A 57,671-nucleotide genomic window follows, 5' to 3' on the forward strand; every position below is an offset into this window, starting at 1 on the left:
TCTTCGTCGGCGGCACGCCGTTTTACCTGAAGGCGCTGTTGCACGGGCTGTTCGACGGGCCGCCCGGCGACCCGGAGTTGCGCGCCGCGCTCGAATCTGAGGCCGCGCAAGTGGGCAACGTCGCTCTCCACGCCCGGCTCGCAGTTGTGGACCCGAAGACCGCCGCACGCCTGCACCCGAACGATGTGCGGCGCGTTGTTCGCGCGCTGGAGGTGCATCAACTCACCGGGAAGCCCATTTCCGACTGGCAGCAGACCTGGGACACGCCCGCGTTCGCGGGGGCGTCGCAACCGGCCCCGCCCCCGGCGCGCGTGCCGGCCGTGTGCATCGATTTGCCGCGCGAGGTGCTGTACGACCGCATCAACAGTCGCGTACTTCAGATGATCGACGCGGGCTTCCTCGACGAGGTGCGGCGGCTCCGTGAACTGCCGCACCCGCTCAGCCGCGAGGCAAAGCAGGCGCTGGGGTACCGCGAACTGCTTCAGTACCTGGATGTCGGCGGCGACTGGAACGAAACCGTTACCCTCATTCAGACCCACACCCGGCAGTTCGCGAAGCGCCAGCTCACGTGGTTCCGCCACCTCCCGGCCTGCGTCCCGGTCTCTGTGGACGCGCCCGACGCGCCGGACCGCGTGCTGCGCGCCTGGGAAGCCGCTAGAATGGCGTCATGATCCGAGTATCCGTTGCGAATCCGTATGAGTACCCGCTCGAGTTCCAGCAGCTCAAGGACGCCGCGCGCGCCGTGCTGGAGGGCGAGGGCGTGAAAGCCGGCAAGGTCACGCTCGCGTTCGTGGACAACCCGCACATCCACCGGCTCAACAAGCAGTTCCTCAACCACGACGAGCCGACGGACGTGCTGACCTTTCCGTACACCGACCCCGGCGCGAAGTCGCTGGAAGGGGAGGTGGTCATCGGGTACGAGGTGGCGAAGGAGTACGCCGCCGACCGCAACCACGAACTCAACCTCGAACTGCTGCTGTACGTCGTCCACGGGTGTTTGCACCTGACCGGGTACGACGACACCGACGACGACAGCGAACGCGAGATGCGGGCCAAAGAGCGCGAGTACCTCACGAAACTCGGACTGCCGGACATTGCGGGAGATTGAAGACCTCTTCACCGCCGAATGCGTGTGAGGGCACGGAGAGATGCCGTAAGAGCATTGACGTTCTCGTGTCTTGAATCCGTTCCCTCATACGCATTCGGCGGTGAGCCCTCTTTTTGAACGGCGCATGATCCCTCAGATTCAACCGACCGACCTGAAACGTGCCCTGGAGGCAAACGTGCCTGTCGTGCTGCTCGACGTGCGCCAGCCGGACGAGCGCGCGTTCTGCGCGCTGCCGAACAGCCTCTTCATTCCGTTGGGGGAACTGGCGGGGCGGGTGGAGGAGGTGCCGGCCGACGGGACGCCGGTGGTGGTGTATTGCCACCACGGCGTTCGGAGCCTGACCGGTGCGGGCATTCTCCGGGCCGCCGGCCTTGAAGCGCTCTCGCTGGCCGGCGGGATCGACCGCTGGTCGCTGTCGGTCGACCCTGCCGTGCCGCGCTACTGATCGCAAGCGCGGGCCGCTCGACTACACCGCTTCGGTGTTGCCCTCAGCAGCCTTTGCGGCGTCTTCGGCTTCTTTCATCCGGAGCATCGCGCGGTTGAACTGAGCCGCGATCGGGATGAACACCACAACGACAACGACCATTGCCCCGCCGAGCATCGCGAAGTACGCGCTCGGCGAGAGGTGTTGGTAGAGGCGCGTGATCGGGGCGTTGATCAGCAGGTTGGCCAAGAATACGACCGCCAGCCAGCACCCGGTGACAAAGCTCTTCATCGTCTTCGGAGCGGCCACGAACGCCAGTTCCAGGCCCGTCACTGAGATCAGGATTTCAGCAACGGTGATGATCAGGTACGCGAACACCTGCCACCATACCGTCACCCGCTCTTCGGGCTTTACCCAGCCGATCGATTCGAGTGTTGCTCGGTCCTTCGAGTCCGGTTTGATAGAATTTAACTCTTCACCCGACTTTAGCAGCGGCTCCGCTACACCGCCTGCGGTTAACCCGGCCGCATCGGGCAGGGCGGTCGTCACCAAGTGCCCGCTCGAAACCGTTAGCACTTGACCGTTCTTCAATGCGATCGTACCGTTTGTGAAGCTCAGTTTTTTCTTCTTCTCGTCGAACGCGAAGTCGGTCGCCGACACCGGCACGTCGGTGCCCACTTTCGCGGTTCCGCTGACCTTGCTCAGGTCGCTGGCGTCGGCTTTTGGCAGCACTAACACGCCTTCGGCCGTGGTGACCTTGAGCATCTCCTGCTTGGCCCCGGCCAGGGACCCGGCGACGCTCATGATCGCCATGCTCAGGCCGGTGAGTATGAACCCGAGGGCCAGCTTTTGAGTTGCCTTTACCCTCATACCTGCGCGGTCAAGGCTTTTGAATAAAAACACGCTGATCGGCACCAGGATAATGATGAACAGCGCGTTGAAGCTCTGGATCGCGTCGGCCGGGGCCGGGATCCCGAACAGCGTGCAGTCCATGTAAGTGTCGGCGAAGAAGATCCAGGTGCTCGCGGACTGGTCGAAGATGGCCCAGAAGAACATGACTGTGAGGAACAGCAGGCCGATGCGGCTGAGTGTTTCCATCTTCAACTTGAAGTCCGACTGCTTCTCTTCGGGCGTAACCGCCTTGTAGACGACCGGCAGGCCGGTGATCGTTCGGCCGTCGGGCGGTTGTGTGCCGGGCGCCGTCACCACCTTGCGCTCGATGCGTTCCTTGCCGTAGAACCGTTTGCCGAGCGCGAAAATGACCAGCGCCAGCGCCATCAAACCGGCCGGAAACAGGAACGCGACCTGGTAGCCATACTTATTCCGCAGCAACGGCATCGCCATTTGCGACAGCCACGCGCCGATGTTGATGGCCATGTAAAACCAACTGAACGCACTGGTTCTCAACTGGTCCTGGCCGGGCCGCTGTTGGTCGTACGTCAGGCCCATCAGGGTGGATATGTTCGGCTTGATCACCCCGCTGCCCATCGCGAGCAGCACGAGCGACATGAACACGATGTACTTGTCCTCCATGCCGACAAGGAACTGGGCCACCACATAGGGCACCGAGAACCCGACGATGGTCCAGTACTTGCCGAGGAAGTTGTCCGCGATGTACCCGCCGAGTAGCGGGAAGAAGTAGCACGCCGCGATGAACAGCGACATGAACGTGCCGGCGTCTCCCTCGGCCACGCCCAGCTTGTCGATCATGTACTTCGCTAGGATCGCCCGCATCCCGTAGTACGAGCACCGTTCGGCGAACTCGCCCCAGAAGAAGAACCAGAACCCCGGCGGGTGGCCCGTGGGTACGTCGGGCGGGGCGGAGGCGGATGGCACGGCTGATGACACGTCGGTTGGCCCTTGAGCGAAAGTTGCGGGGGATTGTGCGGAGAAGTGTAGCGATCTTACCCACCGCGCCCGCGTCCGGCACGCGAATTCTGCTGCCCGCTTGCTTGCGCGCCGCGACCGGGTACGATGTCCGCGTGCGGGCGCCGCAGCCTCCCTCCAACCTCACCCGCCGCGGCCCGCCGAATCCCGAGAGATCACACTTCATGTTCCGCTCACTCGCCGCCGTTGCCGCCGCCGCGCTCGTGGCCGTAGCAGTGGGGCCGCGCCCCCCGCGCGCCGGGGCCGAAGAGCCCAAGCTCCCGATGACGCTCGGCTCCATCGACCGCCGGGACGCCAAACTCGACGCCCTGATCCCGAAGGACGCCAGGATCGAAGTGCTCGCGGGCGGGTTCAAGTGGACCGAGGGGCCGGTGTGGGACAAGAAGGGCAACGCGCTCCTCTTCACCGACATCCCGAACAACCGCGTCGTGAAGTGGTCGGCGAAGGACGGGGTCAGCGACTTCCTCAAGCCGAGTGGCTACACCGGGAAGGCCGAGTTCAAGGGCCAGGAGCCCGGCGCCAACGGGCTGGCGTTCGACAGGGACGGGCACCTGATCCTGTGCCAGCACGGCGACCGCCGCATCGCCCGACTCAAGGACGGGAAGTTCGAGACGCTCGCCGATAAGTACATGGGCAAGCGGTTCAACAGCCCCAACGACCTCGTGCTCGCGAAGAACGGCGACATCTACTTCACCGACCCGCCCTACGGCCTCCCGGAGCAGGTAAAAGACCCGGCGAAGGAACTCGACTTTCAGGGCGTGTACCGGCTCTCGCCCAAGGGCGAGGTCACGCTGCTGACCAAGGAGATGACCCGCCCCAATGGGGTCGCGCTGGCGCCCGACGAGAAGACGCTCTACGTTGCGAACTCCGATCCCGATAAGGCCGTCTGGATGGCGTTCCCGATCGGCGCCGACGGCGCGCTCGGCAAAGGCAAGCTGCTCTACGACGCTACCGCTGACGTAAAGGCCGCGCCCAACAAGGGGCTGCCGGACGGCCTCAAGGTGGACGCGAAGGGGAACATCTTCGCCACCGCGGTCAACGGCGTGTACGTGTTCAGTCCCGAAGGCACGCTGCTGGGGCGGATCGTGACCAACGACAAGACCGCGAATTGTGGCTGGGGGGACGACGGCACCGTGCTGTACCTCGCCACCAACGACAAACTCACCCGCGTGAAGACCACCACCAAAGGGCTGGGCTGGTGAGATCGGGGCTCCCTCGGCGAGTCAGGAGTTGTCGTCCGAGCCGCGGGAGCGATCTTGTGGTGGTCGAGACCCCGCCGCGGGCTGCTGCGGCGGGGGATGGACGGCGTCATCCGACGAAGACGCCGCCCGGCAGCGCGGCGTCGAACGCGAGCCGGTCGAGCACCGCCGAATCGGATCGCAACGACTCGAACGTTTTCACCTGTGGACCGGCACCCGGCCCCGCGCCCGCGACCAGCACGGGGCCGTTTGCGGCCACCCGCACGCCGCCCACGAATTCCGGGTCGAACGCGTAAAAACTGGCCCGCTCTTGACCCCCGGAGAAGAGCTTTACGTGGGTCGCGCCGGCCGCCGAGCCGACGAACAGCCCGGCCGTGCCGGCCCCGATCGAAACGCCACTCCGGTACTCCGCCGCGAACGCCAGGAAACTGGACGTCGTTTCACCGGTCGTGCCGTCGAACACCTTGATGTGCGAACTGCCCGTCGCGGTGCCGACGATGACATCTGCCCGGCCGCGGCCGGTCCAGTCGCCCGCCGCGACCGTGACCCCGCCGGTGAACCCGTCGAACGCGAGGAAGCTGCGCACCTCTGCACCCGTCACCGCGTCGAAGACTTTTACGTGCGAGTTTCCAGTGGCGGTACCGACGATGACGTCGGCGCGGCCGTCGCCGTCGATGTCGCCAGCGGCGACGTAGAGCCCGCCCAGGAAGGCCGGGTCGAACGCGAGGAAGCTGCGGATGACGGCTCCGGTTGCGCCGTCGAACACCTTCACGTGCGGCGCGGCGCCGGGGCCGGTCCCGGTGATGATGTCCTCCGTGCCGTCACCGTTGACATCGCCGGTGGCGACCCGCACCCCGCCGCTGTACCCGTCGTAGGCCGCGATCTTGAACCGAACGGTGCCGTCCGCGTTGAGGACCGACACCTGCGCAGGCGCTCCCGGCCCGGTGCCCACCGCGATCGTTTGTACCGGCTGCGTGGCACCGGTGCCGGTCGGATTGGGGGATTGGGGGGTGGGAAGGGTGGGAAGGGTGGGAAGGGTGGGTGTGACAGAGAAGTAGGGAGGGACGCTCGTGTTCGGGACCGTACTTCCGAAGAATACGGTGATCGTTCCCGCACTGTGGTTCAGAGCGAACAGCCAGCCGCCGGCCGCCACATCAAGATCGACGGTGCCGAAACCGGCGGAGGCGAACAGGCTTTCTGCGCCGGTGGCTCCGTCTCGGACGAAGATGTCACCGGTGGCCGGCTTGGCGAAGAAGTAGTCACCGACGTACTGGGCGGGGAAGTACGGGGTCGCGGGGTTGTAGAACGTTCCGCCGCTGAGCGCGTGGGTCGGCCAGCCGCCGATCGTGACGACGTCGGTGACTGACGCCGCGGAGGCACCCGGGACCACTACGAGGTGCGGAGAGGTGAACACCGGGCGGGTGAAGTTGGGGAAGGCACCCGGGTCAAAGTCGCCTTCGTTACCGGGCCATCCGTAGTTGGCTCCCGGCGCGCCTTCGTTCACCTCGTCGGACAGGTCGCCGCTGTCCGTGATGAAGAGCCGGCCGGTGCCGGGCTGAACCGCGACGGCGAGCGGGTTCTGTAACCCGAGTGCGAAGATCGCGCGGTTGGCCCCGGTCGCGGTGGCATAAAACGGGTTGTCGGTCGGGACGGTGCCGTCGGGGTTGAGCCGGAGCACCTTGCCGTTGAGGCTGGTGAGCGCCTGGGCGCGGCCCCCGTCGCCCGCGTCGCCGGTGCCCACGTACAGCTTGCCGTCGGCTCCGAACGCCAGCGCCCCGCCGTTGTGGTTCGGGGCCGATGCGATGTTGTCGAGCAGGACGGTTTCGTTGGTCCCGACGTTGCCGGTGGCGGTGAACCGGCTGACCCGGTTGACGGGCGCGGGGCCGGCGGTGGTGTAGTAGGCGTACACGTACCCGTTGGTCGCGAAGTTCGGGTCCAGGGCCATGCCGATCAGCCCGCGCTCGCCGGCGGTGTCCACGCTCAGCGACACGAACGGGGTGTCGAGCAGGGCGTAGTCCTGGATCAGCGTGGTGAACGGTAGTGGGTAGTTCTGGACGACGCGGATGGTGCCGGCCTTCTCGGCCACGAAGATGCGGCCGTCCGGGCTGGCCGCCATCGCGGTGGGCTGGACCAGGCCGGACACCACGATCGAGGGGTTCGCAATGCTCGTGGGCGTGTCACGGGTCTCGAGCGCTTCACAGTGAAGGCGGGAACGGAAAGGTCGTCCGGTCACGGGGCTCCTTCCTCCGCAAGTTCGATACTCGCGTGAGCGTTGTGGATAGGGGCGCGAGTAATATACAGGCCGACCGCCTGTGCGTTCAACCACGACTGCGGGTGAAAACTGTGATGATTTATTCTGCCGCCTGAAGCAACGTTGTGCTTGAGGTGTGCGGGGGGGCGGCTGGCGCAGGCCGACGGCGCCGGTTCCTTCGGTCAACCCGTGGTGCGGTTGTGGTGCTCAATCTGGATTGCACGTCACTCCGAAATACTTCCCGAGACGGTCTGCGACCTCGATCCCGACCCTAGCAAAGATGAAGTTGCCCGAGATGTTGGAATAGAACTCGAAGTACGTCTCGCGCGGGAGTTCGTACCCGTTGTCGGGCGGGATGTGCTCGAACGTAAAGTGGACGAATGCCTCGTCACCGTCCGCTATGCCATGCAACGGGAAATTGCGTTCCGCGTCCGAGTGCCCCAGCCGCCGCTCCAGCGCGGCCGGGAAGTAGAAGAACACCCAGACCAAGTCCGGGCCGCGGTCGTCGATCTCGTACCGGGTCAGTCCGAGGTTCGTGCCCACAACGTGCTCGGCCGCGGCGTGGATGCGGTCGCGGTCGAGTACGTCCCAGGGTAGGGTGTAGTGCAGTTCCCAGCTCACTTCTGCTCCGGACGCAGGAGCGGGAACAGGATCACGTCGCGGATGGTCTGGGTGTTGGTGAGCAGCATCACCAGTCGGTCGATACCGATACCCAGGCCGCCGGCCGGCGGCATCCCATGCCGCAGCGCGCGAATGAAGTCGTGGTCCATCTTCGCCATCGAATCGTCTTCACTCAGCCCCGCAAGCTGCTGCGAGAAGGTCTGCTCCTGCGTGATCGGGTCGTTCAGTTCGGTGTAGGCGTTTGCCAGCTCCATTCCGTGAACGTACAGCTCGAACCGCTCGGCGATGGCCGGGTTTTCCCGCTTGCGCTTCGTGAGGGGGCACAGGCTCGCCGGGTAGTCGTACACGAACACCGGGCCGACCAGCGCGTCCTCTACCTTCTTCTCGAACAGCTCTTGCACGAGCACGTCGTGGGCCTTGGCGACCTTGGGCGCGCCCTTCGTGGGTTCCATTTCGAGCGGGATCTTGTTGGCGCCCGCGGCGGCCTTGACCGCGGCCTCGTCGGCCATGTCGCAGCCCACGTGTTCCTGGAACAGATCGCCGTACTTGGCGCGCTGGAACGGCGGGTTGAAGTTCACCACCTTCTCGCCGAACCGCAGGTGCCGCTCGCCGTGCAGGTCGTACACGCGGTGCGGCACCGCGCGGGTCTTCTTCTCGCCCTTGTCCTCGTACTCCTCGTCCACGTTGACGGTGGCGGTCGGGCCGACCGCGTCGACGCACGCGACGATGAGCCCTTCGGTAAGATCCATCATCGTCCGGTAGTCGCCGTACGACTGGTACAGCTCGAGCATCGTGAACTCGGGGTTGTGCTTCCGGCTGATCCCCTCGTTCCGGAACACCCGCCCCAGTTCGTACACCTTCTCGATCCCGCCCACCAGGAGCCGCTTCAGCGGCAGCTCGAGCGCGATGCGCACGAACAGGTCGATGTCGAGCGCGTTGTGGTGCGTCTCGAACGGCCGCGCCGCGGCGCCGCCGGCGATGGCGTGCAGCGTCGGCGTTTCGACCTCCATGTACCCCTGAGCGTCGAGGTGGTTGCGGATGGTGCGGATGATCTTCACCCGCTGGTGCGCGCGGCGCAGCGTGTCGGGCGTGTAGACCATGTCGAGGTACCGGTGCCGGAGCCGGTACTCCTCGTCGCCCATCCCGTACACGTCCTTGGGGTGCGGCTCCAGGCTCTTCGTGAGGAACGTGAGCTTCTCGACCTGGATCGTGAGTTCGCCGGTCTTGGTGGTGCCGAACTCGCCGTCCACGCCGATGATGTCGCCCAGGTCGAGCAGTTGTGCGACCTGCCACTCGGTCTCGGTGAGCTTGTTGACCCGGACCATGAGCTGGATGCGGCCGGTCTGGTCCCAGATCTCGAAGAACATCAGCTTCCCGCCGGGCCGTGCCCGGACCACGCGACCGGCGGCGCGGACCTTTGGTCCGGACTTGGCGTCGTCGAACTTGTCGGCCGGGAGTTTCCGAATCTCGCCGATGGGCTGGGCGTTATCGAACCGGTGGCCCCACGGGTCGAGGCCGAGGGCCTCGATCTGTCGGAGCTTCTGGAGCCGCACTTCGGCGAGGTCGGTTGTTTCGTCCGCCACGGTAAATTCTTCCGTTTCCACGGTGTTGGGTGTTAAGAGCGTTTTAGTTACGGGTCGAATGCAAGGACACCCGAGAGGCGGCGAGCGTTCGCGGGTGGACCCGTTCCCGCGCCTCGTTGTCCGGAAGGGAAGGGCGGGGGAACGCGCGGGGGCGCCGTTTCGCAGCGCCGCAGTTTCGCGCGACGCTGACCGGGTCGTGCGCCTACTCACACCGCGTCAATAACTGGAAAAATGAAGCCGCGGCGCCAGCGAAAGGTGAAGAAGAAGCCCGGGTGAAAATTTGCTCGCGCCGTGACCGCCCCGGGCCGGGCCGCTACACTGTTCCGACGTTCGTTCCACCACGGAGACGGAACCCATGTCGAGCGACGCTTCCGCGTCCAACGCCGGCGACAAGAAGTCCGACGAGCCGAAGACCCTGCTGGAGAAGGCCGGGGCCGCGCTGCCGGTCGCCCTGACCGCGCTCGCCGCGGTGTTCGGGTCCATGTCCAACGGCGCGCTCCAGGAGGCGATGTACTGGAAGTCGCAGGCGGCCCAGGACCAGGCGAAGTCCACCAGCCAGTGGTCGCTGGCCGGGTTCAAACGCGACCGCTCGCTGATGATGCAGACCACCGCGGCGCAGCTCCGGGCGACCGCGGGGTACGCGCCCGCGAAGTTCGACGCGGCGCCCAAGGACGCGTCCGGTGCCGAAGGGCAGAAGGCGCTCGCGTGGCTCACCGAGCGCGGCGAGAAGGGCGGGCCGCCACCGTCCAAGCTGCCCGACATTGAGGACGAGCGGATCAAGGAGCTGCGCGACGCGATCGAGCACCGCGAGCCGGAGCGAGATCAGCTCAAGAAGGCCGGCCGGGTGGACATCGCCAGGATCAACAAGACGATCGACGACGCCGAGCGGTACAAGGAGCAAACGGACAAGGAGTGGGCGCCGGTGGTCGCCGCGGCGGAGGCGTGGGTCCGGGCGCAACAGGTGTCCAAGCCCGACGCCCCGGACGCCGCGAAGCACGCGGCGACCGCGGCCCAGGCCGCCGGATTTGAGCTGGAGCAGCGGCGGTACCGGGCCGAGTCGCGGATCGAGCAGGGGATCGGGTTCCTGTACGAGATCCGCGTCAAGGTGAGCGCTGCGGAGAGCGACAAGCACCGCCGCAAGAGCGACGCGCTATCAATCGCGATGCTGGTGGCCCAGATCGGCGCCGTGGCGTCGTCGCTGGCGCTGGCCCGCAAGCAGAAGAGCGCGCTGTGGCTGTTCGCGGGTCTGATCGGGCTGGTCTCGGTCGGCGTCGGCGGGTACGCTCTGATCCCGCCCGCGCTGCTCCCGTTCTGACCGGGATGGCGGGCGCCACGTGAGCGACCGCCATGACCGGCACGGACCGCCGACTCGCCGAACAGCTCTTCCACGACAAGCAGGCCGCGGAACGGGCCGACACGTTCCGCGGCGGTGCCGGTTCGCTCCGGTTTAACAGCGAAGACTACCTCGATCATGAAACCTGGGTGCGTCCCGCGTTCGGATCGCTCGGCGATTTGCGCGGGCGGCGGGCGCTTGACTACGGGTGCGGGCACGGGATGGCGGCGGTCACGCTCGCCCGCGCCGGCGCACTTGTGACGGCGTTCGACCTTTCGCCGGGGTACGTGGCCGAGGCGCGAGCCCGGGCCGATGCGAACGGGGTTGCCGTCGAGTGCGTCACCGCCGACGGCGAAGAGCTGCCCTTCGAGACGGCTTCCTTCGACGCGGTTTGGGGCAACGCGATCCTTCACCACCTCGACCTGGCGCGGGCCGGTGCCGAGCTGCGGCGGGTGCTGAAACCGGGCGGGTTGGCGGTGTTCTGCGAGCCGTGGGGCGGGAACCCGCTGCTGGGGTTCGCCCGGCGGGCGCTCCCGTACCCGGGCAAGGACCGCACCCCGGACGAGCACCCGCTCACGCGCCGCGACCTGGACCCGCTGCGGCGCATCTTCCCGGCGATGAACGTTCGCGGGTTCCAACTCCTGGGCATGGTGCGGCGGGTGTGGAAGCACCGGGCGGCCCTCCGCCTCCTCGATGCGGCCGATGTGCGGCTCCTGCGAACGGTCCCGCCGCTCGAAAACTGGTGCCGGTATGTGGTGATCGTCCTGCGGGCCGGATAGACTGTCGGGGCCGTGCGGAATGTGCCGCTTGAGCCGCCCCGATGAGTACGCCCGCGCCCACCTCGCCGACCGCCGACGCGCCCGGAACATCGGGCAGCGCGCAGGCGGTTTTGGGCATTTTCTTGGCGGTGCTGCTCGGACTCCTCGCGTACCGCGGGTACGGTTCGCACCTCGGCGCACGGCCCACCGAACCGGCCGCGGCCGCGCCCGTTGATTTGAACGCCGCGGGCGAGGCGGAACTCGTGCAGGTGCCGGGCGTCGGTCCGAAAATGGCCCAGGCGATCGTGCTCCATCGTCAGACGCACGGTCCGTTTCGGTCGGTGGAAGAGTTGCGGAACGTTCGTGGGGTCGGGGCGCAGACGCTCGAAAAAGTGCGGCACCGGTTCCACACAGAGACGATTGCCACAGACCCGCCCGCGCCGCCGGAAACGCCCGCAACGATTACTCGTACCTCCTTCTCCTCACCACTTACATCGGACCCGCCGCCGCTTCCGCCACGACCGGTTGCCTCCACCGGCGCGAAAAAGCTCCAGCCGGGAGATCCGCCGATCGACGTGAACACCGCGTCACCGGACGAACTCCAGCGCCTGCCGGGGGTCGGTCCGGTGATGGCACAGGCAATTGTTTCGGCGCGCGCGACGAGACCGTTTGAAAGCGTGAGCGACCTCGACCGTGTGAAAGGGATCGGCGCGAAGACGCTCGACAAGCTGCGCCCGTTCGTGACCGTGAGGTGAGCTTCCGGAGCGCGGGCCTCTGGCCCGCTTGAGCCATTGTCGCTAATCGGATTTGCGAAAGTTAGATCGCGGCTTCACATAATATCGGAAGCGGGCCAGAGGCCCGCGCTCCAGAAATTCACTTTCCCGCCGCTTCCGTTTGCTTCTTCTTGCGCTCGGCGATTTCGTCCGCGAACAGCTTGCGAACCGTCTTCTTCGAGAAGAAGTCCACGATCCACGGGGCGAAGCGGTTCACCAGCACCAGCAACTTCCCGCGGAAGGTGAGGGTCACGTCCAGGCTCCCGCGCGCGACGGCGTTCAGCGTCGCTGCGGCCACTTCTTCGCTCGTCATGCCGCGCATGTGGTCGAGCTGCATCTTGGCCTTCTGCTCCAACATGTTCTTCGAGAAGTTGGTTTGCGTCAGGCCGGGCGATACGACGATGACATCGACGCCGTCCTTCGCCAGTTCGGCGCGGATGGACTCGCTGAACCCCATCACCGCGAACTTGCTTGCGGAATACAGCGACCGGGCCGGCAGCGCCCGCTTGCCCACCACCGACGAGATGTTCACGATCGCCGGCGTGGTCCCCTGCTTCAGCAGCGGTAGGAGCACGCGGGTCGTTTCGGTCAGCCCGAAGAAGTTGGTTTCAAAGATCTGGCGCAGCACCTCGGGCTCGGAGTCCATGAAGTGACCCGTCGCCCCGATGCCCGCGTTGTTGATGAGCACGTCCAGCCCGCCGAAGCTGTCGGTGGCGGCCTTCACCATCGCGGCGCGGTCGTCGGGCTTGGTGATGTCGGCGGCAACGGTCGCGATGGTGCCGCCCGCGGCCCGCACCTCGGTCGCGAGTTCGTCCAGAAGGGGCTGCGACCGCGCCGCCGCCAGCACCCGGCACCCGCGCTTCGCGGCCTCGGTCACCAGCGCCCGCCCGATGCCCTGTGACGCCCCGGTGACCAGCACGCGCAGCCCGCTCAGATTCCGACGCGCCATGACATCTCCTCGGCGAACTCTTCCCGTTAGTTCTACGACAACGCACGGGAAGTCACGCCGGCCGGTCCTAACATGATCTCGGTAAATACGGGGAGCTGAAATGGCTGTAACGGTTTTCTCGAACGCAACGCTCGTGCTGCCCGATCGCGTGTGGCCCGGTGCCACGCTGGCGGTGACCGACGGCCGCATTTCGGAGATCGACCAGGACTTGCACGTGGTCGATGCGATCGATCTTGGGGGTATGTACCTCGCGCCCGGGTTCGTGGAACTTCACGTTCACGGCGGCGCCGGCGCCGACTTCATGGACGGCACCGCCGAAGCGTTCCGGACCGTATGCCGGTGCCACGCGCGCCACGGGACGACGAGCCTCACCCCAACGAGCACCGTCGCCACCGGTCCGCAGTATGACACGTTCCTGAATCTGTGCGACCAACTGTACGGCGACGTTCCCGGCGGCGCCCGCATTGTGGGCAGCCACTTCTACGGCCCTTATTTCGCACGTCCGGCCCGCGGGTGTCACCCCGATCAGGAGTTCCTCGTTCCGAACGCCGATAACGCGGACCGGTTCACGAAGCTCGCGGCGAAAATGCCCCTGGTCGTCACCGTGGCGCCCGAGATCGAAAACGCAGAGTGGCTCGTTCGGACCTACGCCCCCCGCGGCGTGAAGTTCAACGCCGGGCACAGCCACGGCACGTTCTCCCAGGTGGAAGCGGCGGTGTCGTGGGGGGTGACGCACGTCGATCACCTCTTCTGCGCAATGTCCGATCGCGCGCGGCTGCGGCAAACGCAAGCGTTCCCGATGCGGGCCGGGGTGCTCGAAGCCACCCTGTACTTCGACCAGCTCACGACGGAAGTGATTGCCGATGGGAAGCACCTCGCACCCGAACTGCTGCGCCTCGCGTACAAGGCGAAGGGCGCGGACCGGCTCGCCTTGGTGACGGATTCGATGCGCGCGGTCGATATGCCCGACGGCGAATACTGGTTCGGCGCCGAAGGGAGCGGGGAGCGCGTCCGCAAGAAGGACGGCGTCGGGGTGACGCTCGATGGCACCGCGCTGGCGTCGTGCGTGATGGGTGTGGATCACTGCCTGCGGACCATGCACTTTGCCGCCGGCGTTCCGCTCGTTGAAGCGGTCCGCATGGCGAGTCTGACCCCTGCCCGCATCCTGGGGTTAGAGGCCGAGATCGGCAGTCTGGAAGTCGGGAAGCGCGCGGATTTGGTGGTGCTCGATCACGAACTGAACGTGCGGCAGGTCTACGTGGGCGGGGCGCCGATCGGTGGGATTTAACGGCACACCTCGCCGGCGCGCGACCAACGCTGGTACGATGGCGCCGGGCACAGGTGGAGCAGGTGGAGGTTGTGAAACGCGGACTGCTGGAGTATTGAAGTGCCACGACGTTCCGCCCGCGCTCGACGGAGCCAACACGTGCGACGCGACTTCCTGAAGCTGTGCGGCCTGGCCGGGTTGGGGTTCGCGGTGCCGGTTCGGTCGCGCGAATCGCCCGCCGCGGAAACGCCCAGGGACGAACCCTATGCGGGGCCGTTCTACGTCGTGTTCAACGCCTCTGGCGGGTGGGACACGACGTACCTGATGGACCCGAAAGGGGTTAACGGGATCAACCGGCTCTACAAGGACGGCGACATCCTCACGAAGGGCGCGCACACGTACGCCCCCAACAAGGCGCACGCGAAAGGCGGCTTGTGTAACGAGGACTTCTACTCCGAGTTCGGGGCCGAGTTGCTCACGGTTAACGGGCTCGACTACTCGACCAACAACCACTCGCCTGGCGCCCGCTACATGGCGACGGGCAAACTCGACAGCACCGAGTATCCGACCTTTGCGGCGCTCGTCGCGGCGTGCCGCGGTCCGAACTGCCCGCTCGCGTTCCTGACGTTCGGCAACTACTCCGCGACCGGGAATCTGGTGGCGATGTCGCGGGTGCCGTACCTGCCGTCGCTCAAGAAGATCGCGCTGGCCGACGCGATGGACGGCAACGAGCGCGCGCCGTACCACGATAAATTCGCGCTCGACCGGATCGAAGAGGCGCTCCGCGAAACGAACGAGGCGGCGGGGGCCGCGCCACGGCTGCCCCGCGCCGAGCGCGCCGAAAACATGCTGTACGCGGCGCAGGTGAACTCCAAGGCGCTCCAGCGGGTGGCCCAGTACATTCCGGCGACCTCGCCCCGGGAGCGGCTGTCGCAGCAGGTCGAAATCGCGCTCGCATCGTTCAAGGCCGGGGTGTGCGTGTCCGCGAACCTGACCATCGGCCAGTTCGATAGTCACGCCAACAACGACGCCGACCAGATGAAGCTGATCCCGGAGTTCCTGGCGGGCGTCGCGTACCTGATGCGCCGCGCCGGCGAACTAAAGATCCGCGAGCAGATCGTGGTGGTGATTCAGAGTGAGATGGGCCGCACCCCCGACTACAACGCCGGCAACGGGAAGGATCACTGGTCGATCGGGTCCGCACTCTTTTTGGGGCGCGGGATCAAAGGCAACCGCGTGGTCGGTGCGACCGACGCGAAGCAGTTCGCGGTGCCGCTCGCCCCTGCAACCTTGGCGCTCGACAAAGACAAGGGCATTAAGGTGCGGCCCGAGCACGTTCACCTCGCGCTGCGCGAGCTGGCGGGGATCGCGGATCACCCGCTGAGCAAGAAGTTCCCGCTCGGGGTGCCCGAGAAGGAGAAGCTTCGCGGGCTCTGGACCGGCGCTTGAGTCGCCCGGACCGTCGGGGTACGCTTGGGCGTCGCCCCGACCTTTCCCGGATGCGATTTGATGACCCGCGCTGCGCTCGCTCTGCTCTTTCTGGCAGCATTCGGCCCGCCGGTGCGCGGGGCGGAGGCTGCAACCCAGAAGCCCAACGTTTTACTGATCCTCGCCGACGACCTGGGGTTCTCCGATCTGGGGAGCTACGGCGGCGAGATCGACACGCCGAACCTCGACGCGCTCGCGAAGAACGGGCTGCGGTTCACGCAGTTCTACAACACCGCGCGGTGCTGGCCGACCCGCGGGTCGATCCTCACCGGCTACTACGCCCAGCAGATCCGCCGCGACACCGTGCCGGGAGTGCCCAGCGGCAACCAGGGCACGCGCCCCGCGTGGGCGAAGCTCCTGCCGGAGCTGATCGCGCCGCACGGCTACGTCTCGTACCACTCCGGCAAATGGCACGTCGACGGTTTGCCCCTCAAGAACGGGTTCACACACTCGTACAGCCTCAACGACCACGACCGCCACTTCGCACCCAAGAAGCACACGGAAGACGACAAGCAGCTCCCCGCCGTCGATCCGAAAGAGGGCTACTACTCCAGCACCGCGATCGCCGATTACGCCATCAAGCAAATGACCGGTCACTTCGAGAAGCACCCGACCAAACCCTTTTTCGAGTTCGTTGCGTTCACGGCCCCGCACTTCCCGGTTCAGGCGCCCGCGGCAGACGTGGCGAAGTACCGGAAGAAGTACCTCGCCGGCTGGGACGAACTCCGTGAAGCACGCTGGACGCGCATGAAGGATCTTGGGTTGGGCGACACGCTCCCCCCGATCGAGCGCGATCTCGGTCCCCCTTACGCGTTCCCGGAAGCCATCAAGAAACTCGGCCCGAACGAACTGAACCGCCCGCTGGCGTGGAACGACCTGACCGCCGAACAGAAGGCGTTTCAGGCCGACAAGATGGCCGTTCACGCCGCGATGGTGGACCGAATGGACCGCGAGATCGGTCGCATTCTGGACGTGCTCAAGAAGGCGAAGCAGTTCGACAACACGCTTGTGGTGTTCCTCTCGGACAACGGCGCGAGCGCGGAAATCATGGTCCGCGGCGACGGCCACGACCCGCACGCCGAGTGCGGCACCGGTGCCACGTTCCTGAGCATCGGGCCGGGCTGGTCGAGCCTGTGCAACACGCCGTTCCGTCGGCACAAGACGTGGGTTCACGAGGGCGGCATCCACACGCCGTTCATCGCCCACTGGCCCGACGGGATCAACGCGAAGGGTGAACTGCGAGCCACCCCCGGGCACGTCGCGGACGTCGTTCCGACTGTGTTGGAGCTGGCGGCCGGGAAACCCGTCACTTCCCCCACCAATAGCGCGCCGGATTTCGCGGGGCGCAGCCTGGCTCCCGTGTTCGCTAAAGACGGAACCGTGACGCGCGGCTCGCTCTGGTGGCAGCACGAGGGCAACCGGGCGCTGCGCGTCGGCGACTTCAAAATCGTCGCCGCGGGCAAAGATGCCGAGTGGGAGCTGTACGACCTCAAGGCCGATCCGACCGAGACGAAGAACATCGCGAACGAGAAGGCCGAGAAGGTGCGCGAACTGGCGGCGGCGTGGCAGAAGGAAGCCGAAACCTACTACGCCCTGGCAAAGAAGGACGCTGCACCGACGAAGACCAACACCCCACCGGCGAAGAAGTCCAAGCAACCCAACGTGCTGTTCATTGCGGTGGACGACTTGAACCACTGGGTCGGGCATTTGGGGCGCAACAAGCAGACGAAGACGCCCAACATCGACCGCCTGGCGAAGATGGGGGTGACGTTCACGCACGCCTACTGCGCGGCCCCGGTGTGCAACCCGTCCCGGGCGGCGCTGATGTCGGGGCTGCGCCCGGGCAGCACCGGCGTGTACGACAACGGGCAGAACTGGCGGCCCGTGATCGGCAAGGAACTCACACTCACCACGCAGTTCCTGAACGCGGGTTACAACGTGTACGGCACGGGTAAGATCTACCACGCCAACGTTCACCGCGACGGCGAGTGGACCGACTACTTCGTCGGCGCGAAGGAGAAGACCACCCCGCACCCCGACTCGAAGGACGACGGCGTTGGCGGGATCAAGTTCCGCCCACTCACGGACGACTCCAAGCTGCCGGACGAGAGTATCGTGGATTACGGCATTAAACAGCTTCAGGCGAAGCACGAGAAGCCGTTCTTCCTCGCGGTCGGGCTGCACAAGCCGCACATGCCCTGGAACGTGCCGAAGCAGTATTACGACCTGTTCCCGCTCGACCAGATCGAGCTTCCGCCCACCCAGAAGGACGACCTGAAGGACGTGCCCGCGGGCGGTCTGAAGATGGCGAAGCCCGACGGCGACCACGCGACGATGGTGAAGTCCGGGCGCTGGAAGGAGGCGGTGCAGGGGTACCTCGCGACCATCGCGTACTGCGATGCGCAGATCGGCCGGTTGCTCGACGCTTACGACAAGTCACCCGCCAAGGAGGACACAATCATCGTCTTCTGGGGCGATCACGGCTGGCACTTGGGCGAGAAGGAGCACTGGCGCAAGTTCGCGCTGTGGGAAGAGGCCACGCGGATGCCGTACATCTGGGTTGCGCCCGGGGTGACGACACCCGGCGGCGTGTGCGACCGCACCGTTGACCTGATGAGCGTGTACCCGACGCTCTGCGGGCTGTGTGCCGTCGCGAAGCCCAAGCACGTCGAGGGCGAAGACCTTTTGCCGCTACTGCGCGACCCGCGGGCGAAGTGGGAGCGCCCCGCGGTCACTACATTCCACCTCAACAACCACGCGGTGCGCACGGACCGGTGGCGGTACATCCGGTACGCGGACGGCGGCGAGGAACTGTACGACCACACGAAGGACCCCTACGAGTGGACAAACGTTGCCAGGGACGCGAAGTTCGCCGACGTGAAGCAGGAATTGATGAAGCTTCTCCCGACGACGAACAGGCCCGAACTGCCCCGCAACAAGGAGTGAGACTCACGGCCCGCGCGTATTAATTGCCTCGCCAAGTTAGGACTCGCGGTAAAAGTCGCAAATTCACGATCAATTGTTGCAATTGATCGTGAATTTGCGATTCGAAAAATTACCGACGTATGGCCGATGGTTCCGGGGCGCTGAAAGCGGCCTTGTATACTTCAAAGGAGAAGTCGCGGCGCGGCTTGCACAGATCGACACCGGGGGGGCTTGTACGAGGCGGTGCCAACCGGGCAGAGTTCGGGCTTGCGGTATAATTAAATTAATGATGCCAATTAAATAAAATGGTTTGGTGATTTTTTGTGGCTATGTGCTTGCTCACAGCGTGCGCAGGCGACACCCAGAAACCATGCGAAAGTGACGCAGCCGAGCGACAAGTGACGCCGGCCCGCTCACACCAGTAGCCAGCGGCCGAGGTTGAAGTACAGCAACAGGGTAACCATGTCGGCGGCGGCCAGGGCAATCGGCCCCGATGCCACTTGCGGGTCCCGGCGGGCCAAACGGAGCAAAAAGGGAAGCGCCAGTCCCACCGCGGCCGAAGCGGCTACCCCACCGCCGATGCCGATACACAGGCTCAGCCCGGCACGCGCGCTGCCCTTCCAGATCACTGCCACGACCCCGACGATCAGCCCGCAGAACGCACCGAGCAGAAGCCCCACCAGCACCTCCCGCCCCACCCGCCGGCCGAGCGCCCCCCACGTCGGGCGCCGCCCGTGCATCGTCTGAAGGGCGAGGCTGACCGACTGGATCGCAACCCCTTCGGCCATCCCGGTGACCAGCGCGATGAACGGTGCCACCAGGATCAGCGTCGCCACGTCGGCGTAGGCGTCGGCGATCAGCGCCGCAATCATCCCGCCGACCACGTTACACATCAGCCACGGGAACCGCTTCCGCGCCGCGTACAGTGCCCGCCGCTGCTCGGCCTCGGTCAAGTGGACGCCGACCAGTTCGAACAGGTCTTGCCCCTCCTGGCGCCGCTCCAGGTCGGCCAGTTCGTCGGTGTACAGGTCCACGTCCACCAACCCGACCAGCTTGCCGCCGGCGTCGATCACCGGGAACGCCAGCAGCTTGTGGAGGGTGAAGAACTCGCAGGCGTCCAGCACGCTCGCGGTGTGCGGCACCGACACCACGGGGCTGATCATCACCTGACGAATGGGCGCCTCGGGCTTGGCCCGCAGCAACCGCCGCGTGGGCACGACGCCGACCAACCGGCCTTCGCCGTCGACGACGTAGAAGTAGACGACCCGGCCGCCGATCTCGTGATCCCGAATGTAGTCGAGCGCCTGCGCGACGGACGCACCCGACTCGATCCGGGTCGGGTCGGTTCGCATGTGCTTGGTGACGGGATCGGCGAGGATCTGGCGGGCATTGGACATTAAAGTCTCCTCCCGGACGCGCCTGAAGAGCTACCCGCAAGACTCAAATTCGGTCGCCGCAACTTTAATCAGGCAGGTGGATTATAGGTAGGCGCGAGCCGTTCCGTCCGGCAGTCCTGTACGGGCGGCCGTAACTGATTGCGCGATTTCGACGAGCCGCGATCGCCAAGCAGCGGTAACGTTATCCGCTCTCCGGCCGGCACGTAGGTGCTTGGTGTGCCTCCCCGCGCGACCGGCCTCGTGGGTACCGCGACCGGATGCGGCGTGTGAGCCGGCCGGGCATCCCGACCGGCGGTAGTTCGGCCGCCTTGGCGCCCGGCCTGAGTTCCTGCCGGAATTGAGGGCTCGTCAGAGCATTGTCAAATGCTCGCGATCGAACTGGAACCGCTTTGGCGGCGGGCGGTGCTGACAACGTCGCGAGCCGCCGGGGCGGCGTTACCTGTCTCGCAATCGTCGGCACGGTCAGGATCGTCGAATAGTTAACGGCCCTCGTCCCCGGACCTTCAGGAACCCGACCGATGCGCACGGCCCTTTTCGCCGCATTCGCCCTGTTCGGTTCCACCGCTTGCGTTGGCGCCGCGGACGATGCAAAGCCGCTCGCACAACGGGCCGCCGCCGTTCTCAAAACGCACTGCTACCGCTGCCACGGACAAGATGGGAGCGTCGAGGGCGCGGTCAATTACGTCACCGACCTCTCGAAGCTCGTCGCCCGCAAGAAGGTTGTTCCCAACGACCCCAAGGGCAGCCGGCTGTTCCGCCGCGTGGACGACGGCACCATGCCCCCGCCCGACGAGCGGCCGCGCCCGAGTGCGGCAGAAGTCGCGGCGCTCAAGAAGTGGATCGAAGCCGGGGCACCGGCCGCTGAGAGCCCCCACGCCCCCACGCCGATCGGCCCCGCCGACGTGTACGCCGCGGTGCTCGCCGATCTTGACACGCTCGACCGGCGCGCGCGCCGGTTCCAGAGGTACTTCACCCTCGCGCACCTTCACAACGCCGGCCTCTCCGACGAAGAACTGCAAACGTACCGCAACGCACTCGCGAAGCTGGTGAACAGCCTGTCGTGGGGGTCCAAGATCGTGAACCCGGTCGCGGTGGACGCGGCCCGTACGGTGCTGCGCATCGACCTCCGCTGGTACGTCTGGGACGCAACGACCTGGAACCGCGTGCTGCAAGAGTACCCCTACGGGGTGCTGGACCAGTCCGTCACCGCCCGGGCGGTCGCGGTGGGCACCGCGGCGAAGCTGCCGGTCGTCCGGGCCGACTGGTTCGTGGCGACCGCGGCGCGCGCGCCGCTCTACTACGACGTGCTCCAACTGCCCGGCAACCTCGCGGACCTCGAGAAGCTCCTGCGCGTCGACAGCGCCGAAAACATCAAGCAGGAACGGGTCGCCCGGGTCGGGTTCAACGGCAGCGGCGTCTCGCGGTTCAACCGCGTCCTCGAGCGCCACGACTCCGCGCAAGGTATGTACTGGCGCACTTACGATTTCGATGAGCCGCAGGCGAACCTCGTGGACCGCGCGAACGGCGGGCTGCTGCCGGACCGCCGCAACGCCTTCGCGTTCCCGCTCGGCCCGGCCGGGCTGGCCGACAACCCGTTCCAGCACGCCGGGGGCGAGGCGATCTTCGCGCTGCCCAACGGGTTGCACGCGTTCTACCTCGCGAACGCCGCCAACGCCCGCCTCGACAAAGGGCCGCTCGCCGTCGTCAGCGACCCGAAGCGCCCGGACCGCGCCGTCGAGGCCGGCGTGTCGTGCATGTCGTGCCACACCTCCGGAATTTTGCCCAAGGCGGACCAGGTACGCGACCACCTCGACAAGAACCCGAAAGCGTTCAAGCGCGACGAGGCCGACGTGGTCCGCGCGCTGTACCCCGGCAACGACATCACACTCAAGTTGATGGAGGCCGACGCGAACCGGTACGCCGAAGTGGTCGCGAAGACCGGCGCCCGTGTGAGCCGCTTCGAGGCGGTCAGCACCGTCACGCAAAAGTACGAAGCCGAGGTCGACCTTCTCACCGGGGCGAGCGAGGTCGGCCTTCCGCCCGCCGAGTTCCGGGACCGCATCAGCCGGTCCGATGCGCTGGCGAAGCACATCGGTTCGCTCCGCACCGGCGGCGCCGTCACGCGGCAGATCTGGGTGCAGACGTTCGCCGACCTCGCGCGCGAGTTGCAGCTCGGCGGGCTGTACCAAGCCAATCTGAACGGCCCCACCCTCAAAGACAACACCGGCGAGCTCGACCCGCTCGAAGCCCGCGGCGACTCGGCCAACCAGTGGGCGTTCGCGCCCGACGGGCGCCGGGCCCTGGTCGCGAGCGGCGACCGTAGCGTTCGCTACTACGACATCGAAGCCCGCCGCGACATCAAGCGGCTGGTGGGGCACACGGCGAGTGTGTGGGCGGTCGCTCTGTCGCCCGACGGCCGATTCGCGGCGTCGGGCAGTATGGACGCCACCGCCCGCATCTGGGACCTTAAAACCGGTCTCGAGAGCGCCCGATTCGGTGACCACACGAGTCTCGTCGGCGCGGTCGCCTTCGCACCAAACGGCAGATGGGTTGTGTCGGGCAGTTTCGACGGCTCGGTCGCGTACTGGAACGCCGTGAACGGCCAGCCGGGCTGGCGCGCAGAAAAGTTGGGGCCGGTCACGGCGCTTGCGATTGACCCGCAGGGAACGTTCGTCGCGGTCGCGACCCCGAACGCCCTTGTACTGCTCAACCTCACCGACGGCCGCGAACTCCGGCGGTACGGGAAGCTTGCCGCGCCGCTGTCGGCGGTCGCGGTCAGCCCGAACGGAAAGTGGATCGCGGCCGGCAACGATCTCGGGACGGTTCACGTCTGGCTGGTGGGCGACGAGAAGCCGCGTTTCACCCTGACCGGTCACGAAGGCGGCGTGCGCAGCGTGGCTGTGAGAGACGGCCGCTGGGTTCTAACCGGCGGCGCGGACCGCACGCTCCGCCTCTGGGACGCGACCGCCGCGAAGCCCGAACGGGCGGTGCTCCGCAAACACGCCGCCGCCGTCACCGGCGCCGCGTTCCTGGTTAACGGCACCCAAACGGTGTCCGGTGACGACACACTCCTGGCGCTCCCGTGGAAGATAGACCCGTTCATCAACGCGCCCACCGAGCCCCAAAAAGAGTTGCCGAAAGTACCAGACAGAATTCCGTATGCGCGACCGTAACGGCACGCTCCTGATCCCTTGCGGATGGGATCCGACGGTTGCGAGTCCCAAGTTTCTGGTTTCAGGGCAGGAAGCGGCTCATCAAAGAGCAACGGGCCGCACGAGTGGCCCGTTGCTCCGGTTCACGCGCCGCGATCCGACGGCAGTGAGGCGATTGTTTCACTCTCGTCGCCGCAACGCAGATTTGCTCGCGCACAGGTGATCCCGTTCCGGCCCCACCAGCAGGGCCGTGCCTCACGACCGATTACGCAACCGAACTGGCCCGCAACTTTACCGTCGTCCACGGGCGGATCGCGCCTCCGGCACTTCAGTGCCGGCGTAGCGCTTCACCCGAGGCGGTGCCACCTTCGCGCTTTTGCGGCCTGCCACACGCAACCACCGCTTGAGCATGGATTGATGCCGATTCTGGGGCGGTCTGTGGTGAGGCAACATGAGGCTTACTGAAGCTCCCATGCCCTCGCCCACGGACGGTTGCCATGATTCCATACTTCGCGGAGTCCGGAATGCTGTGGCTCATTAGCCTGGGCGAAACCCAGGCGCGGGCAGGTGTCTTGGCCGGGGGCTCGAATGCCACCGTCGAGCGCTTACTGGCGATCGATCGGGCGTGGCCGGGTTGCGGGAGTTCCACTGGGTCCAACAGGCTGAGCGCGCTGGAGGCCCATCGCACCTCGTTGGAAGAGTCATTTCAGACGAACTCGCCTGACACGGTGGCCGCGGAGCGTGACGGCATCCGGGCACGGGCCGGCTCCAGGCGCGGGGAATCGCAGGCGTGGGCGTTGTTAAAAAGGGCCTGCGGCTGAGCGGGCGTCGGATGGGCGCGATTCCGCTCCCGCCGAACCGCACGATCGAAGAGCACATGGCCACACAGGCCGAATTCAAGACCGCCAAGATGGACCCGGTGTTCGCCCGAGCTCAGGCGGCTCGGCGCGTCTCGACCGCCGGTTGCGGCAGCCCGAGCACCTTTCGGTACACGCCGCACGTCACCCGCGCGCAGGCGTCCCAGGTAAACGTGGCCGCATGCGCGAGCCCGCGGCGCCGGTAGTAGCTCAGGAACTCGCGGTCGTCCGCGATCCGCAGCAGCGCGTCCCGCCACCCGTCCAGGTTGTCGGGGGCGAGCGTGAGGGCGTTCGAGCCGACCACCTCGCGCACCGCGTCGGCCGTCGAGGTGACCGCGGCCGTCCCGCACGCCATCGCCTCCACGGGCGGCATCCCGAAGCCCTCGTAGAAGGTCGGGTACAGCAGCGCCTCGGCGCCGGCGTACAGCGCCGGGAGGTCGGAGTCCGGGACGTATCCCAGGTGAATCGCCCCGCGCGGCTTCGCCTCCGAGTGGAACAGCTCGCGCTCGGCTTCGGCCTTCCACCCCCACCCGCCGGCCAGCACCAGAGGGCACGCGGCCCGGACCGGCTCGGGCAGATCGATGAACGCCCGCAACAGGGTCGCGATGTTCTTCCGCGGCTCGATCGTGCCGACGTACAGCGTGTACCGCGGCGGCAACGCGTACTTCGCCCGGAGCGCGGCGATCGCGTCGGGCGTTTGCGGCCGGAACTGCGGCCCGACCCCGCACAGCATCGCCGTCACCCGGTCCGGCGACAGGCCCAGGTAGCGCTGCGCCTCCGCGCGGACCGCCTCGGTCCCGACCAGGACGTGGTTCGCGAGTCCCAGCCCGCGGGCGAACGCCTTTTCGTGCGCCTTCACCCGCTCCGCGGGGTGCCACTCCGGGTGCAACAGCACCGAGAGGTCGAAGACGGTAACGACCAGCGGCAGGCCGGTCTGGAAGGGGACGAAGTTGGGCTCGTGGTACAGGTCGAACCGGCCGGTCCGGGCGGCCCACTGAAAGTGGGCCGCGTACCCCAACTTCGCGACCGCGCCGGCGGTCCGCTTGGCGAACTGCTTCAGCGCTCCGGGTTCGCGGGCCGCCCGCGGGGGTACGCCGGCGTCGGCACGGAAGAAGCGCCCCGCGGCGCGCGCGACCCCGGCCCCGGGGTACAGCCAGAAGTGGTCCTTGGGGAACGTCGCGACCAGCGCGGCGTGCAGGTTCGCCGCCGCGTGCGCGATGCCGGTCTTCGGCTTGAGAGTCGTTACCCCGTTAAAGAGGACGCGCACACAAAGCCCTCTGAGTTACGCCGCCTGGAGTTCCAGTTCCGCGGCCGGGGCCGGGGCCGCGTGAGCCGGCTGCCCCGCCGCCTCCTGGTACCGCTCCACGATCTCCTTCGGCGGCCCTTGCGCGACGATCTGGCCGTGGTCCATCCAGATCACGTGGGTACACATGTCCAGAATCGCGTTGAGGTCGTGCGCCACGATCACCATCAGGCGCGAGGACTTCATCAGCTCCTTCATCCGCGCCTTGGCCTTGTTCTGGAACGCCAGGTCGCCGACCGCGAGCACCTCGTCGATCAGCAGCACCTCCGGCTCGATGGCGGTGGCGATGGAGAACGCCAGCCGCATCTGCATCCCGGCCGAGTAGTTCCGCACCGCGATGTTGAGGAAGTCCCCCAGCTCGGAGAACTCGGCGATCTGGTCCACCTTGTCGCGCACGCTGGTCGGGGTCTCGCCCTGGAGGTACGCGCGGTACAGGATGTTGTCCCACCCGCTGGCCTCGAACTCGAACCCGAGGGTGATGTCGAACAGCGAGCAGATCTTCCCCTCGACTTCGCGGGTGCCGGCCGTCGGGGGGTACACGCCGGCGAGCGTCTTGAGGAGCGTGGACTTGCCGGCCCCGTTGTGCCCGATCACGCCGATCCGGTCGCCGTCGCGGGCCGACAGGTTGATGCCTTCCAGCGCCCGCACCCGCAGCGCGGGGTTGCGGGCACCGAAGAACAGGCCGCGGACGAGGTATTCCTTGAAGCTGACCCGCTTCTGCTGGTGCGCGGTGAACGTGACCGACACGTTCTCGAGTTCGATCTTCGCCATGGCGGCAGGTCTCAGGAGTCAGAGGGCAGAGCCACAGAGGGAAGGGGACCGAGCCGCAGCGGGGCGGCGGCCCCGGCGTCCCGGTCCCGGGCCCCGACTTACAGGTGGAAAATCACCTTCTTCTGGAGCCAGCTCACGATGCCGGCGGCCAGCGCCACCAGCACCGCGGTGAACGCCAGCGCCCCCAGGTACGCGCCGCCCCAGTGGGCCAGTTGCGCCCCGGTCGGCACGCCGATCAGCAGCGGGTCGCGGATCAGCGTCAGGAACATGTTCACCGGGTTGATGTCCGCGAGCCAGCCCAGCCCGCGGTCGTCCAGCACGCTGCGCCGGTACATGATCGGCGTGAGGTAGAACCCGATCTGCGCGCCCACCTCGAGCAGGTGCGCCACGTCGTGGAAGAACGCGGTGAGGAACGCGCCGATGGTGGCGACCGCCCACGCGGCGACGAGCGCCAGGAGCAGCCCGGGGACCGCCAGCAGCACCCCCACCAGCACGCCCGCGTCCTGCTTCCAGACGGCCACCAGCGCCACCACCACCGTGAGCGCCAGGCACGCGTGCGTGACCTGCCCCAGGACGGTGCGGAGCGTGTAAATCGTGTACGGCATGGGGCTCTGCCGGATGTACGACTCGTTCAGCAGGAACGCCTTGCTGCCCAGCGTCGCGGCCTCCCGCAGGAACGCCCAAACGGCCAACCCGGCGAGCGCGTAAGCGGCGTACCCGACCGGGTCCCCGCCCCCGAACAGTTGGCTGAACACCACCGTGAACACCGCCGTCATGGCCAGCGGGTGCAGCAGCGACCAGCCGATGCCCAGCACCGACCGGCGGTAGCGGAGGCGCAGGTCCAGCTTCACCAGCGCGAGCAGGAAATGGCGTGCGGTCCAAATGGCGGACAGGTGGCGGAACATCCGTGCTCCCACAGGCAACCGGTCGCAGCGGGCGAGGCGTATTGGGCGCGCCCGACCCGCTCGGGCTGGAGAGATTAGCGACCCCGCCCGCCCCCCGCTAGGCCAACTTCCCGGCACAGCCCACGCGACCGCTACAAGCTAACGCAGCCGGCCGCCTTTTCCCCCGCACACGCGGCGAGTAAAGTGGCGCGGTTGTGCGGGGTGTTCTAGCTGTATGGGTGGGCGAGACACTCGCGGTTGTGCCCGGAAGGGGTCTGGGATGCGGAAAGACGAATTTAACGACGTGGCCGAGGGCGACTGCGTTCAGGTGCTGAACACCTTACCCGCCGGGTGCGCGGACCTGGTGTTCGCCGACCCGCCGTTCAACATCGGCTACCAGTACGACGTGTACGACGACAAGCGGGCGAAGGCCGACTACCTCACCTGGACCGAGAATTGGCTCGCCGCCGCGGTCCGGGTGCTGGCGCCCCACGGGTCGCTGTTTCTGGCCATCGGGGACGAGTTCGTGGCCGAGCACAAGGTGCGGCTCGACGCGCTCGGGCTCACGATGCGGAACTGGGTCGTGTGGCACTACACGTTCGGCGTGAACTGCTCGAAGAAGTTCAACCGGAGTCACGCGCACATTCTGTATTACGTGCGCGACCCGAAGAACCATCAGTTCTTCCCGGACGAGGTGCGGGTCCCCTCCGCGCGCATGACCACCTACGCGGACAAGCGGGCGAACCCGGTCGGTAAGCTCCCGGATGATACCTGGGTGCTGCGGCCCCAGGAGTCCGACGCGCACTTTGCGCCGGACAGCGACACGTGGCACGTTCCGCGGATCTGCGGCACCTTCCACGAGCGGAACGAGGCCGGCCACAAGTGTCAGATGCCGGAAGCGGTGCTGGACCGCGTCATCCGGGTGGCGTCGAAGCCGGGCGACTTGGTGCTGGACCCGTTCGCGGGGAGCGGCACCACGCTAGCGGTCGCGAAGAAGTTGGGCCGCCGGTACTTCGGGGTGGAGTTGTCCGAACAGTACGCGGACGGCGTGCGGAAGCGGTTGCAGATGATCGAGTTCGGAGAAGCATGTGCGCCGGCCCGCCCGGTCCTGGCGGCACCGCTCCGGAAGCGTCAGCCGGTGAAGCGGTAAGTAAGGACCACCGGTCAGAAGTCGTCGGGTTGGCAAGTCATAAAGCTTTTTCTTTACTGCACTTGTGACGTTGCGGTTTTCGACGGCTGGACGATTAGTCGGAAGCCTCAGCGAGTTAAGATGCGGTAACGTGCCCAGAATCGCCCCCGCCTGCGTCAGCAGGGGGGGCGACCTCCGTCACTCGTCCTCGGGCGGCTTCGTGCCGCTGGCGGGCTTCACTTCGCCGGGCGCGGCCGGTTTCGCTCGGTTCGCGTCGCTGTTCGGCCGCGGCACCTCGGTCCCGGGTTTGGGCTGTGCCCCTTCCAGCCGTGCCAGCTTCTCGCGGCAGTCCTGGAGCCCCTTCTGAAGCTCCTTGAGCGCCTCGTCCACCTGCTTGTGTTGCGAATCGCGCAGCGCCTTCCGCTCCAGGTCGGACAGCTTGTTCCGCTCCACGTCGGTGCTCAGCTTTTGCAGGTTGTCGTGTACGATTTTCAGGTCCGCGAGGGCGGTGGCAAGTTTCTCCTTGAGCGAGTCCATCGCCGCGACATCTTTCTTGACGCCCTCGACCAGCACCACCCGCTCCTTGAGCACCTCCAGCGCCGCGGCGTCCTTCTTCATGGCGTCCGCGTGGGCCGCCACCTCCTTGCGCATGGCTTCCAGGGCGGCGTTGGTGTCGCGCTTCGACCCGTCCACCGTGGCGGTGTTGGTGTTCACCTTCTCCTTGACGCCCTCCAACTCGACCTTGATCGTGTCGATGGCCCGCATCCGCTCGTATTGAGCCGTCGTGCGGGTGTTGAACTCGTCCTTCTTCACGAGTTCGGCCCGGGCCTCGTGCTCGCGGCTCAGTTGCGCGCGCAGCTCGGAGATGCTGGACGACGTGTTGTTGTAGAGCGTGACCGCGACCAGCGCCACGATGCTCAGGATGGTGCCGCCGAACACCCGCCAGAACACCGAGATGTGCTCCTCGTCCTTCTTGGGCGGCGCCTTGTCGCTGCTGGAGTCGGCCGCGGACCGGGTGGTCTCGTAGGCGGCCAATTCGCCGGTCTGTTCAAGCGACTCGTCCGTCTGAACGCCGCGCTTGGTGCTCATCGCATCCCTTCCTTGGTTACTTCGGCGGCACGAGAGGGCCTGCCGCGTGTGCCAGAATGTGGACCGGCCGGTATAGCCGAGGTCCCCCCGCTTCGCAACCCGACCTCCGCCACCACCGACCGCTGGAACCGCGCCGCGGTCCGCCTTGACCGGGCGCCGCGCGCCGCGATACCCTGGGGTTTGACACACGTCACGACGCGCAACGGAGGCGCACCGGTGAGCGAATCAACTTCCCCGTGGGCCGGTCGGCGGGTGCTGGTGACCGGGTGCACCGGGCTCTTGGGCGCCGCGGTGTGCCACGAACTGTTCGACCGCGGGGCCGCGGTCGTCGGGTTGATCCACGAACGTTCCGGGGCGGACATTTTTGCGCCGGGGCAGGGCGGCCGCGTCCACTTTGTTCGCGGCCGGGCTGACAACGTGTTCCGGCTGCACTCGGCGATGGCGGTTCACGAGGTGTCGGCGGTGTTCCACCTCGCCGCGGGCGAGCCGTTCGCCGCGGACCGGGGCACGCCCGCGGTGCTCGATGCCGTGCGCCTGTACTCGCGCCGGGTGCCGGTGGTGGCGGCCCGGCCGTTACAGGCCTTTACACTGACCGGGCACGCGGAGCCGCTCGGCGGGCTGAGCGTCGCGCGGTTCGGGGCGGTGTTCGGCCCCGGCGACCGGAAGGTGTTCCGCACGGCCCCCGCAACCGCCCTGGCGCTCCACGGGGGCGAAGGGCTTCCGCCCCTTCCCGACGGGCCGGTGACCGACCACGTGTTCGTGCGCGACGCCGCGCGGGCGTGCCTGCGAGTGGCGGAAGACGTGGCGGTGCGCGGCCCCGGCGATTACCCCTTCCGGAGCGGCTGGGTGCTGAGCGACCGGCGCTTCGGGGCGGCCATGCGCGACGTGTTCAACGGCGCCGCGCCGACGCTGCCGGACGTGGCCCCGCCGGCGAACCCGCTCGGCTGGGCGCCCGAAACCTCATTCACCGACGCGCTTCAAGAAACGCTCGACTGGTACGGCGCGCTCGCCCGCACCGGCGGGCGGGCGCGCGCCGCGGCGTAGCAACGGGTCAGGCCGCCCGGCGCGCCGGCGGCCGGGCGGGCTCGCCCCCGGCCGGGGCTGTGGCCGCCAGGTTCCCGGTCTCCTTCAACAGGTACACCGGGCGCCGCTTGACCTCTTCGTGCAGGCGCCCCACGTATTCGCCGACCACGCCCAGCCCGGCGAGCGTCGCGCCTCCGGTGGTCTGCACGACCGCGGCTAGTAACCAGAACCCGGGGGCCGACGCGAACGGGGCCGCCAGCGCGCACGCGGCCCCGAGGGCCGCGAACCACACCCCGAGGCCCAGCAGCGCCCGCAGCGGCGCCTTCGAGAACGAGAACATCCCGTCCAGCCCGAGCCGGAGCTGCTTGCGGAACGTGTACTTCGAGCGCCCGGCCACACGCGCCGCGGGCACGAACCGCACCTCGCGGCAGGAGAACCCGACCCACTGCACCATGCCGCGGATGAACCGGTGCGACTCGCGCAGTTGCAAGAGCGCGTGAACCGCCGGCCGGGTCATCAGGCGGAAGTCCGCCGCGGACGGGCGCACCTCGGTGCCGCTCACCGCCCGCATGAGCCGGTAGAAGGCCCACGAGTTGAACCGCTTCGACCGGCTCAGGGTCGGGTCGTCCTCGCGCACGGTGATGACCACGTCGGCCCCGGCCCGCCACTCGCTGAGCAGCCGCGGGATCACGGCCGGCGGGTGCTGGAGGTCCGAGTCCATCATCACCACGACGTCGCCGGTCGCGTGCTCCAGGCCGGCCGTGAGGGCGGCTTGGTGCCCGAAGTTGCGGCTCAGCGACAGGTACCCGACCCGCGGGTCCCCCGCCGCCAGCTCGCGCAGCACCCCCAGCGTTCCGTCCGCGGAGCCGTCGTCGGCGTAAATCACCTCGGCCCGGTAGTCGGGGCCGAGCCGGTCGAGCACGCGCACCAGCTCCGCGTGGAAGTGCGGCAGCGCGTCCGCCTCCTCATACGCCGGGCACACGATACTGACGAGGGTGCTCATGCGGCTCTCCTCACCGGTGGGACGAACGGCCCCGCGGCGGGGGCCACTGCGGCCGCGGGGCGCTTCAGCGTCATGGCGGCGAGCACGGCCAGCAGCACCAGCGCCGCCGCCGGCTGCGTGCCGGTCCGCAGCACCAGGCGCCCGTACGGCGGCGTGGTGACCGCGACGCAGGTGCCGAAGAACAGCACCGCCGCCAGCACGACCGGCGCACGCGCCCACGGCGCGGGGCCGCCGCGCCGGCTCTCGACCAGGAGCCAAGCGAGCGTCGGGCCGAGCAAGATGTACGTCGGCGACTCGGTGGCCGGGCCGAACGCGGTCATCCAGCAGCACCCCAGCCCGAGGGCGCGGTTCAGGGCCGTCCGGTCCGGAACGCCGCGCCACCGGGCGAGCAGACACAGCCCGCCGACCGCGGCGGCGGCGGCCACCGTCACCCACTGGTACGCCGCGTGCGACAGCGGCAGCCCGGCGCGGCGGACCAGCAGCCAGGCGTCGCGGTACGCTTCGTCGAGGACCCAGGCCGACCGGTCGTCGGCCCGCAGGTTGCCGAGCCACCGCTCGTACTGGCGGGCGACGTACTCCGGCTCCTGCGCGAGGAACGGCAGCAGGAGCCCCGCGGCGAGGGCCAGCGCGAACCGCGGGCCGAACCGGCGCGGGTACATGGCGACGAACAGCAGCCCCACCGCGATCGGGTAAATCTTGAAGAAGCAGGCCGCGGCGACCGCCGCCGCCGCGACCCACCAGCGGCCCCGGGCGGCGGCGGCGGTACCGGCCAGCAGCGCGGCGGCCATGAACACGTTCGACTGCCCGTTGTTCAAGCTCCCCAGGCACAGCGGCAGGGCCGCGAGCAGCACCCAGGCCCGGGCCTTCGGGCTGAGGTCGGGCGGACACACGGCCCTGAGCCACCAGCCCAGGGCGGCCAGCAGCGCGGCCGCCCCGGCGGCGCGCCAGGCGAGCCCGCCCCAGTACTCCGGCAGGGCGCTGAACGGGACCAGCGCGACGTGAACGGCCGGGCTGTAGCGGCACGTGTCCGCGGTGGTCCCGTACAGATCGGTCCCGGCCAGCCAGTTCACCCCGCCGGACCGGTAGTGGTCGCGGAAGCAGTTGTTCCGGTGCGGCGCGACGGCCCCGCGGGTGAGCAGGCCGGCCAGCACCAAGAGCCAGACCGCCCAGGCGGCCCGAACGCGCCAGTGGGGCGCGGGCGAGGGAAAGTCAGGCGGCACGGGCGGCCTCCGTTCGTAAGTCCCAGGCGCGCGAGGGGCGGCACAGATCGAAGCCCGCCCCCGCACAGGCGCGGGCGAACTCCGGCGCCGACAGCAGCGCCTGCTCGTCGGTGCGGCGCTGCACCTGGCCGTCGGTGGCGGTGCAGTCGCGGCCGATCAGCGTCTCGTCGCGGTGCCCCGGGTGTACGGCCAGTTCCACCACCCGCCCGGGCACCCGGGCGAGCCAGCGGGCGAAGAACTGCGGGTCCCGCACCCACAGCGGGTCGGTGATCCCGGCCAGGGCATCGTTGCCCGGGAACCCGGCCCGGCGCTGCCGCCGCGCGGCCCACGCGCCGAGGGCGCCGAGGAACAGCCGCTTGCCCCGCGCCCCCGGCACCCCCCACAGGCACGACACCGGGTCGATCACGCGGCGAACGTAAGGGCGCAGCCGGCGCGCGGCCAGCACCTCCGCGAGCGCCCGGCGCACCAGCGGGAACACGTGCACGTGCTTGTGCCCGTTGATCAGGGCCGGGTCGGCGCCGACCAGCTCCCGGTACCTCCCGAGCTGCGCGTCCAGTTCGCGGACCAGCTCCCGGTACCGGACGCCCCCGGTCGCCAGCCGCGCCATCAGTACGCCCAGCGGCGCGAACCCGCCGCCGCGGCACACCAGCGAAGCGACCGCCCCCGGGGCAGACACGGGGCGGTCCAGGTTCAGGTTCGGGTGCCACCCCAGGTCGCCCGGGCCGCCGGCGGCGCGCCAACGGCGGACCGCGTCCTCGGCGGTCGGGGCGTTGACGAGCAAGACGGTGCCGGTGACCACGCCGGCCCGCATAAGGTCGAGTATCCCGCGAGACGTTTCGGGGCCGATGCCGAAATCGTCCGCGACCACCAGAAGGCGACGGGCCGACATAGATTCCTATGGTTCGAGCGACGCATGGCTTTGCGAAGGATCGGCCGCTTGTCGGGAAAAAATGAAATCAAAGATCGGCCGCACATCGGATGGGGCGGCCGCGGCGGGCCGGGCGGGCGGCGCGACCGCTTCGTACAACATCCCCACGTCACCACCTCACCAGGGATGTTCGCGATGTCCTCCCCGACACTGGCCGCGCGGCTCGCCGGGTACGCCGCCGGCCTCACGTTCGAGTCGCTCACCCGGGAAGCCGTCCACGAGACCAAGCGGCGGTTCATCGACTCCTTCGTCACCGCCATCGGCGCGATGCCGGCCGAGGCCTACGCGATCGCCAAGAAGTGCGCCGCACGGGTCAGCAGCACGCCGGGCGCGTCGCTGCTAGGGGGCGGGAAGTCGAGCATCGAGTGGGCCACGTTCGTCAACGGGCTGCTGATCCGCTACCTGGACTTCAACGACACCTACCTGAGCAAGGAGCCGGCGCACCCGAGCGACAACCTCGCCGCGGTGCTGGCCGTCGGCGAGGCGGTCGGGGCGGGGGGCAAGGACCTCATCACCGCCGCGGTGCTGGCCTACGAGATCCAGTGCCGGTTCTGCGACGCCGCGAGCCTGCGCAAGCACGGGGTCGACCACGTCACCTACGGCGCCATCTCGTCGGCCGTCGCCGCCGCCAAGTTGATGAAGCTCGATGTCACCAAGCTGACCCACACGGTCGGGCTGGCGGGCGTGTGCAACGTCGCGCTGCGGCAAACGCGGTCGGGCGAGTTGAGCATGTGGAAGGGGTGCGCGTTCGCCAACGCGGCCCGCAACGGGGTGTTCGCGGCCACCCTCGCGGCCGACGGCATGACCGGCCCGGCCCCGATCTTCGAGGGCGATTTGGGGTTCTTCAAGCTGGTGGCGCGTGAAGCGTTCACCCCCGCCCCGTTCGGCGGCGAGCCGGGCAACGCCGACGGGTTCATGATCAACAAGACGTACATCAAGTTCTGGCCCGCCGAGTACCACTCGCAGAGCGCGATCGACGCGGCCCTCCAGATCCGCGCGGAACTCGGCGGCGACGTGTCGCAGGTGCAGCGGATCGACATCGCGACGTTCGAGGCCAGCTACAACATCATCGGCAAGTACCCCGAGGCGTGGGCGCCCAAGACCCGGGAGACGGCCGACCACTCGCTGCCGTACTGCACCGCGGCGGCGCTGTACGACGGCGACGTGTACCTCGAAACGTTCGACGAGCCGCACTTCACCGACGCCCGGCGGGTCGCGTTCACCGGCAAGGTGAAGGTGACGCACGACGGCACGCTCGACCCGCGGTACCCGCACGGCATCCCGAACCGCATCACCGTCACACTCAACGACGGCCGCACGGTCGTCCGGGAGGTGGAGTTCCCGCGCGGGCACGCCGGGAACCCGATGACCGACGCCGAGGTCGAGGCCAAGTTCCGGCGGGTCGCGGAACCGCGGTACGGGAAGGCGCGGGCCGACGAGATCCTGGCCCGGTGCTGGGAGCTGGAGACGCTCACCAGCGTGACGGACCTGATCGCCCTCGTCGATTGAATCGGCGGCGCCCGTGCCGGGCGCGGGCCGGTGAACCGAGATTGACAGTTGACAACGGGCTCCGGAAGTGTTCGTATCAGGCCTCCTGCCCGAACCACTCTTCCGGTTCCCGTTCCAATGAAGCCGCTCTGCGTTACCGCACTGCTCGCGTGCGTGGTCTCGGTCGGTCGGGCCGAGGACGTCAAGAAGCCCGCCCCGGCCGCGCCCGCAACGCGAACGATCGAGTTCAACCGCGACGTGCGCCCCATCTTCTCGGACGCCTGCTTCGCGTGCCACGGGTTCGACCCGAAGGCGCGCAAGGGCAAGCTCCGGCTCGACGTGCCCGATGGCGCGTTTACAGAGCGCGACGGCGCGTTCCCCATCAAGCCCGGCGCCCCGAACGCGAGCGAGGTGTGGAAGCGGATCGTCTCGGACGACGCCGACAGCGTGATGCCGCCGCCGCACACGAACAAGAAGCTCACCGCGGCCCAGAAAGAAACGATCCGGCTGTGGATCGAGCAGGGGGCGAAGTACCAGAAGCACTGGTCGTTCGAGCCCGTCGCCCGGCAGGCGGTGCCCGGCGCGGGGCACCCCGTGGACGCGTTCATCCGCGCGCGGCTCGAAAAGGAGGGGCTGAAGCCGACCGCCGCGGCCGACCGCGAGACGCTGATCCGTCGCGCGTCGTTCGCCCTCACCGGGCTCCCGCCGACCGTCGCCGAGGTTGATGCCTTCCTCTCCGACAAGGAGCCGGGCGCCTACGAGCGGCTGGTGGACCGCTACCTCGCGAGCCCGCGGTTCGGCGAGGAGATGGCGCGCCACTGGCTCGACGTGGCCCGGTACGCCGACACCCACGGCCTCCACCTCGACAACGAGCGGCAGATGTGGAAGTACCGCGACTGGGTGGTGAAGGCGTTCAACGACAACCTGCCGTTCGACACGTTCGCCACGTACCAACTCGCCGGGGACCTGCTGCCGAACCCCACGAGCGAGCAGCTCACCGCGACCGGGTTCAGCCGGTGCAACGTGACGACCGGTGAGGGCGGGTCGATCGACGCCGAGTGGCTGTACCGCAACGCGGTGGACCGCGCGAGCACCGCGACGCAGGCGTTCCTCGGCCTGACCGCCGGGTGCGCCGTGTGCCACGACCACAAGTTCGACCCGATCTCGATCAAGGAATACTACTCGCTCTACGCATTCTTCTACTCCGGCGCGGACCCGGCGCTGGACAGCAACGTCAGCACCACCGGGCCGTTTGTGAAGGTGCCGACGCCGGCCCAGCAGGCCGCACTCGAGGCCGCCGCCAAGGCCGAAGCCGGCGCCCGCAAGGCGCTCGAAGAGGCCGCCGCAAAGGCGGCATACACGGACCCGGCGGCCACCCCGGACGCGCCGGCGGTGGCGGTGCGCGAGGTGCTGCTCGACGACACGTTCCCCGCCGGGGCCACCAGCAGCAACACCACCCGCAACGCCGCCGACTGGGTGACCGCCCCGGCGTTCGGCGCGAAGTCGGGCCGCCGCGTGCTGCGCCAGGCGAACACGTTCTTCCACCAGGACACGATTCAGTTCCGGAACCCGCTCCGCGCCCCCGCGGGCGCCCGTTTCGAGGCGTGGGTGTACCTCGACCCGAAGCAGCCGCCCGGCGCCGTTACCGTTCAGTTCGCCGGCGGGAAGAAGGTGTGGTGGGGTCAGGAGCCGACCGCCGAGTCCCCTTACGCGCGGGGCGGGTTGGGCACACGTGTCGGCGACCTCCCGAAACCCGGCTCGTGGGCTCAGCTCGCCCTCAAGGCCGAAGACCTGGGTTTGAAGGGGGAGCAGCCGGTCCCATCGCTGACGCTCCAGGAGCACGGCGGGGTGGTGTACTGGGACGCGGTCGCGCTGGCGGGCACGAGTCACCCCGCGACCGACCCGCGGGCGTCGTTCCAGGTGTGGTGGAAGGGCCTGAACGGTAAAGCGCCGCCGGGCCTGCCCGCCGGTCTGAACGCCGTTGTCGCCGTCGGCCCGGCGAAGAACCCGAAGGCCGAGGACGTTGCGAAGCTGCGGGCCTACTACCTCGCGCACGTCGCCCGCGGCGCCACGCCCGCGCTCGCCAACCTTCAGCAAGAATGGGAGGCGGCCCGGGCCGAACACGCCGGTGCCGCGGACGCGATCCCCGGGACGATGGTGTTCCGCGACCTGCCGGTCCCGCGCGACTCGTTCGTGATGCTCCGCGGGCAGTACGACAAGCCGGGCGACAAGGTGCAACCCGGCGTGCCGGCGGCGCTCCCGCCGCTCAAGCTCGCCGACCCGTCGAAGCGCGCGACGCGGCTCGACCTCGCGAACTGGATCACGTCCCCCGAGAACCCGCTCGCGGCCCGCGTCGCGGCGAACCGGCTGTGGCAGCAGTTCTTCGGCGTCGGGCTGGTGAAGACCAGTTCCGATTTTGGCTCTCAGGGCGAACCGCCGAGCCACCCCGAACTGCTGGACTGGCTGGCCGCCGAGTACCGCGCGTCCTGGGACACCAAGAAGTTCGTGAAACTGCTCGTCACCTCGGACGCCTTCAAACGCGACGCCGCCCAGCCGCCCGCGGTGCGCCTGAAAGACCCGGAGAACCAGCTCCTCAGCCGGGGGCCGCGGTTCCGGCTCGACGCCGAACAGTTGCGCGACAACGCGCTGTTCGTGAGCGGGCTGATGAGCCACGAGATGGGCGGGCGCGGGGTGAACGTGTACCAGCCGCCCAACATCTGGGAGCCGGTGGGCTACGCCGACAGCAACACCCGCTACTACCTCCAGGACCACGGCGCGGCGCTGTACCGGCGCAGCCTCTACGTGTTCATCAAGCGCACGGCCCCGGCGCCGTTCCTGACGAACTTCGACGCGACCAACCGCGAGCAACTGTGTGCCGGCCGCGACCGCACCAACACGCCGCTGCAGGCGCTGCAACTGATGAACGACGTGCAGCACTTCGAGGCCGCGCGGGCGCTGGCGGAACGGGTCCTCACCGAGGGCGGGAAGCAGACGGAGGAGCGGATCGCGTTCCTGTACCGCACCGTGCTGAGCCGCCGCCCCGACGCCGAAGAGGTGAAGCTCGTCGCCGCCGCCCTGGAGCGACAGCGGGAACTGTTCGCGGCGAACCCGGCCGGCGCGAAGAAGGTGGTTCACGCGGGCGAGTCGAAGCCAAAGGGCGCCGCGGCGGACGCGGAAGTGGCGGCGTGGGCGATGGTCGCCAACCTCGTGCTGAACCTGGATGAAGCCGTGAGTCGGAACTGACCGGCGCCGGAGCGCGGGCCTCTGGCCCGCTTTGCTTCGCATTTGTGGTCGCTCGTGGCAATACCGCAAAGCAACACTGCCGGAATCGCGAAGCGGGCCAGAGGCCCGCGCTCCGGCATCACCCTCCATCAATAAGCTGCCATGCATCCTTTCAACGAACAGCAAGTTGATCTCACCCGCCGGCAGTTCTTCGGTTCCACGGGCATTCGACTCGGCGGGCTGGCGATGGCGCTGCTCGGCGCCGGTCGCGCCCGCGGCGCCGAAGCCGCCCCGCGCGTTCACCCGCCGCTGCCCGGGTTCCCGCACCACACGCCAAAAGCGAAAGCCGTCATCTACCTGCACCTGAACGGCGGCCCGAGCCAGCTCGACACCTGGGACTACAAACCTAAGCTGGCCGAGCAGTTCGACAAGGACCTGCCGGAGAGCGTCCGCAAAGGCCAGCGCATCACCACCATGACCAGCGGGCAGTCCCGGCTCCCGGTCGCGCCGTCCCTGTTCAAGTTCGCGCGGCACGGCCAGTGCGGGACGTGGGTCAGCGAGTTGCTCCCGCACACCGCGAAGTGGGTGGACGAGATCGCACTCGTGAAGAGCGTTCACACCAACGCGATCAACCACGACCCCGCCTGCACCTTCGTGATGACCGGGAGCGAAACGCCGGGCAAGCCGAGCGTGGGCTCGTGGCTCTCCTACGGGCTGGGCAGCGAGAGCAACGACCTGCCGGCGTTCGTGGTGTTCACGCCCACTTGGAGTTCCGGCGCCGCGGCGCAGGCGCTGTTCTCGCGGATGTGGGCCAGCGGGTTCCTGCCGGGCAAGTTCAGCGGCGTCGCGCTCCGCAGCGTCGGCGATCCGGTCCTGTACGTTCAGAACCCCGACGGCGTCGGCGCGGGCAACCGGCGCGCGATGCTGGACGCGCTGGGCGCACTCAACGCACGCACGGCCGAGAAGTACGGCGACCCCGAGACGCTCACGCGGACGGCTCAGTACGAAATGGCGTTCCGGATGCAGACGAGCGTCCCGGACCTGACGGACTTGTCGAAAGAGCCGGCAAAAACGCTCGAAATGTACGGCCCCGACGTGAAGAAGCCCGGCAGCTTTGCCGCCAGCGCGATCCTGGCGCGCCGGCTCGTGGAGCGCGGGGTGCGTGCGGTCCAGATCCTCCACCGCGGGTGGGACCAGCACGGGAACCTGCCGAGCGAAATCCGCTCGCAGTGCAAGGACACCGACCAGCCCACCGCGGCACTGCTGGCCGACCTGAAGCAAAAAGGGCTGCTCGACAGCACGCTGGTGGTGTGCGGCGGCGAGTTCGGGCGGACGGTGTACAGTCAGGGCGGCCTGTCGAAGACGAACTACGGGCGGGACCACCACCCGCGAAACTTCTGCATGTGGCTGGCGGGCGGCGGGATCAAGGGCGGACAGGTGTACGGCGAGACCGACGACTACAGCTACAACGTGATCGACAAGCCGGCCCACGTGAACGACCTGAACGCGACCGTTCTGCACCTGATGGGCATCGACCACAAGAGGTTCACGTACAAGTTCCAGGGGCTCGACCAGCGGCTCACGGGGGTGGAAGAGCAGCACGTCGTCACGGACCTGATCCGCTGACCGGGCGTTCGGCGCGCGGGTTGCTTCGTATGCGGCACCAACTTCACGACGGCTGTCGTCGCGAACCGGCCCGCACGGGCACCCGCTTTCCGGATCGACCCGACCGATGACCACGCCGACCTCAACCCCGATCGACGCTCTGCCCGCGCTGACCGAAACGACCGCGGGGGCCGCTCTCCCGCCCCCGCCGGGGCTCCGCGTGCTGTGTGTGGACGACAACGTGGACGCCGCCGACTCGCTCGGCGCGATCCTCGAAATGGTGGGCTGCAAGGCGCTGGTGGCGCACGACGCCGCGTCCGCACTCGCTCAGGTCGAGCAGTTCGACCCACAAGTTTGCGTACTCGACATCTCGATGCCCGAGATCGACGGGTGCGAGCTCGCCCGGCGGCTCCGCGAGCGCCCCGGGAGCGAGGAGCAGCTCTTCATCGCGCTGACGGCCCTGGGCGACTACAGTTCGCTCGAGCGCATGGCGGAAGCCGGGTTCGACCTGCACTTCACCAAACCGCTGCCACCGGCCGAGCTGTACGAGGTGTTGAACCGGTACGCCGAGAAAGGGCGTCCCGGAATGTGACGCGACGGACTCGAACAACATCCCCCCCGACCGGCCTGAAAGAGCTGGCTCACCGGGTAGCCGGGGCCGGACACGCCGAACGCTTTGGTGTGACGATTTCACCTACGACGGAACCCCGCGAAACGCGGGTAAGCTGAAGGCACGAGGCGGCTATCGGTCGGTGGCCGCGCGGGGATTACATGCTCTCGGTGAAGGACGAAAAGTCAACCTGTCGCGCAACGATTTGGAAAAGCGTGCAATTGGGCGCAGAGGTGAGCACGGTTTGCCGCTACAATACAGTATCGCCCGTAAGCGGAGACCCGATGCGCGTTCAAGAAGTTTGTCACGCCTGGGTGGTGTACCGAGTGTCCCTGAACGGGGGCAAAGGCACCGCGAACGTGGTGTGCGAGCAGCGGGAATGGGAAACGATTGAGGCGGCGCAACCCGGGTTGCACACGCTCCTGCACTCAGGGCTGAAGACGGAACAAGAGGCCGAGCGGCTGGCGCGCGGCACGTCGGGCGACAACTACGGCAACCGGGGTGGCAAGAAGCCGGCGTATTCACCCGTTCGGAAGCTTCCTGTCTAAGCAGACGGTCACGATCGACCCGACCTTGTTGACGAGCCGCGACTGCCAAAGAGCCGGTCGCGGCTCGTTCTCAAGATTTACAACCGCCCCGGACCTGCACTGAGCAGTTCGTACCGGAACTCTCTTTCAGCCCGTTGCCGCGGCGTCACGAAGCCGCTCGCAGCGGGCCATTTCTTTCCTCTGGTTTGTTTGCGAGAGCGCCCTCACCGGGCACCCTTCTTGGTGCCCATCGGGCGCAGACGGTAAACCTTGTTCTGTCGCGCGTACCGTGCGTTCACGCGCTCAGCCGGCGAGCGAACCGCTTTTAGCTCGCAGAGCAGGGGCCAGCGTACTTAACCGCCCTCCGTTCTTGCCGGCCGGGATGCCAGGAGAAGAGAAAGCCGTTCGCCGCGAACCGGTATGTAGCGTAAGACAACCGGGTTCGAACCAGGGCGGGCGTTTCACCATGCGCATCGCGTTCATCACCGCCGGCGCCGCGGGCATGTACTGCGGCAGTTGCATGCGCGACAACGCCCTCGTCACCGCCCTGCGCAAGCTCGGGCACGACGCGCTGCTCATCCCCACCTACACCCCCATCACGGTTGACGAGGCCGACGCCTCGCAGCAGACGGTCTTCTTCGGCGGCGTGAACGTGTATTTGGAACAGAAGTTCTGGCTGTTCCGCCACACCCCGCGGTTCCTCGACCGGCTGCTCAACTTCCGCTGGCTGCTCAAGTTCGTCTCCCGGTTCGCGGTGCGCACCAAGTACAGCGAGCTCGGCGCCCTGACCATCTCGATGTTGCAGGGCACGCACGGGCACCAGGCGAAGGAGGTCGCCAAACTCGTCGAGTTCCTTCGCGCCGAGAAGCCCGACCTCGTGCTGTTCACCAACGCGCTGCTGTCGGGCGTCATCCCCGAGGTGAAGCGGCAGCTCGGCGTGCCGGTGCTGGTCACCCTCCAGGGCGACGACATCTTCCTCGACGAGCTGCCCGAGCGTGACCGCCGGCGGTGCTTCGAGCTGATCCGCGCCAACGGCCGGTCGGTGGACGGCTACATCAGCACGAGCCACTACTACGCCGACCACATGGCGGGGTACATCGGGCTGCCGCGCGAGCGTATCCACGTGATCCACCCCGGAATCAACCTCGCGGGGCACGGCGGCGCCCCGGACCCGCGCGGGGACCGCCCGCTCACGATCGGCTACTTCGCGCGGATCTGCCCCGAGAAGGGGTTCCACCGGGCCGTGGAAGCGTTCATCGCGCTGCGCGGGCGGCCCGGCGCGCCGGCGGCGAAGCTGAAGGCGAGCGGCTGGCTGGGCGCGAACAACCGGCCGTACTTCGACGCGCAACTGAAGCGCCTCGAAGCGGCCGGGCTGCGGGGCGACTTCGAGCACGTCGAGAGCCCGGGCCACGACGACAAGGTCCGCTTCATGCGCTCCATCGACGTGCTGTGCGTGCCCACCGTGTACCGCGAGCCCAAGGGGCTGTACGTCCTGGAGGCGTGGGCCAACGGGGTGCCGGCGGTGCTGCCCGCGCACGGGACGTTTCCCGAGCTGATCGAGGCGACCGGCGGCGGGCGGCTCGCCGACCCCGGCTCCGTCGGTTCGCTCGCCGACGAGCTGGCGCGGATCCTGACCGACCACGAGTTCCGCGCCCGCTGCGGGGCCGCCGGGCTCGCCGCGCTCCGCGAGCGGTTCACCGCCGAGGCGATGGCCGCGAACACTATGACGCTTCTGGAATCGTTCGTCCGCACCCCCGCCCCGCTCACGGCATGACCACATTCACCACCACGCGCCGGGTCGAGTTCGGTGACACCGACATGGCCGGCATCATGCACTTCTCGAACTTCTTCCGCTTCATGGAGGTGGCCGAGACCGACTTCCTGCGCTCGCGCGGCCTTTCGGTGAGCTGGGCGGAGGGCGGCGCGAAGCTGGGGTTCCCGCGGGTGTCCGCGAGCTGCGACTACGCCAAGCCCGCGAAGTTCGCCGACGTGCTCACGATCGCGGTGGTGCTGGAGAAGCTCGGGAAGAAGTCCGTGGCGTACCGGTTCGACTTCACGAACCAGCGCGGCGAGCCGATCGCGGTGGGGCGGGTGACCGCGGTGTTCTGCCGCGCGGGCGGTCCCGACCAGATCGAGTCGCTGGAGATCCCGCCCGACGTGCGGGCGAAGCTGGAAGCGTAGCGCGGCGCGCGTAACCGCGTCTCAAGTCGTAGGGCCACAAGTCGCGACGTTCATCGGACAGGGCCATACGACTTTACGGCTTACGACGTCACGACCTGAGACCTCATCCATGCCCGACGAACCCGAACCGTACCTCGTCCGGCTCACGACGCGGCTGCTCGAAGGCGTCGAGCGGTTGCCCGCGGAGCAGCGCGCGCGGAACGTTCAGTACCTGCTCAGCGCGCAGAACCCGGACGGCGGGTTCTCCGGGCGCGAGGGCGGGTCCGACCTGTACTACACCGGGTTCGCGCTGCGCTCGCTGGCGGTGCTCCAGGCGCTCAACCCGGAGGTGTGCGGCAACGCGGCCCACTTCCTGCGCACCAAGATGACCGGCACCGCCGGGGTGGTGGACTTCTTCTCGCTCGTGGTGAGCTGCTACCTGGTGCCGCTCGGCGGCGGGCCGGACGTGCTGGCCGACGCCCCGCCCGACTGGCGCGACCGCGTGGCCGCGACGCTGGAAACGTTCCGCGGCCCCGACGGCGGGTACGGTAAGACGCCGGCGGCCCTGTACGGGAGCACCTACACGAGCTTCCTGGTGACGCTGTGCCTGCAACTGCTCGGCCGCCCGTCTCCCGACCCGGACAAGCTGGCGGCGTTCGTGCGGTCGCGGCGCAGGTCCGACGGCGGGTACGTGGAAATCTCCGCGATGAAGCGCAGCGGCACCAACCCGACCGCCGCGGGCGTCGGGGTGCTCCAGATCCTGGGGGCGTTGGACGAAGGGGCGAAGGCCGAGACCGCGACCTTTCTGGCGGCCCTCGTCTCCCCGTTCGAGGGCGGGTTGCGGGCGAACGACCGCATCCCGGCGGCGGACCTGCTCTCGACCTTCACCGGCGGGTGGACGCTGGACCAACTGGGGCACGCGGACAAGCTGGACTGGGAGGCGGTGCAGCGGTACGCGGAGGAGTGCGAGCGGCCGATCGGCGGGTTCCGCGGCGGGCTGTGGGACGAGCACACCGACGTGGAGTACACCTTCTACGGCCTCGGCACCCTCGCCCTTGCCGCGCTCCGGTTGGGGGGTGAGGGGCGTAGCATCGATTAGCCGCAGTCCTTCGAGCCGCCGCACTCCTGACTGGGAGGGGATTTAATAAATTGGAGATTGGCTATGGGCAGCCGATCTTGCCTATCATGTTCTCAAAAGCTTCATCCACCTCTTGTATTCTCAGCGTGGCATCGTGGCTAATAATTCCCATAGCCATGAGCAACTGCGTGTCTCGAACTATCACCCGAATCGCCACGATAGCAAGTAGGGCCACGGAGTTCCGTTCTCTTACTTCAGGTAAGGAATAATTCTGAGTAAACATTGCCTGCAAGATGGCTCCTGGTGCGCCATGGGCGTGCATCGATGTTAGGTGATAGATTAATTCGTACTCGCGCCTCCAAGGCGCGCCGAGTTCCTGGGCACGACCAGCGACGTTTTTTGCCGAACAGTGACCAGGGCCAGTAACGGAAGCCGCTTCTCGCCCCCACTTCAATAAACTCCTATTTTGGGGCCGGAATGAGACGCCCGGCGTCAGCACCTGCGTGCGCGTCGTTCGCAGGATCCCCCCATGCGCCCGTCCTGACTGCCCGACCAATCCGGAGCCCGATGTCCGCCGACCGCGATCAGACGCCCTGCCCCGCCTGTCGCCTCCCGGGGTGGCTGTGCGTGTGCCCGCTCGCCCCGCGAATCGCGACCCGCACCCCGCTCCTGCTCGTCGCGCACGTCCACGACCTGGGGCGGACGACCAACACGCTGCGGCTCCTGTCGCTCGCCGCGCGTAACGCCACGATCCTCGCGCACGGCGCGTTCCCGGCCCCGGCCGATCCCGGGTCCCATGTGCCCGCCGGCACAACCCCGATCGTGCTCTTCCCCGGCCACGGGGCCAAGCCGCTGACGCCGGAACTCGTCGCCGGCTTGCCGTCGCCGCCGGCCCTGGTGGTCCCGGACGGCAACTGGCGGCAGGCGAGCCGCATGGTCAAGCGGATCCCGCTCCTCGCCGGCGCGGTGAAGGTCGAGCTCCCGAGCCGGGCTCTCGCCGGGCTGGCCCTGCGCCGCAACCGGCTCGGGCACCGCATGTCCACGTATGAAGCGGTCGCCGAGCCGCTGCTCGACTTCTACCGCCGGGCCGTGGACCGCATGCTGATGGTCCGCGGCAAGCTCCGGCGCGGCGACGTGTACGGCGGCCTCGGCGGACCGCGCGACGGGAGCGCACCGGCCCCTCCCGAATCTGACTCCGGGGCCGCCGAAGGCGTCACCGACTGTCGGTGACGACGGCTGGGGCATCCGCTGGTACACCGCTACCGCGTCGCTGGTACGCCGCTGCCCAACTGCTGGGGCACTGCTACCACGCGACTGCCGACCAGTTCCGCCGATTTTGCCGCGTATGCAATCCCCCGACACCCGGGATGGGTGTGGACGGGCGTCTGGGGTGGCTCGCTCAACGGATCGACTTCGGTCCCGGTGACGTTCGCAACCTGGCTCACAAAGCCATACACGAATACCACTTGCAACCGCTCACAGAAACACAGCTCAGGGCGGCGCGCGGAGCCATTCCGGCCCGTGCCATCGGATTAGAGAGAGGGAACGTTGCGCAGCAGTGCCACTCGGCAACCGGAATGGAAGTGGTGCGGACCAGGAGTGCCCCGATGTTGCGGATCAAGGAAAATACCGTCGGTCAGCGAATGCGTGCCAACAAGCTCCGACAAAGAGCATCGCAGAGGTGCCGAGAACGATCGCTCTTTTCAGGGCGGTCTCGGGGCTCGGTACCTGGGTCGCGTTTCGCCGGGGATCGCCCTGATGCCCTCTCATTCCTTGTTGCGCTGGCAGACGGATCGCGTTCCGCGGTTGAACACGGCGGACGCACAGTAGACCTCATTCACGATAGACGCGGATTCGCATTCTCGCAGTGTCGATCTCGTCGCGGTGAGGGGTCCCATGATCGCGCGCCTGGACAACCTGCGGAAGCAGCGGGCCGTGTTCGAGCATCTGACCGGACTAACGGTCGCGGCATTCGACGCGCTGGCGCGTGACGTGGCCCCGGTGGTGGAGGCGGGGGCGACCACTTCGGGTGCGGCACCGCGCCGCAAGCCGCAGGGGAAGGGGCGGTCGCCCGAGGACCGGAAGTGCAACCGGGCGTTCCGCCGGCGCCGGATCGTGGTGGAGCACGCGATCGGGCGGTTGTACCGGTTCCGGGCGGTGACGCACGTGCACCGGCACCGCGGTCCGGGCACGCGCTGCGGGTTCGGGCCATCGCTGAGTTAGTCAATCGGATGCCCGACCACCGGGTGAAGGCCGCTTGAGCACCGGTTGGTGAGGGGGACGAACACCCCCACGCTATCGTGAATGAGGTCTAATGGGGATGCGATGATTCGTGCCGCGGTGCGCGGTGAGCACGGGGACGAGGCTGCCGAGGAACGGTCGCACTTCTCCGTGGCGGCCGAGTTGGAGCGAACGGTCGAAGGGATGGAACTTGCCGCGCCCGAAGAGGTGTGGGAGCCCATCCCCCGTTGGACGGCAGAGCAAATGGGGGCGTGGCTTCGGTCGGTCATGCGGCCGGTTCAGTTGGACCGCTACAAGAAAGCGAAGCGGGGGCCGAAAAAGCCAAAGCCGCGACGCACCCGGTTCGCTGCCAAAAAACACGTTGCTACCGCGCGTCTGAGCAGTGGTGAACAAACGTGACAATTGAAAGACCTGCCCGCATGTACCTTACAAACCTCCGTAGCTGCTCGGGGCGCTCCCCGATGGGCGTCGGCTCTGCTCGTTCACGCCGCGTCCCGATCAGCCCGCGGCGCAGGCGGAAAGATCGGGGCGCGGGCTACGCCTCAACTTCCGCCGCTCGTCGCCACCGCACGACCGGGCTCCCGCACCGTGGGTGCCGGTACGGCGGTCCGTTCCGGAGTTGCGGGCGCCACCCCGCGGGCGCGGTCGAGAGCCGACTTCAGCCCGCGGTTCCAGGCATCCAGGTTGTACCGGTCGCGCACGTCGGTCCGGGCCGCCCGGCCGAGCCGCCGGCGCAGGCCGTGGTCCTCGACCAGACGCGACACCGCCTCGACGATCCCCGCGACCACTTCGGGGTCGGGCGTGTACGTGAACTCGTAGTTCTCGCGCAGCATCCCGGCCTCGGGGTCCGCCCAGGACGCCTTCCCGTGCCGGCCGCGGACCACGAGGCCGTTGTGACCGTCCTCAAGGTACTCCTCCATGCCCCAGCCGTCCGAGCCGACGACCGCGAGGCCGTAAGACATCGCCTGGAGCAGCGACACGATGTGGACCCGGGCCGCGGGGAGCAGAAAGATGTCGCTCCCGGCGTGCAACTCGGCCATCTCCTCGTCGGTCAGGAACCGGTTCACGACCCGCACCCACCCGCCCTCAATGATCCGCAGGTAGTGGTCGTCCAGGGCGGGCAGGGCGGTCCGGATCGTGAGCCGCAGGTGCGGGTACTGCTTGCGCAGGATGGAGAACGCTTCGAGCACGTCCAGCCCGCCGCGGACGTAGAAGTTCTCCGGCACCTGGCACCACGAGTTGATGAACAGCAGGTTGATGGGCTCGTCACCGGGCCGCGGGTCGTGCCGCTGCCAGCGCTCCGGCAGGCGCACGCCGAGCGGGGCGTACACCACCTTCTTGCTGATGATCGCGCTCTTGAACAGCGCCGGGATGAGCTCGGCGGTCGAGCTCATGTGCGTGAGGATCGCCTTACAGTGATCGGCCTCGAGCAGCGCCCGCACGATCGGGAAGTACGGCGACTCCGCGAGCGCCATGCCACAGGTGTGACCGTTCTGAACGTGCGGGTAGAACAGCGTGGTCACGTCCTCGATCTCGATCACCCACGGGTTCTGTCCGAAGGTGTACGGCATGCTCGTGAGGAACACCAGCTCCTGCCGGCCGAGGAGCAGCTGCGATTGCAGGTGCCGGGTCTGGAGGAAGCTCAGCACCGCGCCGGGCTTGCACCCCTTCCGGAGGAGCAGGGCGGCCAGCCGCACGAAGGCGACCAGCACCGCGACCCGGGTCGCCAGACTCACCCCCTTCGGCGGGAACACGAAGCTCAGCGCGCTACGCCCCGCGTACCAGAGCTTCTGGAGCGCGGCACCCGCCTTGCCGCACAGCCGTCGTGCTCGAGCGGCGACCCCGCCGGCGCCGGGCGGTGCGGCTTGCGGCGCGACGACCGGCGGTGCGGACCGGGTGAACCGGTAGCCGTCGGGCGGGTTGCCGGTGTGCTTGAACTGCGGGTGCTGGCCGCAGTTGCCCGATACGGAAAAGATCGGCAGCCACCCGGCGAACTCGACCGGCGCGCCCGCGGCGATCTGGCGCAACCGGCGCTCCAGGTCTTCGGCGCTGACCCCGGGAATCACCCCCGCCCGCTGCCGGTCGCCCGGAACGTCCAGGTCGATCGCGCCCGCGTTCTCGGGCACCGCGTAGTACGCCCCGCGGTGCCGCACGATGTCGTGCCCCGCGACCTTCGCAATCCCTTCCGGCAGGTGCGCACCCGGGGCGCAGGCGTCGACGAGGCGCTTCACCTCGTCGAGCGTCGGTGCCGCGAGAACCGCGGGGTGACGGTCGAGCAGCCCCGGTGTGCGGAGGATGCGTTCGACCTGTGCGGTGAGCGGGATTGCGTGGACGCGCCCGTGGATGCGGATCAGTCGGAACCCGTTGTACGACTCCGGGAACGGGATCTTGTCGCGGCGGCCGAGTTGCATGGCAAGTTATCCGAGGGGGCGATTCGGGTGCGAGGGACCGGTGCCGTTCGGGGCAGCCCCGAGCCGGCACCCGTGTTCCGTTGGAATCACACAAAGGGCGTTCGGGTCCGTCGGGCGCGCCCGACGGGCCGAGAGAGAGGCGTCGAGAGCGGTCAGGACCGGTCGGCTGGAGGCGCTGGCTCAGGCGAAGAAGGAGCCGATTCGGGTGCGGAGCTTGCGGAGCGCCCGCACCGGGAGCCGGTGTGCCGGCTGCTGGCGCATTTTGTACCACGTCTCCGACCACCCGCGGCGGTGCTCGGTGCCGTGGACCATGTTCAGGTAGAGGTTACGCGCCTGCCGCCGCACCAGCTCGAACCAGTAGCGGTTGTTGGGGCCGACGTTGTTGGTGATTTCCATGTTGTTGTACGTCGGGGCCAGCCCGCAACTGGCGGGCCGGTCGTCCGCGCCGCCGCGCGCGTAGAACGGGTGGTGCTGCTTCCAGATCACCACCCCGTACAGGTCATACAGCGCCACCGACAGCCCCATGAGCCAGCTATCGACGTTCGCCTGCCACCCGAAGTTCTGGCACACCTCGATGACCCGCGAGCTGACGACCGGCGACCACGGCCCGAACGACACCACCCACTCGCGGATCACCTCCTCTTGCTCGTACCGGCCGGCATAGGTCTCGATCATCGGGCGGCGGTGCCCCATGATGCAGAACTCGTCCTTCGTCGCCAGGATCTCGGACACGAACCCGGGCCGGTTGAAGTAGAAGTCGTCGGCGGTCATCAGGCACCACTTCGACCGCGGGTCGCGCTGGGCGAAGAGGTACTCCTGCGCGTGGTGCAGGCCGTGGCGCCCCTCGCCCCGGGACCACACGAACGGGCGCACCGGGAACGGGTACTTCGCCAGCGCGGCGTCCGTCGGCCGGTCGTCGTCGTCGGAATCGAACTTGATGAGGAACTCGACGTGCTTCTTCTCTTCCGGGGTGGTGCAGTCCGCCATCGACTCGAGGAGGCGGGTGAGCCCGGAGTCCGGGTTGCCTTTGGCGCGCGAGCAGAACAGCACGCTGATCATGGTGTCACCGTCCTGGCGAGGGAGCGCGGCGGGGGGCGGGTACCCGAGCGACCGGCCGCGAGGACGGCAATCTACATCCGGCGCGAAAAGTGGGTCAAGGCGGATTGGCCGGGGGCACGCCCGCGTGAGAAGGCGGGCGCATGTGCCGGCCGTTCTGCGCGCCCGGCACATGCGCCCGGTTTCGTCAACCCGTTCAGAGCTGGTACACAACCTTCTTCTGGCAGCGCCAGGTGGTGGCGAGCGCGAACAGGTACAGCGCCGCGGTGCAGACGGCGGCGTACGCGTAGACCTTCGCGTCGGGTAATTCGCCGGCGGTCAGCGGGCGGCGCACCAGTTCCATGTACGCGTTCAGCGGGTTGAACCGGGCCACCCACCCGAGGCCCTTGCCCGTCAACAGGTCCGGCGGGTACACGATGGGGGTCAGAAAGAACAGGATCTGCGCGAAGATCTCCAGCAGGTGCTTGGTGTCGTGAAAATGTACCTGAGCGAATGCACAGACGGTTGCCACCGCCCACCCCGCGACGAAGATCATGAGCAGCGCTGGCGCCACCGCCCAGAGCATCAGCAGCTTCTCCGCGTGCCCGTCCTTGATGACGAGCGCCGCGAGCGCGACCCCGAGCGCGAGCAACCCCTGGATCGCGTACCCGATCACGAACCGGAGCGAGTACAGCCCGAACGGGAGGGGGCTCTGGCGGATGTAGTTCTCGTGCGATATCAGCGCCAGGCACCCGCTGACGGCGCACTCGCGCACGAACCCCCACACCGCGAGCGCGACCAGCAGCGAGGTGGCGTACTCCGCGGGCGACAGCCCGAGCACGCCGCTGAACACGATCACGTAGGTCCCGGCCATCGCGATCGGGATCAGCAAGGCCCACCCGGTGCCCAGCGCCGACCGCTTGTACCGCATGCGGAAGTCGAGGCGCACGAGCGCGAGCAGGAAGCTCCGGAACTTCCAGATGCCGGTAACTTGGTTGAGCATCCGTACCTCGGCCGCGGGTCCCCTGTCGGGCGGAACGGGGGCGGCTTCTACATAGCCCCCCGCACTTCCACAACCCCAACACTTCGGGGCCGTCACGCTTCACACAGGGCTGTTCCTAAGATTCACTCTACGCAACTCTCATCAGCCCGTGGGCCGTCGCCGGGGCCACCTGATGCCGCTCGATCGCGCCCGGGCAACGCACCGCCTCGGCCTCGCATCACCGGTGCATCATGGCGTCCCGCCTCCTCGCACCGGTGGCCCGCGCCCCACACGCACACGACACGCGTCAATGGGAAGCCCTGCTCCGCCCCCGCCCACGTCTGCGAGCACGTCGGAATCGAGGCCGGTTGGCGTGCCTACTTCTCGATGCGGGCGTGGCCCTTGCCGACGGTCGGGGCGATGCCGCCGGGCCGGGCGGTCCCGAAGGCGATGCCGGCTCGGGTATCGCTTCCCGATCCGGGTTGGTTGCCCTGCGCCGTGGGCACGTCGTCGCCGCCAGCCGCCACCACCTCCTCGGCCCGCCAGACCGGACCGAGGAGGTGGTGGCGCCTGCCACGGCCGGCCCTCGCAGCGGCGGAATGCCGAAACGGCGCGAGCGGGTGAATGAGGCCGTGCTTGCTGCAGAACCGGGAACCACCGCCAGGGCACCGACGAGAGTTCCAGGAGATATGGGCACCTTCCTGGCTTCGAGAAGGCGACCCATCGAGCCACGTTCCGTCATGCAGACAAAGGGAAATAAGGTAAGTCCCAGAACCGGGATTGACTGAGCGGGTGGCGCTGTCTTGTCATCCCGCCGGTGCGTTTCTACTATAACTAGCCTAAACTTGTATTTGTGGAGCAACCGTTATGAAGAAGGGCATTCACCCCAACTACCGACCGGTCGTGTTCCAGGACGCCGCCGCCGAGTTCGCGTTCCTGTCGCAGTCCTGCGTGCCGACCACCGACACCATCAAGTGGACCGATGGGAACGAGTACCCGCTGTACAAGCTAGAAATCTCTAGCGCCAGCCACCCGTTCTTCACCGGTAAGATGAAACTGCTCGACACCACCGGCCGGGTCCAGAAGTTCAACGACAAGTACAAGAAGACCGGCTACGGTAAGAAGGACGCGAAGACCGAAGAGAAGAAGTAAGACTTGCCGGTGTCGTTTGGTGTTCGGTTCCTTCGGGGGCTGCTCGTGTCTCACGCTTCGGATCGGCGGGCGGCATACGACCTCGGGCCGCTTTAGCGGCCCCGATATTCGTGCGCCCGTTCCGGTCAGACACCAAGCACCCGAACACCAGACACCAAAACGATGTTTCCCACTCTCGAACCGCAACTCGCCCGTTACGCCGAGCTTGAACAGCAGCTTTACGACCCCGCAATCGCCGGCGATCCCGTCAAAGCCGGCGCCATCGGCAAGGAGCGCGGTGCCCTCGCCAAGATCGTGGAGCCGTACATCGAGTACAAACGGCTCTGCCGCGCCATTGCGGACGCCGAGGTGATGGCGGCCGACCCCGACCTGAAGGACATGGCCGACGAGGAACTGGCGGACCTGCGTCCGAAGCGGGACGCGCTCCATGCGCGGATCGAAGAGAAGCTCCTGCTCGACCCGTCGGAAGACTATTCCAAACTCATCATTGAAATCCGGGCCGGCACCGGCGGCGACGAAGCCGCACTGTTCGCCGGTAATCTGTACGAAATGTACACCCGGTACGCGCGTGAGAAAGGCTGGAAGATCGAGGAGATCGCCTCCAGCCCCGGCGAAGCCGGCGGGTTCAAGGAGGTCGCGTTTGGCGTTACCGGCGACGACGTGTACCAACTCCTGCGTTACGAGTCCGGCGGGCACCGCGTCCAGCGCGTGCCGGCTACCGAAACGCAGGGACGCATTCACACCTCGGCGGCGACGGTCGCGGTGCTCCCCGAGCCCGAAGAGGCGCAGGTCGAGATCAACGAGGCGAACGACATCGAGTGGGAGCGGATGCGGGCTGGCGGGGCCGGCGGGCAACACGTCAACAAGACCGAATCGGCGGTGCGCATCTGGTATAAGAAGGGCACCCCCGACGAGATGGAAGTAAAGTGCCAGGACGGCCGGAGCCAGGGCAAGAACTACGAGCAGGCGATGCGTATTCTGCGGTCCCGCCTGTTCGAGCGGCAACAGGAACGCATCCACCGCGAGCGGGCCAGCATGCGCAAGGAGCAGATCGGCTCCGGCGACCGCAACGCCCGCATCAGAACGTACAACTTCCCGCAGAACCGCTGCACGGACCACCGGATCGAGTTCACCGTCTACAAACTCGACGCGATTATGGCGGGCGCGCTCGACCAGATGATCCAGCCGATGCGCGACCACGTCAAAAAAGAGAAGCTCGCCGCCAACGGAGCGAAGTGACGCGAACCGTTCTTGCGTGAGCGGGCGCTGTCAGACGAAGCGGCGTTCCTGGGCGCGGTCCGCGCTAACCCTGGCGATGATACCGCTTGGTTCGCGTTTGCCGACTGGCTCGACGCTCGCGACGACGCGCGGGGGTGCGTGTGTCTGTGCGCTTGGCAGATCTCGCGCCAATCAGTCTGACACGCAACTGCCGGATGCGCCAGTGCCCGACATCTCGGCGGCCGTCTGTATCCCGCCAGGAGGAAAGCGGCGACACGCTTGCTATTTGCTGTTTGATATCGCACTAAACGGTTCGTTTGTAATTGCCGTCGCCGGCTACTCTGAAGGGCGCGACCTGTTCCGCCCGAAAGCGGCTGCCACCTGTACCGGTTCCGCAGGGGGCGGGCGCCGCACTTTCAAACGCAGCACGCAACCCAATGCGCCGACTTGCCGTTCGTGGGCCGAATGAAGTAGCGCCGAACACGTCATTGTGTGTTCGGCGCTACTTCATTCGGCCCACGAACGGCGGTGATTATGCCCTTCTTTGCTTCTAACAGCGGAACGTACCGGGCCACGGGCGACGTGAACAGCGCCGGGTTTACCGACGGCATCACCGAAACCGTCGTGCGGCGTGAGCGGCTCGTAATCGATCCACCCGCCCACAGCGGCGGCGGGTTCGCGGACCTGATCGCGGGGCCGGTGTTCGCCTCGGTCGTTGAAACTTCCTCCGACGCGTTCGACGACGGCCCGCAAGCGCCCGACGACGCGCATGCCTTCCGGTCCGAAGCCGCGGATGGCATTTTCGTGGGCTAGGGTATCATGGAGTTGTGGAACCGAACCGGCGGCACTGCGTCCAAACTCTGCCCGCCCCGCCGCTTACCCCTCCACGAAACCAACAGGAGTCACGTGATGTTCCAGCGGACCGCCGCCCTTGCCGCGCTCGCGGCCGGCATTCTTGCGCTGGCCTCGGCCACCGGCCTGGCCCAACCGAACAAGAAGGCTAAGCCCGAAGACGCGGTGAAGGTCAAAAAGGCGCTGCAAGAGGTCCAGGACTTCGTCGGCACGTGGAACCTCGAAGGCACCCAGAAGGTGGGAAGCAAAACGGACGCCTGGAAGGAAAAAGTGGCCTGGGGGTGGAAGTTCAAGGACGGGGACGCGTGGATCACGGTCGAGTTCGCGGAGGGCAAGGGCAAGTACTTCTCCGGCGGCGAACTACGGTACAACCTGGACAAGAAAAAGTACGTGCTCGCGCTCACCCCGAGCGGCAAGGGAGAGGCCCAGACGTTTGAAGGCGACTTCGCAAAGGGCGCGCTGAAAGTGGACCGCAAGGACGCCAAGACCGGCGACGTGTACCGTGTGACGATGAACACCGCCGCCGAGGGCGCGCGGTTCGCCATGAAGTACGAAAAGCAGGACGGCGGCAAGGGGCTCTTCGCGGCGGTTCACCAGATGTCCGGGAGCAAGGACGGAGAGTCGTTCGCGGGCGGCGCGAAGAAGCCCGAGTGCATCGTGTCGGGCGGATCGGCGAACATCCCGGTTACGTACATGGGCAAGACGTACTACGTGTGCTGCTCCGGGTGCCGCGACGAGTTCAACGCCGACCCGGCCAAGTATGTGAAGGGTAAATAGAGAAGGATCGAACGTGAGGGGCTCGCCCAAAACTCAAGCGACACCCCCTCACTCTCATGCAGTCGCGGCCCTTTCCTTCAAGTCCCCTAACTTATCTGGTCGATCACTAGGGCATGGCGCATCGGATTCCTCCGCGCCACAAGGGAGGTCCACCGTGCGAGCTCGAAACAGCCTCCGCTTCGCCCTCGGTCTGCTCGCCGCGCTCGCGCTGACCACCGCCGCACGCCCCCAGGACGACCCATTCGGCGGGCTCCGCCCGTATTACTGGCCGCACCGTTCGTTCGGGTTCCCGATCGATCCGGACGCGGTCGCGAAGATGGACCCGAAGCCGACCCACATCCAACTCTACTACACACTCAACCGCGGGACGTTCCAGAAGGGGCCGAAGCTGCCCCTCACCGGTCTCAGCGACATTAACGGCAACAAGAAGGGCATCATCTTCGACGCGCCGCGCGACGGCGACTACGAGTTCGTGGGGCAGTACATCTTCGCGAACGGCGAGGTGAATCCGAAGTTCGACGCCCTCGCCGCCACCATCCGTGTGGTCATCGACACCACGTTCCCGCGGGTCCAACTCGCCCCGCTCGGGAGCGGCGTCGAGTGGCGGGCGACCGATGACAACCTGGACCCGGCCGGTGTCACACTCGAGTGTAAATGGCCCACCAGTTCCGAGTGGACCAAAATCGACGCCCCCAACCGGGTGTTCAAGGCGAACGACAGTTACGCGTGGAAGATCCCGCCCGGCAAGTCCCTCGACGTGCGCGTCATCGCCCGCGACCGGGCCGGACACGAAGGCTCGTCGCCGGTGGTTCGCATCCCGGCCGAGTCCGGCACCACGGTCGGGCTGCCCAAGGGAAGCGGCGGCACGTTCACCGGCACCACCCTTCCGCAGCCGCGCATCGACTTCGTCAACCGGCTGGACTTCACCGTCGAGTCCACCGTTCAAAAGATGGGCCGGTCCGGGGTGCAAGCGGCGCACCTGTACGTTCAAAAGGACCAAGGCGACTGGACGCACGTGGCCCGCTACGAGAAGAAGCTGACGCCGGACAGCAAGGGGCCGCACAAGCTGTCGCTGCCGTATAAGGCCGAGCGCGAGGGCACCTACGGATTTTACATCATCCCCGAGAGCGGCGCAGGTGCGAAGGCCGATCCGCCCAAGAAGGACGACCCCGCGATGGTGCTGGTGGTCGTGGACACCAAACCGCCCGAGGTTCAGATCACGGCGGTTCAGGTGAAGCCCGGCGGGGTCCGCGGGCCGCTCGTGGAGATCACCTGGACGGTGGCTGACCCGAACCTCATGCCGCAGCCGGTGAGCCTGGAGTGGTCCCTCGACCGTTCCGCGAAGCAGTGGAACGAGATCAAGTACCGGTTGGACAACAACCTCACGCCGACCAGCGGGCGGTACGCGTGGGAAGTCCCGGACGACAAGGTGTGGAAGTTCTACGTCCGCGTGCGCGCCCTGGACAAAGCCGCGAACGAAGGGGAGCGCATCTGGGACAAGGAAGTGGTCGTCGACCTGGAGAAGCCGTCCGCAACGATCGACCGCGTTCGCGGTGGAAGCGAGCCCGAGAAACCGCCCGCGGCGGAAAAGCTGCCGGCGAAATCGGACCAGGCGCCGTAACAGCCGAGCCGCAGAGTTGCGGTGCCCCGGCGCAGGGACGACTCGTTCCGCCCATCACGCGCGGCTTTGGGTTCGACCACGGCCTTCCCGCATCCAGGACAGATCCCGTGGCTGAGCCGGGATCGACGACTGAGCGGTGATGGATGTCTCGATACGGTGGCTGGTGCAACCGCTAGCCGGGGGCAAGTTCGGGCACGGCCGCAAGTGTGGCGTTGAGGCGGCGCACCTCGCACGTCAATCGCTCCAGTGCGACCGGGGCGGCGCTCAAATTACCGGTCGCACCGATCGCCTCAAGGGCCTGGGCGGCGTCCACCACCGGCTTCGCGCTCAGGTACCCTGCGGCCCCCTTTAAACCGTGCGCCGCGCGGCGCACCGCCACCGCGTCCCCGCCGCTGAGGGCCTCGCTCAGCTCCCCAAGGAACCGCTCCGAGTCCGAACGGAAGAGCCCGGCCACCTCGGCGAACAGCTCCTCATCGCCGCCCAAGCATTCGACCGCGCCGGCGCGGTCGAACGCGGGCTCCGCGGCGCCGACCGTGGCCCCGTCCGGTATCGCTGGTGCGGGTGCCGCCGCGTTTGTGGCTGCCACTGCCGTCGCCCGGTCCAGCACCCGGGTCAGCTCGGACCGTTGAACGGGCTTGCTTACGTAATCATCCATTCCCGCGATAAGGCACCGTTCGCGGTCGCCTTTCATGGCGTGCGCGGTCATCGCCACGACGAGCATGTGGCGCCCGGTTCCCGCCTCGCGCTGGCGGATCACCTGGGTCGCCTCGAATCCGTCCATCTCTGGCATCTGCACGTCCATTAGCACGATGTCGAACGGTTCGCGGCCGAGCGCGTCGACCGCCTGGCGCCCGTCGGCGGTCATGGTGACAGCGTGTCCGAACTTCTCCAGCAGCCGGAGGACGACCCGCTGGTTCACCGGGTTGTCCTCTGCTACCAGCACCCGCAGCCGCGGTCCCTGGGACGCCGCCCCCCGGCCCGCCGCGTCGCGCGGCGACCGTGAGTCGGCGGGCGAGGCGCTTAGGGAACAGGTGCCGCGGAGCGCTGCGGCGATGGCCCGGCTCAGCTCGGCGCTCTTGACGGGCTTCACTAGGTACGCAGCCACCCCGATCTCGCGGCACCGGGCCGCGTCGCCCTGGCGGTCCGCGGACGTGAGCATGAGCACCGCGGTGCCTGCCAGTTCCAAATCACACACGATCCGCTCGGCGGTCGAGAACCCGTCCATCCCGGGCATCATCCCGTCGAGCAGCACCAGCGGGAACGCCTTCCCGGTTGCGGCGGCCCAGCGTAGCTCGTCCAGCCCCTCCGGCCCGCTCGCCGAGCACGTCGGCCTCGCGCCCCAGTGGCGCACCGTCTCAGCCAGAACCCGC

At 67.7% G+C, this 57,671-nt stretch carries 48 protein-coding genes (2 of these 48 cut by a window edge); 30 read left to right on the forward strand and 18 right to left on the reverse strand.

Annotated features, from left to right (window positions below; all coding sequences use genetic code 11):
• From miaA to R5W23_RS31425, 3 genes are all read left to right on the forward strand, one after another.
• Positions 1–671: the 3' portion of a tRNA (adenosine(37)-N6)-dimethylallyltransferase MiaA gene (gene miaA / locus R5W23_RS31415; RefSeq protein ID WP_320689789.1), read on the forward strand. The gene continues 292 nt to the left of window position 1, outside the view; the window shows 671 of its 963 coding nt (coding positions 293–963); its start codon lies beyond the left edge, outside the window; it ends in the stop codon at positions 669–671.
• Positions 668–1,108: an rRNA maturation RNase YbeY gene (gene ybeY, locus R5W23_RS31420; RefSeq protein WP_320689790.1), complete on the forward strand. Its 441-nt coding sequence runs from the start codon at positions 668–670 to the stop codon at positions 1,106–1,108. The genes miaA and ybeY overlap by 4 nt, the downstream gene beginning before the upstream one ends.
• Before the next feature lie 124 nt (positions 1,109–1,232).
• Positions 1,233–1,553: a rhodanese-like domain-containing protein gene (locus R5W23_RS31425; RefSeq protein ID WP_320689791.1), complete on the forward strand. Its 321-nt coding sequence runs from the start codon at positions 1,233–1,235 to the stop codon at positions 1,551–1,553.
• 21 nt (positions 1,554–1,574) lie between these two features.
• On the opposite strand, the gene R5W23_RS31430 is transcribed toward R5W23_RS31425, so the two are convergent.
• The gene (locus R5W23_RS31430; RefSeq protein WP_320689792.1) at positions 1,575–3,368 is read right to left on the reverse strand and encodes a peptide MFS transporter; all 1,794 of its coding nucleotides are present in this window, start codon (positions 3,366–3,368) and stop codon (positions 1,575–1,577) included.
• A gap of 215 nt (positions 3,369–3,583) precedes the next feature.
• Here R5W23_RS31430 and R5W23_RS31435 point away from each other — a divergent pair, with 215 nt between their 5' ends.
• Entirely contained in the window at positions 3,584–4,621 is a 1,038-nt protein-coding gene (locus R5W23_RS31435; RefSeq protein ID WP_320689793.1) for an SMP-30/gluconolactonase/LRE family protein, read from the forward strand.
• Between the two features lie 106 nt (positions 4,622–4,727).
• On the opposite strand, the gene R5W23_RS31440 is transcribed toward R5W23_RS31435, so the two are convergent.
• From R5W23_RS31440 to lysS, 3 genes are all read right to left on the reverse strand, one after another.
• Positions 4,728–6,851, reverse strand: a complete 2,124-nt coding sequence (locus tag R5W23_RS31440) for a PQQ-dependent sugar dehydrogenase (protein WP_320689794.1) — start codon at positions 6,849–6,851, stop codon at positions 4,728–4,730.
• Between the two features lie 225 nt (positions 6,852–7,076).
• Entirely contained in the window at positions 7,077–7,490 is a 414-nt protein-coding gene (locus tag R5W23_RS31445) for a hypothetical protein (protein ID WP_320689795.1), read from the reverse strand.
• Positions 7,487–9,073 carry a lysine--tRNA ligase gene (gene lysS, locus R5W23_RS31450; protein ID WP_320689796.1) on the reverse strand — a complete coding sequence of 529 codons (1,587 nt, stop codon included), beginning with the start codon at positions 9,071–9,073 and terminating at the stop codon, positions 7,487–7,489. The genes R5W23_RS31445 and lysS overlap by 4 nt, the downstream gene beginning before the upstream one ends.
• 355 nt (positions 9,074–9,428) lie before the next feature.
• Here lysS and R5W23_RS31455 point away from each other — a divergent pair, with 355 nt between their 5' ends.
• Genes R5W23_RS31455 through R5W23_RS31465 form a run of 3 tightly spaced genes read left to right on the forward strand, consistent with a single transcriptional unit; the run spans position 9,429 to position 11,919 of the window.
• The gene (locus R5W23_RS31455) at positions 9,429–10,388 is read left to right on the forward strand and encodes a hypothetical protein (protein ID WP_320689797.1); all 960 of its coding nucleotides are present in this window, start codon (positions 9,429–9,431) and stop codon (positions 10,386–10,388) included.
• Between the two features lie 32 nt (positions 10,389–10,420).
• Positions 10,421–11,185, forward strand: a complete 765-nt coding sequence (locus tag R5W23_RS31460; protein ID WP_320689798.1) for a class I SAM-dependent methyltransferase — start codon at positions 10,421–10,423, stop codon at positions 11,183–11,185.
• Between the two features lie 41 nt (positions 11,186–11,226).
• Positions 11,227–11,919, forward strand: a complete 693-nt coding sequence (locus R5W23_RS31465) for a ComEA family DNA-binding protein (RefSeq protein WP_320689799.1) — start codon at positions 11,227–11,229, stop codon at positions 11,917–11,919.
• 118 nt (positions 11,920–12,037) lie between these two features.
• Here the strand turns inward: R5W23_RS31465 and R5W23_RS31470 are convergent, their stop codons facing one another.
• Positions 12,038–12,886: an SDR family oxidoreductase gene (locus tag R5W23_RS31470; RefSeq protein ID WP_320689800.1), complete on the reverse strand. Its 849-nt coding sequence runs from the start codon at positions 12,884–12,886 to the stop codon at positions 12,038–12,040.
• A gap of 100 nt (positions 12,887–12,986) precedes the next feature.
• Here R5W23_RS31470 and R5W23_RS31475 point away from each other — a divergent pair, with 100 nt between their 5' ends.
• From R5W23_RS31475 to R5W23_RS31485, 3 genes are all read left to right on the forward strand, one after another.
• Positions 12,987–14,174 carry an N-acetylglucosamine-6-phosphate deacetylase gene (locus R5W23_RS31475; RefSeq protein ID WP_320689801.1) on the forward strand — a complete coding sequence of 396 codons (1,188 nt, stop codon included), beginning with the start codon at positions 12,987–12,989 and terminating at the stop codon, positions 14,172–14,174.
• Positions 14,175–14,312: 138 nt separating this feature from the next.
• Entirely contained in the window at positions 14,313–15,602 is a 1,290-nt protein-coding gene (locus R5W23_RS31480) for a DUF1501 domain-containing protein (protein WP_320689802.1), read from the forward strand.
• Positions 15,603–15,662: 60 nt separating this feature from the next.
• Positions 15,663–18,587, forward strand: coding sequence for a sulfatase-like hydrolase/transferase (locus tag R5W23_RS31485; protein WP_320689803.1), 2,925 nt, complete (start codon positions 15,663–15,665; stop codon positions 18,585–18,587).
• A gap of 392 nt (positions 18,588–18,979) precedes the next feature.
• Here the strand turns inward: R5W23_RS31485 and R5W23_RS31490 are convergent, their stop codons facing one another.
• Complete coding sequence (locus tag R5W23_RS31490) at positions 18,980–19,963, reverse strand: magnesium transporter (RefSeq protein WP_261188609.1); 984 nt, start codon at positions 19,961–19,963, stop codon at positions 18,980–18,982.
• A gap of 518 nt (positions 19,964–20,481) precedes the next feature.
• Between R5W23_RS31490 and R5W23_RS31495 the strand changes: the two genes are divergently transcribed.
• A complete protein-coding gene (locus tag R5W23_RS31495; protein WP_320689804.1) occupies positions 20,482–23,136 on the forward strand; it encodes a c-type cytochrome domain-containing protein in 2,655 nt (884 codons plus the stop codon).
• Positions 23,137–24,048: 912 nt separating this feature from the next.
• Here R5W23_RS31495 and R5W23_RS31500 read toward each other — a convergent pair.
• The 3 genes from R5W23_RS31500 to R5W23_RS31510 form a co-directional block, all read right to left on the reverse strand.
• On the reverse strand, positions 24,049–25,239 hold the full coding sequence (locus tag R5W23_RS31500) for a glycosyltransferase family 4 protein (RefSeq protein ID WP_320689805.1): 1,191 nt from the start codon (positions 25,237–25,239) through the stop codon (positions 24,049–24,051).
• A gap of 15 nt (positions 25,240–25,254) precedes the next feature.
• A complete protein-coding gene (locus tag R5W23_RS31505; protein WP_261188612.1) occupies positions 25,255–26,046 on the reverse strand; it encodes an ABC transporter ATP-binding protein in 792 nt (263 codons plus the stop codon).
• Between the two features lie 98 nt (positions 26,047–26,144).
• On the reverse strand, positions 26,145–26,951 hold the full coding sequence (locus tag R5W23_RS31510; protein WP_261188613.1) for an ABC transporter permease: 807 nt from the start codon (positions 26,949–26,951) through the stop codon (positions 26,145–26,147).
• A 259-nt stretch (positions 26,952–27,210) separates the two neighbouring features.
• On the opposite strand from R5W23_RS31510, the gene R5W23_RS31515 reads away from it, so the two are divergent.
• Positions 27,211–28,080, forward strand: a complete 870-nt coding sequence (locus R5W23_RS31515; protein WP_320689806.1) for a DNA-methyltransferase — start codon at positions 27,211–27,213, stop codon at positions 28,078–28,080.
• Between the two features lie 177 nt (positions 28,081–28,257).
• On the opposite strand, the gene R5W23_RS31520 is transcribed toward R5W23_RS31515, so the two are convergent.
• Entirely contained in the window at positions 28,258–29,148 is an 891-nt protein-coding gene (locus R5W23_RS31520) for a hypothetical protein (protein WP_261188615.1), read from the reverse strand.
• Between the two features lie 216 nt (positions 29,149–29,364).
• Between R5W23_RS31520 and R5W23_RS31525 the strand changes: the two genes are divergently transcribed.
• On the forward strand, positions 29,365–30,192 hold the full coding sequence (locus R5W23_RS31525; RefSeq protein ID WP_320689807.1) for an NAD-dependent epimerase/dehydratase family protein: 828 nt from the start codon (positions 29,365–29,367) through the stop codon (positions 30,190–30,192).
• Between the two features lie 7 nt (positions 30,193–30,199).
• Here the strand turns inward: R5W23_RS31525 and R5W23_RS31530 are convergent, their stop codons facing one another.
• From R5W23_RS31530 to R5W23_RS31540, 3 genes are read right to left on the reverse strand one after another with little or no spacing between them, the layout of a single operon-like run.
• A complete protein-coding gene (locus R5W23_RS31530; protein WP_261188617.1) occupies positions 30,200–31,174 on the reverse strand; it encodes a glycosyltransferase family 2 protein in 975 nt (324 codons plus the stop codon).
• Positions 31,171–32,394 (reverse strand): glycosyltransferase 87 family protein, encoded by a 1,224-nt coding sequence (locus R5W23_RS31535; RefSeq protein ID WP_320689808.1) that lies wholly within the window; start codon positions 32,392–32,394, stop codon positions 31,171–31,173. The genes R5W23_RS31530 and R5W23_RS31535 overlap by 4 nt, the downstream gene beginning before the upstream one ends.
• Positions 32,384–33,283, reverse strand: a complete 900-nt coding sequence (locus tag R5W23_RS31540; RefSeq protein ID WP_320689809.1) for a carbohydrate deacetylase — start codon at positions 33,281–33,283, stop codon at positions 32,384–32,386. Before R5W23_RS31540 ends, R5W23_RS31535 begins: the two co-directional genes overlap by 11 nt.
• A 174-nt stretch (positions 33,284–33,457) precedes the next feature.
• Here R5W23_RS31540 and R5W23_RS31545 point away from each other — a divergent pair, with 174 nt between their 5' ends.
• From R5W23_RS31545 to R5W23_RS31595, 11 genes are all read left to right on the forward strand, one after another.
• Positions 33,458–34,831, forward strand: coding sequence for an MmgE/PrpD family protein (locus R5W23_RS31545; protein ID WP_320689810.1), 1,374 nt, complete (start codon positions 33,458–33,460; stop codon positions 34,829–34,831).
• Between the two features lie 117 nt (positions 34,832–34,948).
• The gene (locus R5W23_RS31550; RefSeq protein WP_320689811.1) at positions 34,949–38,053 is read left to right on the forward strand and encodes a PSD1 and planctomycete cytochrome C domain-containing protein; all 3,105 of its coding nucleotides are present in this window, start codon (positions 34,949–34,951) and stop codon (positions 38,051–38,053) included.
• A 141-nt stretch (positions 38,054–38,194) separates the two neighbouring features.
• Positions 38,195–39,658, forward strand: a complete 1,464-nt coding sequence (locus R5W23_RS31555; protein WP_320689812.1) for a DUF1501 domain-containing protein — start codon at positions 38,195–38,197, stop codon at positions 39,656–39,658.
• A 106-nt stretch (positions 39,659–39,764) separates the two neighbouring features.
• On the forward strand, positions 39,765–40,229 hold the full coding sequence (locus R5W23_RS31560; RefSeq protein WP_261188623.1) for a response regulator: 465 nt from the start codon (positions 39,765–39,767) through the stop codon (positions 40,227–40,229).
• Positions 40,230–40,531: 302 nt separating this feature from the next.
• On the forward strand, positions 40,532–40,795 hold the full coding sequence (locus R5W23_RS31565; protein ID WP_261188624.1) for a hypothetical protein: 264 nt from the start codon (positions 40,532–40,534) through the stop codon (positions 40,793–40,795).
• Between the two features lie 445 nt (positions 40,796–41,240).
• Positions 41,241–42,548 carry a glycosyltransferase family 4 protein gene (locus R5W23_RS31570; RefSeq protein WP_261188625.1) on the forward strand — a complete coding sequence of 436 codons (1,308 nt, stop codon included), beginning with the start codon at positions 41,241–41,243 and terminating at the stop codon, positions 42,546–42,548.
• The gene (locus R5W23_RS31575) at positions 42,545–42,955 is read left to right on the forward strand and encodes an acyl-CoA thioesterase (protein ID WP_261188626.1); all 411 of its coding nucleotides are present in this window, start codon (positions 42,545–42,547) and stop codon (positions 42,953–42,955) included. The genes R5W23_RS31570 and R5W23_RS31575 overlap by 4 nt, the downstream gene beginning before the upstream one ends.
• Before the next feature lie 109 nt (positions 42,956–43,064).
• Positions 43,065–44,033: a prenyltransferase/squalene oxidase repeat-containing protein gene (locus tag R5W23_RS31580; protein WP_320689813.1), complete on the forward strand. Its 969-nt coding sequence runs from the start codon at positions 43,065–43,067 to the stop codon at positions 44,031–44,033.
• Positions 44,034–44,579: 546 nt separating this feature from the next.
• Entirely contained in the window at positions 44,580–45,242 is a 663-nt protein-coding gene (locus tag R5W23_RS31585) for a tRNA-uridine aminocarboxypropyltransferase (protein WP_320689814.1), read from the forward strand.
• 666 nt (positions 45,243–45,908) lie between these two features.
• Positions 45,909–46,235, forward strand: coding sequence for a transposase family protein (locus R5W23_RS31590; protein WP_320689815.1), 327 nt, complete (start codon positions 45,909–45,911; stop codon positions 46,233–46,235).
• Positions 46,236–46,337: 102 nt separating this feature from the next.
• Positions 46,338–46,652: a hypothetical protein gene (locus R5W23_RS31595; RefSeq protein WP_320689816.1), complete on the forward strand. Its 315-nt coding sequence runs from the start codon at positions 46,338–46,340 to the stop codon at positions 46,650–46,652.
• A 143-nt stretch (positions 46,653–46,795) separates the two neighbouring features.
• On the opposite strand, the gene R5W23_RS31600 is transcribed toward R5W23_RS31595, so the two are convergent.
• The 4 genes from R5W23_RS31600 to R5W23_RS31615 form a co-directional block, all read right to left on the reverse strand.
• The gene (locus R5W23_RS31600) at positions 46,796–48,664 is read right to left on the reverse strand and encodes a glycosyltransferase (RefSeq protein WP_320689817.1); all 1,869 of its coding nucleotides are present in this window, start codon (positions 48,662–48,664) and stop codon (positions 46,796–46,798) included.
• A gap of 180 nt (positions 48,665–48,844) precedes the next feature.
• Positions 48,845–49,723, reverse strand: coding sequence for a hypothetical protein (locus R5W23_RS31605; RefSeq protein ID WP_261189736.1), 879 nt, complete (start codon positions 49,721–49,723; stop codon positions 48,845–48,847).
• 193 nt (positions 49,724–49,916) lie between these two features.
• Positions 49,917–50,702, reverse strand: coding sequence for an ABC transporter permease (locus tag R5W23_RS31610; protein ID WP_261189735.1), 786 nt, complete (start codon positions 50,700–50,702; stop codon positions 49,917–49,919).
• Positions 50,703–51,058: 356 nt separating this feature from the next.
• Positions 51,059–51,187: a hypothetical protein gene (locus R5W23_RS31615; protein WP_320689818.1), complete on the reverse strand. Its 129-nt coding sequence runs from the start codon at positions 51,185–51,187 to the stop codon at positions 51,059–51,061.
• A gap of 361 nt (positions 51,188–51,548) precedes the next feature.
• On the opposite strand from R5W23_RS31615, the gene R5W23_RS31620 reads away from it, so the two are divergent.
• The 6 genes from R5W23_RS31620 to R5W23_RS31640 all read left to right on the forward strand — a co-directional run bounded on the left by R5W23_RS31620 (position 51,549) and on the right by R5W23_RS31640 (position 56,301).
• Positions 51,549–51,833, forward strand: coding sequence for a type B 50S ribosomal protein L31 (locus tag R5W23_RS31620; RefSeq protein WP_320689819.1), 285 nt, complete (start codon positions 51,549–51,551; stop codon positions 51,831–51,833).
• Positions 51,834–51,995: 162 nt separating this feature from the next.
• Positions 51,996–53,072, forward strand: coding sequence for a peptide chain release factor 1 (prfA, locus tag R5W23_RS31625; protein WP_320689820.1), 1,077 nt, complete (start codon positions 51,996–51,998; stop codon positions 53,070–53,072).
• 12 nt (positions 53,073–53,084) lie between these two features.
• The gene (locus R5W23_RS32855) at positions 53,085–53,252 is read left to right on the forward strand and encodes a TIGR02996 domain-containing protein (protein ID WP_407936177.1); all 168 of its coding nucleotides are present in this window, start codon (positions 53,085–53,087) and stop codon (positions 53,250–53,252) included.
• Positions 53,253–53,585: 333 nt separating this feature from the next.
• A complete protein-coding gene (locus tag R5W23_RS31630) occupies positions 53,586–53,864 on the forward strand; it encodes a hypothetical protein (RefSeq protein WP_320689821.1) in 279 nt (92 codons plus the stop codon).
• 96 nt (positions 53,865–53,960) lie between these two features.
• Positions 53,961–54,680: a YHS domain-containing protein gene (locus tag R5W23_RS31635; RefSeq protein ID WP_320689822.1), complete on the forward strand. Its 720-nt coding sequence runs from the start codon at positions 53,961–53,963 to the stop codon at positions 54,678–54,680.
• 154 nt (positions 54,681–54,834) lie between these two features.
• Positions 54,835–56,301 carry a hypothetical protein gene (locus R5W23_RS31640; protein WP_320689823.1) on the forward strand — a complete coding sequence of 489 codons (1,467 nt, stop codon included), beginning with the start codon at positions 54,835–54,837 and terminating at the stop codon, positions 56,299–56,301.
• A 172-nt stretch (positions 56,302–56,473) separates the two neighbouring features.
• Here the strand turns inward: R5W23_RS31640 and R5W23_RS31645 are convergent, their stop codons facing one another.
• Positions 56,474–57,671: the 3' end of a hybrid sensor histidine kinase/response regulator gene (locus R5W23_RS31645; protein WP_320689824.1), read on the reverse strand. It continues 1,865 nt past the right edge of the window; 1,198 of the gene's 3,063 nt are visible here — the last part of the coding sequence; its start codon lies beyond the right edge, outside the window; its stop codon occupies positions 56,474–56,476.

Source organism: Gemmata algarum (assembly GCF_034097035.1).
GTDB lineage: Bacteria > Planctomycetota > Planctomycetia > Gemmatales > Gemmataceae > Gemmata > Gemmata algarum.

What these genes read in the sequence shown, in the direction of transcription:
- R5W23_RS31575 (WP_261188626.1), top strand. Translation starts at nt 42,545, where the DNA reads ATGACCACATTCACCACCACGCGCCGGGTCGAGTTCGGTGACACCGAC.
- R5W23_RS31520 (WP_261188615.1), bottom strand. Translation starts at nt 29,148, where the DNA reads ATGAGCACCAAGCGCGGCGTTCAGACGGACGAGTCGCTTGAACAGACC.
- R5W23_RS31635 (WP_320689822.1), top strand. Translation starts at nt 53,961, where the DNA reads ATGTTCCAGCGGACCGCCGCCCTTGCCGCGCTCGCGGCCGGCATTCTT.
- R5W23_RS31485 (WP_320689803.1), top strand. Translation starts at nt 15,663, where the DNA reads ATGACCCGCGCTGCGCTCGCTCTGCTCTTTCTGGCAGCATTCGGCCCG.
- R5W23_RS31550 (WP_320689811.1), top strand. Translation starts at nt 34,949, where the DNA reads ATGAAGCCGCTCTGCGTTACCGCACTGCTCGCGTGCGTGGTCTCGGTC.
- R5W23_RS31560 (WP_261188623.1), top strand. Translation starts at nt 39,765, where the DNA reads ATGACCACGCCGACCTCAACCCCGATCGACGCTCTGCCCGCGCTGACC.
- R5W23_RS31425 (WP_320689791.1), top strand. Translation starts at nt 1,233, where the DNA reads ATGATCCCTCAGATTCAACCGACCGACCTGAAACGTGCCCTGGAGGCA.
- R5W23_RS31605 (WP_261189736.1), bottom strand. Translation starts at nt 49,723, where the DNA reads ATGATCAGCGTGCTGTTCTGCTCGCGCGCCAAAGGCAACCCGGACTCC.
- R5W23_RS31630 (WP_320689821.1), top strand. Translation starts at nt 53,586, where the DNA reads ATGCCCTTCTTTGCTTCTAACAGCGGAACGTACCGGGCCACGGGCGAC.
- R5W23_RS31620 (WP_320689819.1), top strand. Translation starts at nt 51,549, where the DNA reads ATGAAGAAGGGCATTCACCCCAACTACCGACCGGTCGTGTTCCAGGAC.
- R5W23_RS31585 (WP_320689814.1), top strand. Translation starts at nt 44,580, where the DNA reads ATGTCCGCCGACCGCGATCAGACGCCCTGCCCCGCCTGTCGCCTCCCG.
- ybeY (WP_320689790.1), top strand. Translation starts at nt 668, where the DNA reads ATGATCCGAGTATCCGTTGCGAATCCGTATGAGTACCCGCTCGAGTTC.
- R5W23_RS31510 (WP_261188613.1), bottom strand. Translation starts at nt 26,951, where the DNA reads ATGTTCCGCCACCTGTCCGCCATTTGGACCGCACGCCATTTCCTGCTC.
- R5W23_RS31455 (WP_320689797.1), top strand. Translation starts at nt 9,429, where the DNA reads ATGTCGAGCGACGCTTCCGCGTCCAACGCCGGCGACAAGAAGTCCGAC.
- R5W23_RS31565 (WP_261188624.1), top strand. Translation starts at nt 40,532, where the DNA reads ATGCGCGTTCAAGAAGTTTGTCACGCCTGGGTGGTGTACCGAGTGTCC.
- R5W23_RS31590 (WP_320689815.1), top strand. Translation starts at nt 45,909, where the DNA reads ATGATCGCGCGCCTGGACAACCTGCGGAAGCAGCGGGCCGTGTTCGAG.
- R5W23_RS31515 (WP_320689806.1), top strand. Translation starts at nt 27,211, where the DNA reads ATGCGGAAAGACGAATTTAACGACGTGGCCGAGGGCGACTGCGTTCAG.
- R5W23_RS31475 (WP_320689801.1), top strand. Translation starts at nt 12,987, where the DNA reads ATGGCTGTAACGGTTTTCTCGAACGCAACGCTCGTGCTGCCCGATCGC.
- prfA (WP_320689820.1), top strand. Translation starts at nt 51,996, where the DNA reads ATGTTTCCCACTCTCGAACCGCAACTCGCCCGTTACGCCGAGCTTGAA.
- R5W23_RS31595 (WP_320689816.1), top strand. Translation starts at nt 46,338, where the DNA reads ATGATTCGTGCCGCGGTGCGCGGTGAGCACGGGGACGAGGCTGCCGAG.
- R5W23_RS31465 (WP_320689799.1), top strand. Translation starts at nt 11,227, where the DNA reads ATGAGTACGCCCGCGCCCACCTCGCCGACCGCCGACGCGCCCGGAACA.
- R5W23_RS31470 (WP_320689800.1), bottom strand. Translation starts at nt 12,886, where the DNA reads ATGGCGCGTCGGAATCTGAGCGGGCTGCGCGTGCTGGTCACCGGGGCG.
- R5W23_RS31435 (WP_320689793.1), top strand. Translation starts at nt 3,584, where the DNA reads ATGTTCCGCTCACTCGCCGCCGTTGCCGCCGCCGCGCTCGTGGCCGTA.
- R5W23_RS31460 (WP_320689798.1), top strand. Translation starts at nt 10,421, where the DNA reads ATGACCGGCACGGACCGCCGACTCGCCGAACAGCTCTTCCACGACAAG.
- R5W23_RS31490 (WP_261188609.1), bottom strand. Translation starts at nt 19,963, where the DNA reads ATGTCCAATGCCCGCCAGATCCTCGCCGATCCCGTCACCAAGCACATG.
- R5W23_RS31505 (WP_261188612.1), bottom strand. Translation starts at nt 26,046, where the DNA reads ATGGCGAAGATCGAACTCGAGAACGTGTCGGTCACGTTCACCGCGCAC.
- R5W23_RS31570 (WP_261188625.1), top strand. Translation starts at nt 41,241, where the DNA reads ATGCGCATCGCGTTCATCACCGCCGGCGCCGCGGGCATGTACTGCGGC.
- R5W23_RS31600 (WP_320689817.1), bottom strand. Translation starts at nt 48,664, where the DNA reads ATGCAACTCGGCCGCCGCGACAAGATCCCGTTCCCGGAGTCGTACAAC.
- R5W23_RS31495 (WP_320689804.1), top strand. Translation starts at nt 20,482, where the DNA reads ATGCGCACGGCCCTTTTCGCCGCATTCGCCCTGTTCGGTTCCACCGCT.
- R5W23_RS31540 (WP_320689809.1), bottom strand. Translation starts at nt 33,283, where the DNA reads ATGTCGGCCCGTCGCCTTCTGGTGGTCGCGGACGATTTCGGCATCGGC.
- R5W23_RS31545 (WP_320689810.1), top strand. Translation starts at nt 33,458, where the DNA reads ATGTCCTCCCCGACACTGGCCGCGCGGCTCGCCGGGTACGCCGCCGGC.
- R5W23_RS31555 (WP_320689812.1), top strand. Translation starts at nt 38,195, where the DNA reads ATGCATCCTTTCAACGAACAGCAAGTTGATCTCACCCGCCGGCAGTTC.
- R5W23_RS31580 (WP_320689813.1), top strand. Translation starts at nt 43,065, where the DNA reads ATGCCCGACGAACCCGAACCGTACCTCGTCCGGCTCACGACGCGGCTG.
- R5W23_RS31530 (WP_261188617.1), bottom strand. Translation starts at nt 31,174, where the DNA reads ATGAGCACCCTCGTCAGTATCGTGTGCCCGGCGTATGAGGAGGCGGAC.
- R5W23_RS31610 (WP_261189735.1), bottom strand. Translation starts at nt 50,702, where the DNA reads ATGCTCAACCAAGTTACCGGCATCTGGAAGTTCCGGAGCTTCCTGCTC.